The organism is Pelomicrobium sp. G1 (assembly GCF_051905455.1).
GTDB lineage: Bacteria > Pseudomonadota > Gammaproteobacteria > Burkholderiales > UBA6910 > Pelomicrobium.
In genome coordinates this window covers 167,182-215,389 of the sequence record NZ_JBQACR010000004.1, presented here as the reverse complement: position 1 = coordinate 215,389, position 48,208 = coordinate 167,182, and the positions used below count along the sequence as shown (strand labels likewise).

General features: G+C 67.7%; 56 protein-coding genes and 2 tRNA genes (1 of these 58 cut by a window edge). 18 read left to right on the top strand and 40 right to left on the bottom strand.

Annotated features, from left to right (window positions below; translation table 11 throughout):
- Positions 1–200: 200 nt before the first annotated feature.
- From ACTFO6_RS06395 to ACTFO6_RS06325, 15 genes are all read right to left on the bottom strand, one after another.
- Positions 201–276: transfer RNA gene (locus ACTFO6_RS06395), tRNA-Lys, on the bottom strand.
- A gap of 69 nt (positions 277–345) precedes the next feature.
- Positions 346–1,473, bottom strand: a complete 1,128-nt coding sequence (locus ACTFO6_RS06390) for a YeeE/YedE family protein (protein ID WP_439933617.1) — start codon at positions 1,471–1,473, stop codon at positions 346–348.
- A 140-nt stretch (positions 1,474–1,613) separates the two neighbouring features.
- Positions 1,614–2,300, bottom strand: a complete 687-nt coding sequence (gene queC / locus ACTFO6_RS06385; RefSeq protein ID WP_439933616.1) for a 7-cyano-7-deazaguanine synthase QueC — start codon at positions 2,298–2,300, stop codon at positions 1,614–1,616.
- Positions 2,301–2,315: 15 nt separating this feature from the next.
- Positions 2,316–2,963, bottom strand: a complete 648-nt coding sequence (gene queE, locus ACTFO6_RS06380; RefSeq protein ID WP_439933615.1) for a 7-carboxy-7-deazaguanine synthase QueE — start codon at positions 2,961–2,963, stop codon at positions 2,316–2,318.
- 13 nt (positions 2,964–2,976) lie between these two features.
- Entirely contained in the window at positions 2,977–3,906 is a 930-nt protein-coding gene (gene ybgF, locus ACTFO6_RS06375) for a tol-pal system protein YbgF (RefSeq protein WP_439933614.1), read from the bottom strand.
- Positions 3,903–4,451 (bottom strand): peptidoglycan-associated lipoprotein Pal, encoded by a 549-nt coding sequence (gene pal / locus ACTFO6_RS06370; protein ID WP_439933613.1) that lies wholly within the window; start codon positions 4,449–4,451, stop codon positions 3,903–3,905. The genes ybgF and pal overlap by 4 nt, the downstream gene beginning before the upstream one ends.
- Positions 4,452–4,481: 30 nt before the next feature.
- Entirely contained in the window at positions 4,482–5,774 is a 1,293-nt protein-coding gene (gene tolB / locus ACTFO6_RS06365; RefSeq protein WP_439933612.1) for a Tol-Pal system beta propeller repeat protein TolB, read from the bottom strand.
- Between the two features lie 34 nt (positions 5,775–5,808).
- A complete protein-coding gene (locus ACTFO6_RS06360; RefSeq protein ID WP_439933611.1) occupies positions 5,809–6,681 on the bottom strand; it encodes an energy transducer TonB in 873 nt (290 codons plus the stop codon).
- 37 nt (positions 6,682–6,718) lie between these two features.
- The gene (gene tolR, locus ACTFO6_RS06355) at positions 6,719–7,144 is read right to left on the bottom strand and encodes a protein TolR (RefSeq protein WP_439933610.1); all 426 of its coding nucleotides are present in this window, start codon (positions 7,142–7,144) and stop codon (positions 6,719–6,721) included.
- 25 nt (positions 7,145–7,169) lie between these two features.
- Positions 7,170–7,850 carry a protein TolQ gene (gene tolQ / locus ACTFO6_RS06350; protein WP_439933609.1) on the bottom strand — a complete coding sequence of 227 codons (681 nt, stop codon included), beginning with the start codon at positions 7,848–7,850 and terminating at the stop codon, positions 7,170–7,172.
- Positions 7,851–7,863: 13 nt separating this feature from the next.
- Positions 7,864–8,298, bottom strand: coding sequence for a tol-pal system-associated acyl-CoA thioesterase (gene ybgC, locus ACTFO6_RS06345; RefSeq protein ID WP_439933608.1), 435 nt, complete (start codon positions 8,296–8,298; stop codon positions 7,864–7,866).
- A 37-nt stretch (positions 8,299–8,335) separates the two neighbouring features.
- Complete coding sequence (ruvB, locus tag ACTFO6_RS06340) at positions 8,336–9,376, bottom strand: Holliday junction branch migration DNA helicase RuvB (RefSeq protein ID WP_439933607.1); 1,041 nt, start codon at positions 9,374–9,376, stop codon at positions 8,336–8,338.
- A gap of 104 nt (positions 9,377–9,480) precedes the next feature.
- On the bottom strand, positions 9,481–10,059 hold the full coding sequence (ruvA, locus tag ACTFO6_RS06335; RefSeq protein WP_439933606.1) for a Holliday junction branch migration protein RuvA: 579 nt from the start codon (positions 10,057–10,059) through the stop codon (positions 9,481–9,483).
- Positions 10,056–10,586, bottom strand: a complete 531-nt coding sequence (gene ruvC, locus ACTFO6_RS06330; protein WP_439933605.1) for a crossover junction endodeoxyribonuclease RuvC — start codon at positions 10,584–10,586, stop codon at positions 10,056–10,058. The genes ruvA and ruvC overlap by 4 nt, the downstream gene beginning before the upstream one ends.
- Entirely contained in the window at positions 10,583–11,308 is a 726-nt protein-coding gene (locus ACTFO6_RS06325) for a YebC/PmpR family DNA-binding transcriptional regulator (protein WP_439933604.1), read from the bottom strand. The genes ruvC and ACTFO6_RS06325 overlap by 4 nt, the downstream gene beginning before the upstream one ends.
- 89 nt (positions 11,309–11,397) lie before the next feature.
- On the opposite strand from ACTFO6_RS06325, the gene ACTFO6_RS06320 reads away from it, so the two are divergent.
- The 7 genes from ACTFO6_RS06320 to ACTFO6_RS06290 all read left to right on the top strand — a co-directional run bounded on the left by ACTFO6_RS06320 (position 11,398) and on the right by ACTFO6_RS06290 (position 17,270).
- Positions 11,398–12,891 (top strand): helicase HerA-like domain-containing protein, encoded by a 1,494-nt coding sequence (locus ACTFO6_RS06320; RefSeq protein ID WP_439933603.1) that lies wholly within the window; start codon positions 11,398–11,400, stop codon positions 12,889–12,891.
- A gap of 10 nt (positions 12,892–12,901) precedes the next feature.
- Entirely contained in the window at positions 12,902–13,831 is a 930-nt protein-coding gene (locus tag ACTFO6_RS06315; protein ID WP_439933602.1) for a DMT family transporter, read from the top strand.
- A 22-nt stretch (positions 13,832–13,853) separates the two neighbouring features.
- The gene (locus ACTFO6_RS06310) at positions 13,854–14,267 is read left to right on the top strand and encodes an HIT family protein (protein WP_439933601.1); all 414 of its coding nucleotides are present in this window, start codon (positions 13,854–13,856) and stop codon (positions 14,265–14,267) included.
- Positions 14,268–14,453: 186 nt separating this feature from the next.
- Entirely contained in the window at positions 14,454–15,107 is a 654-nt protein-coding gene (locus ACTFO6_RS06305) for an RNA polymerase sigma factor (RefSeq protein WP_439933600.1), read from the top strand.
- Positions 15,108–15,109: 2 nt separating this feature from the next.
- Positions 15,110–15,346: an anti-sigma factor family protein gene (locus ACTFO6_RS06300; RefSeq protein ID WP_439933599.1), complete on the top strand. Its 237-nt coding sequence runs from the start codon at positions 15,110–15,112 to the stop codon at positions 15,344–15,346.
- Positions 15,347–15,380: 34 nt separating this feature from the next.
- The gene (locus ACTFO6_RS06295; RefSeq protein WP_439933598.1) at positions 15,381–16,625 is read left to right on the top strand and encodes a MerC family mercury resistance protein; all 1,245 of its coding nucleotides are present in this window, start codon (positions 15,381–15,383) and stop codon (positions 16,623–16,625) included.
- A gap of 171 nt (positions 16,626–16,796) precedes the next feature.
- Positions 16,797–17,270 carry a cupin domain-containing protein gene (locus ACTFO6_RS06290; protein WP_439933627.1) on the top strand — a complete coding sequence of 158 codons (474 nt, stop codon included), beginning with the start codon at positions 16,797–16,799 and terminating at the stop codon, positions 17,268–17,270.
- Positions 17,271–17,321: 51 nt separating this feature from the next.
- Here the strand turns inward: ACTFO6_RS06290 and ACTFO6_RS06285 are convergent, their stop codons facing one another.
- The 3 genes from ACTFO6_RS06285 to ACTFO6_RS06275 form a co-directional block, all read right to left on the bottom strand.
- Positions 17,322–18,647 (bottom strand): TRAP transporter large permease, encoded by a 1,326-nt coding sequence (locus tag ACTFO6_RS06285; RefSeq protein ID WP_439933597.1) that lies wholly within the window; start codon positions 18,645–18,647, stop codon positions 17,322–17,324.
- On the bottom strand, positions 18,638–19,219 hold the full coding sequence (locus ACTFO6_RS06280; protein WP_439933596.1) for a TRAP transporter small permease subunit: 582 nt from the start codon (positions 19,217–19,219) through the stop codon (positions 18,638–18,640). The genes ACTFO6_RS06285 and ACTFO6_RS06280 overlap by 10 nt, the downstream gene beginning before the upstream one ends.
- A gap of 215 nt (positions 19,220–19,434) precedes the next feature.
- Positions 19,435–20,580 carry a TRAP transporter substrate-binding protein gene (locus ACTFO6_RS06275; RefSeq protein ID WP_439933595.1) on the bottom strand — a complete coding sequence of 382 codons (1,146 nt, stop codon included), beginning with the start codon at positions 20,578–20,580 and terminating at the stop codon, positions 19,435–19,437.
- Positions 20,581–20,731: 151 nt separating this feature from the next.
- Here ACTFO6_RS06275 and ACTFO6_RS06270 point away from each other — a divergent pair, with 151 nt between their 5' ends.
- Entirely contained in the window at positions 20,732–22,201 is a 1,470-nt protein-coding gene (locus tag ACTFO6_RS06270; RefSeq protein WP_439933594.1) for an amidase, read from the top strand.
- A gap of 231 nt (positions 22,202–22,432) precedes the next feature.
- Here the strand turns inward: ACTFO6_RS06270 and ychF are convergent, their stop codons facing one another.
- The 8 genes from ychF to ACTFO6_RS06230 form a co-directional block, all read right to left on the bottom strand.
- On the bottom strand, positions 22,433–23,524 hold the full coding sequence (gene ychF / locus ACTFO6_RS06265) for a redox-regulated ATPase YchF (protein WP_439933593.1): 1,092 nt from the start codon (positions 23,522–23,524) through the stop codon (positions 22,433–22,435).
- A gap of 83 nt (positions 23,525–23,607) precedes the next feature.
- On the bottom strand, positions 23,608–24,192 hold the full coding sequence (gene pth, locus ACTFO6_RS06260) for an aminoacyl-tRNA hydrolase (protein ID WP_439933592.1): 585 nt from the start codon (positions 24,190–24,192) through the stop codon (positions 23,608–23,610).
- A 93-nt stretch (positions 24,193–24,285) separates the two neighbouring features.
- Entirely contained in the window at positions 24,286–24,948 is a 663-nt protein-coding gene (locus ACTFO6_RS06255; RefSeq protein ID WP_439933591.1) for a 50S ribosomal protein L25/general stress protein Ctc, read from the bottom strand.
- A gap of 98 nt (positions 24,949–25,046) precedes the next feature.
- Positions 25,047–25,997, bottom strand: coding sequence for a ribose-phosphate pyrophosphokinase (locus ACTFO6_RS06250; RefSeq protein ID WP_439933590.1), 951 nt, complete (start codon positions 25,995–25,997; stop codon positions 25,047–25,049).
- A gap of 94 nt (positions 25,998–26,091) precedes the next feature.
- Positions 26,092–26,166, bottom strand: a tRNA-Gln gene (locus ACTFO6_RS06245).
- 58 nt (positions 26,167–26,224) lie between these two features.
- Positions 26,225–27,073, bottom strand: a complete 849-nt coding sequence (gene ispE / locus ACTFO6_RS06240) for a 4-(cytidine 5'-diphospho)-2-C-methyl-D-erythritol kinase (RefSeq protein WP_439933589.1) — start codon at positions 27,071–27,073, stop codon at positions 26,225–26,227.
- Entirely contained in the window at positions 27,058–27,642 is a 585-nt protein-coding gene (gene lolB / locus ACTFO6_RS06235; RefSeq protein WP_439933588.1) for a lipoprotein insertase outer membrane protein LolB, read from the bottom strand. The genes ispE and lolB overlap by 16 nt, the downstream gene beginning before the upstream one ends.
- A 24-nt stretch (positions 27,643–27,666) precedes the next feature.
- Positions 27,667–29,409: a tetratricopeptide repeat protein gene (locus ACTFO6_RS06230; RefSeq protein WP_439933587.1), complete on the bottom strand. Its 1,743-nt coding sequence runs from the start codon at positions 29,407–29,409 to the stop codon at positions 27,667–27,669.
- A 204-nt stretch (positions 29,410–29,613) separates the two neighbouring features.
- Between ACTFO6_RS06230 and ACTFO6_RS06225 the strand changes: the two genes are divergently transcribed.
- The 5 genes from ACTFO6_RS06225 (at position 29,614) to mutM (ending at position 34,505) form a co-directional block, all read left to right on the top strand.
- Positions 29,614–30,609, top strand: coding sequence for an ABC transporter ATP-binding protein (locus ACTFO6_RS06225; protein ID WP_439933586.1), 996 nt, complete (start codon positions 29,614–29,616; stop codon positions 30,607–30,609).
- 112 nt (positions 30,610–30,721) lie between these two features.
- Entirely contained in the window at positions 30,722–31,462 is a 741-nt protein-coding gene (locus tag ACTFO6_RS06220; protein ID WP_439933585.1) for an ABC transporter permease, read from the top strand.
- Between the two features lie 15 nt (positions 31,463–31,477).
- Entirely contained in the window at positions 31,478–32,836 is a 1,359-nt protein-coding gene (locus ACTFO6_RS06215) for a GldG family protein (RefSeq protein WP_439933584.1), read from the top strand.
- A gap of 11 nt (positions 32,837–32,847) precedes the next feature.
- Entirely contained in the window at positions 32,848–33,687 is an 840-nt protein-coding gene (locus ACTFO6_RS06210; RefSeq protein ID WP_439933583.1) for a DUF4340 domain-containing protein, read from the top strand.
- A gap of 2 nt (positions 33,688–33,689) precedes the next feature.
- A complete protein-coding gene (gene mutM / locus ACTFO6_RS06205; protein WP_439933582.1) occupies positions 33,690–34,505 on the top strand; it encodes a bifunctional DNA-formamidopyrimidine glycosylase/DNA-(apurinic or apyrimidinic site) lyase in 816 nt (271 codons plus the stop codon).
- A 138-nt stretch (positions 34,506–34,643) separates the two neighbouring features.
- Here the strand turns inward: mutM and ACTFO6_RS06200 are convergent, their stop codons facing one another.
- Genes ACTFO6_RS06200 through ACTFO6_RS06180 form a run of 5 tightly spaced genes read right to left on the bottom strand, consistent with a single transcriptional unit; the run spans position 34,644 to position 38,663 of the window.
- On the bottom strand, positions 34,644–34,904 hold the full coding sequence (locus tag ACTFO6_RS06200; RefSeq protein ID WP_439933581.1) for a YfhL family 4Fe-4S dicluster ferredoxin: 261 nt from the start codon (positions 34,902–34,904) through the stop codon (positions 34,644–34,646).
- A 15-nt stretch (positions 34,905–34,919) separates the two neighbouring features.
- Entirely contained in the window at positions 34,920–35,399 is a 480-nt protein-coding gene (coaD, locus tag ACTFO6_RS06195) for a pantetheine-phosphate adenylyltransferase (protein WP_439933580.1), read from the bottom strand.
- Entirely contained in the window at positions 35,396–35,941 is a 546-nt protein-coding gene (rsmD, locus tag ACTFO6_RS06190) for a 16S rRNA (guanine(966)-N(2))-methyltransferase RsmD (RefSeq protein WP_439933579.1), read from the bottom strand. The genes coaD and rsmD overlap by 4 nt, the downstream gene beginning before the upstream one ends.
- Positions 35,942–35,950: 9 nt before the next feature.
- A complete protein-coding gene (locus ACTFO6_RS06185; protein WP_439933578.1) occupies positions 35,951–37,294 on the bottom strand; it encodes a M16 family metallopeptidase in 1,344 nt (447 codons plus the stop codon).
- Positions 37,284–38,663: a M16 family metallopeptidase gene (locus ACTFO6_RS06180; RefSeq protein ID WP_439933577.1), complete on the bottom strand. Its 1,380-nt coding sequence runs from the start codon at positions 38,661–38,663 to the stop codon at positions 37,284–37,286. The genes ACTFO6_RS06185 and ACTFO6_RS06180 overlap by 11 nt, the downstream gene beginning before the upstream one ends.
- Before the next feature lie 96 nt (positions 38,664–38,759).
- Here ACTFO6_RS06180 and ftsY point away from each other — a divergent pair, with 96 nt between their 5' ends.
- The 4 genes from ftsY to rpoH all read left to right on the top strand — a co-directional run bounded on the left by ftsY (position 38,760) and on the right by rpoH (position 42,269).
- Complete coding sequence (gene ftsY / locus ACTFO6_RS06175; RefSeq protein WP_439933576.1) at positions 38,760–39,719, top strand: signal recognition particle-docking protein FtsY; 960 nt, start codon at positions 38,760–38,762, stop codon at positions 39,717–39,719.
- Between the two features lie 2 nt (positions 39,720–39,721).
- Positions 39,722–40,375 carry a cell division ATP-binding protein FtsE gene (gene ftsE, locus ACTFO6_RS06170; protein ID WP_439933626.1) on the top strand — a complete coding sequence of 218 codons (654 nt, stop codon included), beginning with the start codon at positions 39,722–39,724 and terminating at the stop codon, positions 40,373–40,375.
- Positions 40,372–41,283, top strand: a complete 912-nt coding sequence (ftsX, locus tag ACTFO6_RS06165) for a permease-like cell division protein FtsX (RefSeq protein ID WP_439933575.1) — start codon at positions 40,372–40,374, stop codon at positions 41,281–41,283. Before ftsE ends, ftsX begins: the two co-directional genes overlap by 4 nt.
- 116 nt (positions 41,284–41,399) lie before the next feature.
- Complete coding sequence (gene rpoH, locus ACTFO6_RS06160) at positions 41,400–42,269, top strand: RNA polymerase sigma factor RpoH (RefSeq protein WP_439933574.1); 870 nt, start codon at positions 41,400–41,402, stop codon at positions 42,267–42,269.
- 55 nt (positions 42,270–42,324) lie between these two features.
- On the opposite strand, the gene ACTFO6_RS06155 is transcribed toward rpoH, so the two are convergent.
- From ACTFO6_RS06155 to ACTFO6_RS06140, 4 genes are all read right to left on the bottom strand, one after another.
- A complete protein-coding gene (locus ACTFO6_RS06155) occupies positions 42,325–42,939 on the bottom strand; it encodes an SCO family protein (RefSeq protein ID WP_439933573.1) in 615 nt (204 codons plus the stop codon).
- Positions 42,939–43,832, bottom strand: a complete 894-nt coding sequence (cyoE, locus tag ACTFO6_RS06150; protein WP_439933572.1) for a heme o synthase — start codon at positions 43,830–43,832, stop codon at positions 42,939–42,941. Before cyoE ends, ACTFO6_RS06155 begins: the two co-directional genes overlap by 1 nt.
- A gap of 84 nt (positions 43,833–43,916) precedes the next feature.
- Positions 43,917–44,438 (bottom strand): SCO family protein, encoded by a 522-nt coding sequence (locus tag ACTFO6_RS06145; RefSeq protein ID WP_439933571.1) that lies wholly within the window; start codon positions 44,436–44,438, stop codon positions 43,917–43,919.
- A 43-nt stretch (positions 44,439–44,481) separates the two neighbouring features.
- Positions 44,482–45,192 carry an SURF1 family protein gene (locus tag ACTFO6_RS06140; protein WP_439933570.1) on the bottom strand — a complete coding sequence of 237 codons (711 nt, stop codon included), beginning with the start codon at positions 45,190–45,192 and terminating at the stop codon, positions 44,482–44,484.
- Between the two features lie 110 nt (positions 45,193–45,302).
- Between ACTFO6_RS06140 and ACTFO6_RS06135 the strand changes: the two genes are divergently transcribed.
- Complete coding sequence (locus ACTFO6_RS06135; RefSeq protein ID WP_439933569.1) at positions 45,303–45,500, top strand: twin transmembrane helix small protein; 198 nt, start codon at positions 45,303–45,305, stop codon at positions 45,498–45,500.
- Between the two features lie 113 nt (positions 45,501–45,613).
- On the opposite strand, the gene ACTFO6_RS06130 is transcribed toward ACTFO6_RS06135, so the two are convergent.
- The 5 genes in view from ACTFO6_RS06130 to ctaD are tightly spaced (at most 38 nt apart) and all read right to left on the bottom strand, a layout consistent with a single transcriptional unit that may run on beyond the window.
- The gene (locus ACTFO6_RS06130; protein WP_439933568.1) at positions 45,614–46,465 is read right to left on the bottom strand and encodes a cytochrome c oxidase subunit 3; all 852 of its coding nucleotides are present in this window, start codon (positions 46,463–46,465) and stop codon (positions 45,614–45,616) included.
- A gap of 38 nt (positions 46,466–46,503) precedes the next feature.
- Positions 46,504–46,710: a DUF2970 domain-containing protein gene (locus tag ACTFO6_RS06125; RefSeq protein ID WP_439933567.1), complete on the bottom strand. Its 207-nt coding sequence runs from the start codon at positions 46,708–46,710 to the stop codon at positions 46,504–46,506.
- A 3-nt stretch (positions 46,711–46,713) separates the two neighbouring features.
- Positions 46,714–47,274 carry a cytochrome c oxidase assembly protein gene (locus ACTFO6_RS06120; RefSeq protein WP_439933566.1) on the bottom strand — a complete coding sequence of 187 codons (561 nt, stop codon included), beginning with the start codon at positions 47,272–47,274 and terminating at the stop codon, positions 46,714–46,716.
- Positions 47,271–47,387, bottom strand: coding sequence for a cytochrome oxidase small assembly protein (locus ACTFO6_RS06115; RefSeq protein WP_333840721.1), 117 nt, complete (start codon positions 47,385–47,387; stop codon positions 47,271–47,273). Before ACTFO6_RS06115 ends, ACTFO6_RS06120 begins: the two co-directional genes overlap by 4 nt.
- A 32-nt stretch (positions 47,388–47,419) precedes the next feature.
- Positions 47,420–48,208 carry the 3' end of a cytochrome c oxidase subunit I gene (gene ctaD / locus ACTFO6_RS06110; RefSeq protein WP_439933565.1) on the bottom strand. The gene runs 801 nt beyond the window's last position, so 789 of the gene's 1,590 nt are visible here — the last part of the coding sequence; its start codon lies off the right edge, out of view; it ends in the stop codon at positions 47,420–47,422.

The window sequence follows — 48,208 nt, the reverse complement described above, 5'->3', positions numbered from 1 at the left end:
GATCGTGGAGAGGTTCATTGCCTGGTTGCAATGGAAGCGCCGCCTCTTGGTTCGCTGGGAATACTACGCCGCAAACTTCCTGGGTTTCGTGCAGTTAGCGTGTATCACCATGCTGCTAAGGCAATTTTGAGATAGGTTCTAGACAGTTTGTCAGATATTAGACATGATAGGCCGCGAAAGACTCGCAAGCCATTGATTCGTGGTAGGCGGTCGGGGATTCGAACCCCGGACCAACGGATTAAAAGTCCGCTGCTCTACCGGCTGAGCTAACCGCCCGAAAAAGCGCGCATTTTACTGGCGGCGCGCTTTTTCCGTCAAGGAAAGCGCCGGGAGAAACCGCGCGCCTCAGGCCTCCTGCATCATGCGCCAGTACTGGTACTTCATGGTGCCGGCGGCGCCGATCACGATGCAAAAGAAGGTGATGAAGGAGCCAATGGCCAATGTGGAAATCCCGGTGATCGCCTGGCCCACAGTGCAGCCCATGGAAAGGGCGCCGCCCACGCCCATGAGGGCGCCGCCCACCACGTGGTTCGCGAAGTCCTTGAACGAAGCGAACCACTCGATGCGGAACCTGCGGCTTGCCACCGCGTAGAGAAACGCTCCGAAGATGACCCCCGTCAGGGTCATGAGGCCGAAATTGACCAGGGCGAAATTGGTGGGCTCCAGGAGATAGCGCACCGCGTCGCCCATGGGGCTCACAAAGGTGTAGGACTGGGTCTGCACCCGGCTCGGGATTTCGATCGCCATCTGGGCGGCTTCTTTCCACTTTTCCCCGATGGGACCGCCGGTGATGAACCATCCGGCGACAATGGCCAGGCCCACCACCGCCCCGCCCAGCACGTTGTCGAAGCTTCCGCGGAAGTCGGGGGACTTGAAGACGAAGGCGAGCATCCCCGCCACCACGAGGAAGCCGATCACCAGATGGCCGGCGCCGGCGGATTCGAGCCCCACCATGCCGGCGAGCACCGTGGCCACTTCCTGACTCCCCACCCCGTACTTGGCCAGATCGATGGTGAGGGGCTCCACCCAGGGGTGGAAGACCTTTTCATAAAAGGAGGTCCACATCATGAGGTAGGCGCCCAGGGAGGCGACCGCCAGCACCACCAGGGACTTCAGGTTACCGCCTCCCACCCGCACCATGGTCTTGTTGCCGCAGCCGCTGCCGAGCGTCATGCCGATGCCGAAGAGCAGCCCCCCGAGGACGTACCGGGGCCAGGCGAAGTTCGCGGTCCGGTAAGGAGGGAAGGTGTCCTGCCACAGGTTCACGAGGCCCGACGTCTCCATCAGGAGCACCCCCAGCGTGGCGACGGCCATGGCGAACACCCAGGCGCGCATGCGCCCCGTGTCCCCCATGTTCACCCAGTCGGAAACCGCTCCCATGGTGCAGAAATTGGTCTTGTAGACCACCGCCCCCATGATCGCGGCGATCACGAAAATGCTTAGCAGGACCTGATGGTGAATGGTGAATTCCATGATCGCCCCTCCAATGGGGCCGGCCCGTGACCTGTCGCGCCGGCCAATTAAGTAGTAATTGGAAAAATTCTAATAAGATGGCCGTTCTGTAGCCATCAGAAAAATTCGCGCGGCCATAACTCCGTTCGATGGACGGCGGTTCAGCCCGGCTGGTAGCGGGTGGGGTCCGGCAACCCCGCCGCCTCGAAGCCCGCCCGCCTCAGGCGGCACGCGTCGCAGCGCCCGCAGGCGAGCCCCTCCGGGGTGGCCTGGTAGCAGGAGACCGTGAGGGCGTAATCCGCCCCCAGGGCGGCGCCCCGTCGGATAATCTCCGCCTTGGAGAGGTGCACCAGGGGCGCGTGGAGGGTGAGGCGCCGTCCCTCCACCGCCGCCTTGGTGGCCAGGTTGGCCAGGGCCTCGAACGCCTGCAGATACTCCGGCCGGCAGTCGGGATAGCCCGAATAATCGATGGCGTTGGCGCCGATGAAGAGGTCCTGGGCCCCGAGCACCTCGGCGTAGGCGAGGGCGAGCGCCAGCAGGATGGTGTTACGGGCCGGAACGTAGGTGACCGGAATGCCCTCGCTCGGCGCCTCCGGGACGGGAATGGAGGCGTCGGTCAGGGCCGAGCCGCCGAAGACCGTCAAGTCCAGCTTCACCGTCTTGAGCGCCCGGGCACCTAAGGAGCGGGCGACGCGGCGGGCGGCTTCCAGCTCGGCGGCGTGCCGCTGGCCGTAGTCCACGCTCAATGGGTAGCAGTCGTAGCCTTCGCTTCGGGCGATGGCGAGGGTCGTGGCGGAGTCGAGCCCGCCCGAGAGAAGCACTACCGCTTTTTTCCCGGCTTGAGCCACCGCAGGCGTTCCCCCTCAATGGCCCGGCGCCTCACCCCAGAGCAGTTTGTGCAACTGGATCTGCAGGCGCACCGGGATGCGGTCCCGCAGGATCCATTCGGCGAGCCGGGCGGGATCCAGGCGGCCGTAGACCGGGGAGAACAGCACCGGGCAGAGGTCGGCCAGCCGGCGCTCGGCCAGGACCCGTTTCGCCCATTGGTAGTCGGCCTCGTCGGCGAGCACGATCTTGAGCTCGTCCCGGGGCGTCAAGTGGGCCAGGTTTTCCCAGCGGTTTTTGGCCTCCTCCCCCGACCCGGGCGCCTTCAGGTCCATCACCTTGGCGACGCGCGGGTCCACCGCCGACACATCCAGGGCGCCGCTCGTTTCCAGGGACACCTCGTACCCCGCATCGCATAAGGCCGTGAGAAGCGCAAGGCACGCCTTCTGGGCCAGGGGCTCGCCCCCGGTCACGCACGCGCGCCGGGTCCCGTAGCCGCCCACTGCCTCCAGGATTTCGGGAATGGTCATGAGCGTTCCGCCGTAGAACGCGTATTCGGTGTCGCACCAGACGCAGCGCAGGGGGCAGCCGGTCAGGCGCACGAATACGGTGGGAAGGCCCACCCGGCTGGTCTCCCCCTGGAGGGAGTGGAAGATCTCGGTAACGCGCAGCCGAGGAGGGGTCACTGCAGGGGCGGGATCACCGCAGGCTGGCCAGCCGTCGCTTCGCCTTTTCCGCCGCCTCCGTCAGAGGATACTTCTGCACCAGTTCCTCCAGGGTTTTTTTCGCCGCCGCCGTGTCCTTGAGTTCCTGCTGGCTGCTGGCGATCACCAGCAGGGCATCGGGCACCTTCTGGGCGGTGGGATAGGCGGCGATCATGCGCTGCTCGGCCGCGATGGCGTTCTTGAAGTCGCCCATCGCGTAGTAGGCGTTGCCCACCCAGTACAGGGCGCTCGGCGCCAAGGGGCTTTGGGGGTAGGTCTTGGCGAAATTGTTGAAGGCCGCGATGGCCGCCGGGTAGTTGGCCTGGCGGAAGAGAGTGAACGCGGACTCGTAGGCCCGTTGCTCCGCCGCCGGATCCACCGGGGCGGGGGAAGCCACCGCTGGGGCGGGCGCCCCGGCCACCGGCGGCAGCGCCGAAGCGGCAGGGCTCGTCCCAGGACCTGCCGCCGCCGGCTCTCCCGTGGGTGTGGCGGCGCCGGGCAGCGCCCCGGCCGCCCCGACGGGGGTGGGCTGCTCGAGCCGCCGCAGCCGGTTGTCCAGGTCCACGTAGAAATCCCGCTGGCGCTTGGCGTTCTGGTCCACGGCGTGAGCGACTTCCTCGATCCGGCCCCGCAGCTTGGCGAGCTCCGCGTTGAGCCGCTCGAGCTGGGCGTAGAGATCGAGCAGTCCCTGGGGTTTCTGTTGCGCTTGTTCTTCGAGCTTCTGGATGCGCTCCATGAGCGCCCCATTGCGCGCCTGGAGCTCCCGGATTTCCTGCTGCTGTTCCAGGATTTTCTTGCGCGCATCGGTGTCCTCGAACAGCCCGGCGCCGGCGCTGGTGGCCCACAGGGCCAGCGCGACGGCCGTCCACGCCGCCCGGGATCGGCGGGCGGCACGAGCATCACGGCCCATCGGCATCACGGTCATTCACCTCGATAGACGATGTCGGTGCGGCGATTCTGGGCCCAGCAGGCCTCGGTCTGCTCGGTGCAACGGGGCTTCTCCTCGCCGAAGCTCACCGTTTCGATGCGCGAGCCGCTCACGCCCAGGAGCTCCATCATCTTCTTCACGCTCTCGGCGCGCTTCTGACCCAGGGCCAGATTGTACTCCCGGCTGCCGCGCTCGTCGGCATTGCCCTGGAGAATCACCTGGCGATCCCCGTTCTGCCGCAGGTAGTTGGCGTGGGCCTGGACAATGGGCTTGTACTCGTCCTTCACCAGGAAGCTGTCGAAGTCGTAGTAGATGCTGCGCTTGGACAGGATGTTGCTGGGATCCTTGAGGGGATCCGCGGCCACCGCGGCGCCGCCCAGGGGCCGTGTGTCGGTGGTGCCGGGCTGGGCCGCGGCTCCGGGGGCTTGGGCGCCCGGCGCCCGCTCCTCCACCGCGGCGGGCTTCTGCTCCTCGAGGGGCGTGCTGGCGCAACCGGCCAGCAATCCAGCGAGCACAAGGGTGAAAGCGGTCTTCTTCATCATCGCGTCTCTCCTTCTCAGATCAGGTTTAGATTATTGAACAAAGGGACCCCAAGCCGGCTCTCGCACGTCGCCCGCGGGGACCGTAAGCCTTTGCCGCACACGCCCGTCGCTGGATACCGCGGCGAGGACCCCGCGCCCCCCCGCCTCGGTGGCGTAGAGGATCATCCTGCCGTTGGGGGCGAAGGTGGGGGACTCGTCCAGGCGCGAATCGGTGAGCACCTGCACCTGGCCGGTCACCATGTCCTGGACCGCCACGTTGAAGCGGCCGGCGCGCCGGGTGATAAAAACGAAGCTCTTGCCGTCGGGGCTGTAGTGGGGCGACACATTGTAGTCGCCCTCGAAGGTGAAGCGCACCGTGGAGCCGCCGTTCACGGCGATGCGGTAGATCTGGGGGCTGCCGCCTCGGTCCGAGGTGAACAGGATCCACTCCCCGTCCGGCGAGAAGCTGGGCTCGGTGTCGATCGCGCCCGAATGGGTGAGCCGCTTGAGCCCCGTGCCGTCGGTGTTGATGAGATAGATCTGGGAGATGCCGTCCTTGGTCAGCACCACCGCCAGGCGCCTGCCGTCCGGGGACCAGGCCGGAGCGCTGTTGGAGCCGGGGTAGTTGGCCAACACGCGCCGCTGCCCGGTGAGCAGGTTCTGGACGTAGACGATGGGCTTGCGGTTCTCGAAGGACACATAGGCGAGGCGGGTGCCGTCCGGAGACCAAGCCGGGGAGATGATGGGTTCGTTGGACGCCGCCACCGTCTGGGGATTGAAGCCGTCCGCGTCCGCCACCTGCAGCTCGTAGCGCTTGCCCTGGCGCACCACGTAGGCAACGCGGGTAGAAAACACGCCCTTGTCGCCGGTCAGCCGCTCGTAGATCTCGTCGGCGATGCGGTGGGCGGTCAAGCGCAGCTGGGCCGGGCTCACGGTATAGGTGAATCCGGCGATCTGCTGCTGCTTGAGCACGTCCAGGAGGCGGAAACGGATCTCGAACCGGCCGTCCTGGAGCGGCGCGACCGAGCCGATCACCAAGGCCTCCGCCCCCCGGGACTGCCATTCCGGGTAGAGCACCTCGCTCGGCTCCGACGGCCGGTTGTTGCCGGGCGGCACCAGGCGGAACAGGCCGCTGCGCGCGAGATCCGCCCCTACCACCTCAGTGACGGATTGAGGCAGGATCGGCTCCCGGGCGAAGGGCACCACGGCGATGGGGATCTGGGTCGCCCCACCGCCGATGATCTCGATGGTGAGGTTCGCCCGCGCCGGAAGACTGGCCGCCACGAGCAGGGCCAGGAGCGCGAGCCGTCCAAGCAAAAGGATCGAACGAACGGCTGGCTTCATGTAACTCCGAATTGTATCAGACAGTTCGACAAACCTATTCCGCCGGGCGGAACTTCAGGGTGAGGGTTCGAAACTGGGGGAACAGGGCCGGGTCCGGCGGCAGGGGCAGGGGCTCCGACTTCTTGATCGCCCGCTCCACCGCCGAGTCGTAGGCGGGCACCCCGCTCGTCTTCGTGAGCCGCGCGCTCAAGACTTCCCCGCTCGGCAGGAGCACCACCTCGAACACGGCCTCCGCATCGTGGGGCACCGCCGGAGGCATCACGATATTGTATTTGACCTTTTCCCGGATCCTGTGGATGTACTCGTCCCGCAGGCTGGCGATGGCGGCCAGCCGCTGGGCCTCGGCCCGGGCGGCGGCCTCCTGCTGGGCCCGCTTTGCTTCCAGGGCCGCCATCTCCCGCTTCACCTGCTCCTCCAGGGCCCTTTGCCGCTCCTCTTCCCGCTGCCGCTCCAGCTCCTCCTGCCGCTTGCGCTCGGCTTCCGCCTGCTTGCGCTTTTCCTCTTCTAGCCGCCGGCGCTCCTCCTCCTTCTTCCGGCGCTCCTGTTCCTGCTTCTCCTTGAGGGCGATGTCCGGCTTTTCGGGCGCCCTGGCCGGCGCCGGCTTGGGCTCCGGTTTGGGCTCGGGCTTGGGCTCACGCTTCGGCTCCGGCCTGGGCACGGGGGGCGGCTCCGGCTTCGCCTCCACCTTGGACGCCGGCTGGGGCGGCAGGCCCGCCCAGAGCTCCGCCTGGACCGGGGCAGGCGGCTCCGCCCGCCAGCTCACGCCGGCCATGAGAAATACCAGGAACAGGAGGTGCACGCCGAAGGCGAGCAGCGCGGCGCGCACTTTCCCCGGTTCCCGTTCGGAAGTCTCGGGATCGGGCCTGGAAAGCATGGCAGGTTCAGGGCCTGCGACCGCCTCCGCCATGGATGGGTTCCCCCGGCTGTCCCGGACGCTTCCGCGCTCAAAGGCTCGCGGGCTTGGCGAGCAACCCCACCCGCTTCACCTGCTGGGACTGGAGCAGGTCCAGGACCTTGACCACCTCCTCGTAGCGGGCGTCCTTGTCCCCGGCGATGACCACCGCCTGCTCGGGGTTGCGGGCCTGCTTCTGGCGGAGCAATTCCACCAGCTCTCCCCGGGTGATGTCCCGGGGCGCCCCCGGCTCGTTGCGGTCGCGCACCGCCAGCGCCCCGTTCTTGCGCACGATTACCTCCACTGGGGCGGTGGAAGGGGCGAGCGCCCGGCCCACCTGGGGCAGCTCGATCTGGCCGGGGTTGATGAGGGGCGCCGTCACCATGAAGATCACCAGCAGCACCAGCATGACGTCGATATAGGGCACCACGTTGATCTGGTTCATCAGGCGCCGGGAAGAGCGGCGTTCGAAGGCCATGGGGACTGTCTCCTCGGTGTCCGGACTAAACGTGGGCCTGGCGCTGGAGGATGTTGGAGAACTCCTCCATGAAGCTCTCGTAGCGGGTGGCCAGCTTGTCGATGTCCCGGGCGTAGCGGTTGTAGGCCACCACCGCCGGGATGGCGGCAAACAGGCCCATCGCCGTGGCGATCAGCGCTTCGGCGATGCCGGGGGCCACGTGGGCCAAGGTGGCCGAGACCACGTTGGAGAGGCCCCGGAAGGCGTTCATGATGCCCCACACGGTGCCGAACAGGCCCACGTAGGGGCTCACCGAGCCCACGGTGGCGAGGAAGGCCATGTGGGCCTCCAGCCGGTCCATCTCCCGCTGGTAGGTAGCGCGCATGGCCCGGCGCGTGCCCTCCATGGCCGCTTCCACGTTCATGCCGGGGCGCGACTTGTGCTTGGTGAACTCGCGGAAGCCAGCTTCGAAGATGCGGTTCAAGCTCCCGCCCGAGTGCCGGGCGTTGACCGCCGCCTGGTACAGGGTGGTGAGATCCACTCCGCTCCAGAACTCCTTCTCGAACTCGTCGGCCTGCTCCCGGGCGCGGCGGATGGTGAAGAGCTTGCGGAAGATGTACCACCAGGACATGAGGGAGACGGCCAGCAGCAGGGCCATCACCAGTTGCACGACGAGGCTGGCGTTGGCGATCAGGCCCACCAGGGAAAGATCAGGCGTCACTTGCATTCGTTTTTTTCCTCTAACGTACGATGGCCCGGCGGAGCTCGGGCGGCAGGCTCGCGGGCTTGAGGGTGCGAGCATCGACGCAAGCGAGCTCCACCATCGCCTCCGCGAGGATCTCGTGGTCGCGCTTCACCTCCTGCGTCACGGGCACGCGGCTGCGTCCCACCTGGTCGAGGCGCACGGTCACGTGCAGCAGGTCGTCGAGGCGCGCCGGGCGACGGAACTCGATGGAGAGGGAGCGCACGACGAAGACGATCTTCAGCCGTTCCGCCAGCTCCCGTAGCCCGAAACCGGCCTCCCGCAACCACTCGTAGCGGGCCCGCTCCAGGAAGTCTAGGTAGCGGCTGTGATAGACGACGCCGCCGGCATCCGTGTCCTGGTAATACACGCGCAAAGGGAGGCAGAAAGCCGGCCGGCTCGGCTCCGGCTCCGGCGCCGCCGCAGGTCTCATGCGCCCGTCCCGCGGCCGCGCGTCCTTTCGCGCCAGATCATTGCTCGTTCCACAGATCCCCGGTCAAAGCGTTGCGCGGCAGCCCCAGGCCGAAGTGCCGGTAGGCAGCCACGGTGGCCATGCGCCCGCGGGGCGTGCGCTTGAGATAGCCCTGCTGGATGAGGAAAGGTTCCAGTACGTCTTCGATGGTGTCGCGCTCTTCCCCGATGGCCGCGGCCAGGTTGTCCAGTCCCACGGGGCCGCCGCTGAACTTCTCCATGACGGCGAGGAGCAGCTTGCGGTCCATGAGGTCGAGCCCCAGGGGATCCACGTCCAGCATCTTGAGCGCCGCGTCCGCTACGGCCCGGCTGACCCGGCCGTCGGCCTTGACCTCGGCGAAGTCGCGCACCCGGCGCAGCAGCCGGTTGGCGACCCGGGGCGTGCCGCGGGAGCGGCGGGCGATCTCGAAGGCCCCCTCCGGGTCGATCGCCACGCCGAGCAGCCCCGCCGAACGCAGCACGATTGTCGCGAGCTCTTCGGGCGTATAGAACTCTAGCCGGGCCACGATGCCAAAGCGGTCGCGCAGCGGATTGGTCAGCATCCCGGCGCGGGTGGTGGCTCCCACCAGGGTGAACGGGGGCAGGTCCAGCTTCACCGAGCGCGCCGCCGGTCCCTCCCCGATCATGATGTCGATCTGGAAGTCCTCCAGCGCCGGATACAGGATCTCCTCCACCACGGGAGAGAGGCGGTGGATCTCGTCGATGAACAGCACGTCCCGAGGTTCCAGGTTGGTGAGCAGCGCCGCCAGGTCCCCGGGCCGCTCCAGCACGGGTCCCGAAGTGTGGCGCAGGTTCACCCCCATCTCCTTGGCGATGATGTGGGCCAGGGTGGTCTTGCCCAGCCCCGGAGGTCCGAACAGCAGCACGTGGTCCAGGGCTTCGGCGCGGCTGCGCGCGGCCTCGATGAAGATGGCGAGCTGCTCGCGCACCTTCGCCTGGCCCACGTACTCCTGGAGTAACTTGGGCCGCAGCGCCCGCTCGAACGCTTCCTCCTGGGGAGATGCCGGCGCGGCGGAAATCAAGCGATCGGTCTCGATCATGCAAAAGCGGGGGAAAGCGAGCGGCGCGGGGCGGGGAGCGAGAACGGTTCTACCCTTCCTCGGTTGCGCGATTGCTTCTCCTCACCCATCACTCCCCGCTCTTTTCACGCCTTCGAAAGCAGCTTGAGCGCCTGCCGGATGCCGTCGGCCACGGAGAGGCTTGCATCAAGCTGCCCCACGGCCCACTGAGCTTCGCGGTCATTATAGCCCAGGGCTAGGAGCGCATTGAGGATGTCGCCGCCCGGCGACAGGCCCGCCGCTTCGCCGGCGGCGCCGGCCTCCGCCTTGAGCCGGTCTCTGAGCTCCAGCAGCAGCCGCTCCGCGGTCTTCTTGCCGATCCCGGGGATCCTGGTCAAGCGCCCGGCGTCCTGGCTCGCCACCGCCTGGTTCAACTCCTGCACCGAAAGGCCGGAGAGAACCGCCAGGGCCGTGCGCGCGCCGACGCCGGCGATCTTCAGCAGTTGCCGGAAGGTGCGGCGCTCCTGAACGGTCCAGAAGCCGAAGAGCTGGTGGGCGTCCTCCCGCACCACCAGATGGGTGAAGAGCGTCACCTGGGCGCCGGTGGCGGGCAGTTGATAGAAGGTGCTCATGGGCACGTCGATCTCGTAGCCCACGCCGTGGGCGTCCACCAGCACCATGGGCGGGTGCTTCTCCACCAGGATGCCGCTGATGCGGCCGATCATCGCAGCCTCCCCCGACTCACCCGGTAGCCGGCGGTGGGCAGCCTCCCGAGCCCCATGCCGCCGTGAGCGTGGCAGATGGCGCAGGCCAGGGCATCGGCCGCGTCCGCGCTGGGCGGGCCGGGAAGGTGGAGCAGGCGCTTCACCATCTCCTGCACCTGTTCCTTACGCGCGTGGCCGTTGCCCACCACCGCCTGCTTCACCTGCAGCGCCGTGTACTCGGCCACCGGCAGCCCGTGGGTCACGCAGGCGCAGATGGCCGCCCCCCGCGCCTGGCCGAGGAGCAGGGTGGAGCGGGGATTGACGTTGACGAACACCTCCTCCACCGCCACCTGCTGGGGCCGGTATTCGCCGATCACCCGGCTTAGGCTTTCGAGGATGGCCCGGAGCCGCCCCGGAAGCTCCCCGTCCGGGGTGCGGATGCAGCCGCTCGTCACGTAGCCGAGCTTCTGTCCCGCCTTGTCGAGAATGCCGAATCCCGTGACCTGGAGCCCGGGGTCGATGCCGAGGATGCGGGTGCCGCCCTTCACTCGGTGAGCACCGCGGTGGTGTACACCTCCTGGACGTCGTCCAGGGCCTCCAGCGCGTCCAGCAGCTTGCGCATGCGGGCGGCGTCTTCCCCCCTGAGCTCCACCTCGGTGACGGGACGCATGGTCACTTCCGCCACTTCCGGCTTGAGCCCCGCCGCCTCGATCTTTTTCCGGACCGCGTCGAAATCCGCCACCGCGGTGATCACTTCCAGGCTCCCGTCGTCGTTGACGATCACGTCTTCGGCGCCCGCTTCCAGCGCCGCCTCTATGAGGCGGTTCTCGTCGGTGCCGGGGGCGAACACGAGCTGGCCGCAGTGCTTGAACAGATAAGCGACGCAGCCGTCGGTACCCAGGTTGCCGCCGTGCTTGGTGAAGGTGTGGCGCACGTCCGCCACGGTGCGCGTCCGGTTGTCGGTCAAGCAATCCACCATCACCGCCGCGCCGCCGATCCCGTAGCCCTCGTAACGCACCTCCTCGTACTCCGCCCCTTCGAGCTGGCCGGTGCCGCGCTTGATCGCTCGCTCGACGTTTTCCTTGGGCATGTTGTGCTCGAAGGCCTTGTCGATAGCGAGCCGCAGCCGGGGGTTGGCGGCCGGGTCGCCCCCGCCCTCCCGAGCGGCCACCGTGATCTCCCGGATGAGACGAGTGAAGACCTTACCCTTCTTCGCGTCAGCCCGTTCCTTGCGGAAGCGAATGTTCGCCCATTTGCTGTGACCTGCCATGACCTGCGGAAGCTCGCGCAATTCGCTGTTTTGAATCGGCTAATGGTACCATTGCGAACGCCCGCCCCGAAAGCCGGAAAGGATCCTCCATGGCCGATCCCATCCTGGTTGCCAAGAACGCCCGGCACGAGCTGTCCCTCCTGCCCAAGATGGGGAACCGCCACGGCCTCATCACTGGGGCCACGGGCACGGGCAAGACGGTGACGCTGCAAAGGCTGGCGGAAGGCTTCAGCCGCATCGGCGTGCCCGTGTTCCTCACCGACGTGAAGGGCGACATCTCCGGCCTGAGCCAGCCCGGGGGCGGGAACAAGAAGGTGGAGGAGCGCCTCGCGGTCTTGGGGCTCGAGGGCTTCGAGTACCGCGGCTGCCCGGTCGCCTTCTGGGACGTCTTCGGCGGCCAGGGCCATCCGGTGCGCGCCACCGTCTCCGAGATGGGCCCCCTGCTCCTCGGGCGCATGCTGGGCCTCAACGACACCCAGCAAGGCGTCCTCACCCTGGCCTTCAAGATCGCCGACGACGCGGGGCTCTTGCTCCTCGACTTGAAGGACCTGCGGGCCCTGCTCACCCACGTGGGCGAGAACGCCCGGCGCTTCGTCACCGAGTACGGCAACGTCTCCGCCGCCAGCGTCGGGGCGATCCAGCGCGCTCTACTCGCCCTGGAGCAAGAGGGAGCCGAGGCGCTCTTCGGCGAGCCGGCCCTGGACATCCAGGACCTGATGCGCACCGAGGGGGGCGAGGGAGTGGTCAACATCCTGGGCGCCGAGCGGCTCATGAACGCGCCCCGGGTCTACGGCGCGTTCCTCCTGTGGCTGCTCTCGGAGCTGTTCGAGAACCTGCCCGAGGTGGGCGATCCGGAAAAGCCCCGGCTGGTGTTCTTCTTCGACGAGGCCCATCTCCTCTTCGACGACGCCCCCGAGGCGCTGCTGGACAAGATCGAGCAGGTGGTGCGGCTGATCCGCTCCAAGGGCGTAGGCGTGTATTTCGTCACCCAGAATCCCCTGGATGTGCCCGACCGGGTGCTGGGCCAGCTCGGCAACCGCATCCAGCACGCCCTGCGGGCCTTCACGCCCCGGGACCAGAAGGCGGTCAGGGCCGCCGCCACCACCATGCGTGCGAACCCTGCCCTCGATTTGGAACAGGCCATCACCGAGCTGGGCGTGGGCGAAGCGCTGGTGTCCCTGCTGGACGAGAAAGGCCGCCCCGGCGTCACGGAGCGGGCCTTCATCGTGCCGCCCGCGAGCCACATCGGCCCGATCGCGCCCGAGGTGCGGGAACGATTGATCCGCGCCTCCCCCCTCTACGGGCGCTATGAGAAGACTGTCGATCGGGAGTCGGCCTTCGAGGTGCTCAAGGCCCGCGCCGGGCAGGCAACGGCGGGCGCGGGAGAGCCCTCCCAGCCAGAGGAGCAAGGAAGCCTGGGCGGGCTGCTGGACAAAGCGTTCGGCGGTGGAGCCGGGCGGCGCCAGTCGGCGTTGGAGGCCATGGTGAAGAGCGCGGCCCGCACCGTTGGCGCGGAGCTGGGCCGGCAGCTCCTGCGGGGAGTGCTGGGCGGGCTCCTGGGGGGCACCCGGCGCCGCCGCTGAAGGGGTGCAGATGGCTGCGCCGCCGCGGAGCGAAGGCTCGGGTGCTACCGGTGCGCTGCTCGCGGCCGTCGGGGCGGTGGGCTTCTCGGGCAAGGCGATCCTGATCAAGCTCGCCTACGCCTACCCGGTGGACGCCGTGACCCTCCTCGCCCTGCGGATGCTGATGTCGCTGCCCTTTTTCGTGCTCATGGCGCTCCTGTCCGGGCGCAACCCGGGCTACTCCATGGAACGCGGCGACTGGGGAGCGATCCTAGGCCTCGGCTTCCTCGGCTATTATCTCGCCAGCTACCTGGACTTCCTCGGGCTGCAATACATCTCCGCGGGGCTCGAGCGGTTGATCCTGTTCCTCTATCCGACGATGGTGCTCGCTATTTCCGCCCTGGCCCTGAAGCTCCCGGTGACCCGGATGCACGTGGCGGCCCTGGCGCTCTCCTACGGAGGCATCGTGCTGGTCTTCGCCGACCATGTGCGGCTCGCCGGCAACGCGGCCGAAACGGCCCTGGGGAGCCTGCTGGTCTTCGGCAGCGCCCTTTCCTACGCCATCTATCTGGTGTGGGGCGGCCAGGTCATCACCCGGCTGGGCAGCGCCCGCTTCACCGCCTACGCCATGACGGTGGCGAGCGTGTTGTGCATTCTCCAGTTCGCCCTCACCCACCCCTGGTCCGCCCTGGGGCTGCCCGCCCCGGTGTACGGCTACGGCTTCCTGATGGCGGTGCTCTCCACCGTGCTGCCGGTGTGGGCCACGAGCGAAGGCATCCGCCGCATCGGGGCGAGCCGCGCCGCGCTGGTGGGCGCCATCGGGCCGGTTTCCACCATCTTTCTTGCCAACCTGTTTCTCGGCGAGCCCATCACCGCGCCCCAGCTCGCGGGCGCGGGGCTGGTCCTGGCGGGCGTTCTGCTGCTCAGCCTCAAGGCGGGCGTGCAGCCCGCCCGCTCTTAGCCCACGAAGAGGAGGAGACCCCATGCAGGAGTGCATCTTTTGCCGGCTGGTGCGGAGGGAAATCCCGGCCAGCATCGTGTATGAGGACGACGCGGTGATCGCCTTCATGGACATCGGGCAGGTGAACCCGGGCCACGTGATCGTGGCGAGCCGCGCCCACCATCGCAACCTGCTGGACCTGGACGAGGCGCTGGCGGGCGAGTGTTTTCGCGTCGCCGCCCGCATCGCCAAGGCGGTGAAGAAGGCGACCGGGTGCGCAGGGCTCAACCTGTTCCAGGCCAACGAGGCGGCCGGGTTCCAGACGGTCTACCACTTCCACCTGCACGTGCTGCCGCGCCACGCCAACGACGGGCTCAAGCTCGTCTGGCCGACCCAGAACCCGCCCCGGGAGGCGCTGGACCGGATGGCGGGCGAGATCCGCGCCGCGCTGACCTAGCCGAACGACTCGCGTCCGCGCCCGAACCGCGCGGGAACCGATTCGCGCCCTGACGCGTCTTTAAGTCTTACGGGACGCGGCCGGGAAGTCGGGGGGCAAAATCTCCCGTCGCCTGCGATGCTGACCCGCGGCGACGGCCGCGGCGGGAGGAGGACGAACGGAAACCCGTTCGGACTGAGGATGGCGATGGCAAACCCAGGCGAAGCCGCCCCGGAGGAATCCTCGTCCCGGGACGCCGGCCGCCGCCGCTTTTTCGAAAAGGAGATACGGCGCCTGACGGATCGGCTCTACGGTGTCGCCCTGCGCTTGACCCGCAACCCGGCGGACGCCGAGGACCTGGTCGCGGAGACCGTCGCCAAGGCCTGGTCCCATCTCGATGAGTTGCGCGACCCGCTGGGCTTCGGCAAATGGATCATGCGCATCCTCACCAACACCTTCATCAGCACCTGGCGGCACCGCCGGTGCCAGCGCGAGGTGGCGTGGGAGGATGAGGCGGCCGGTGACGAAGGGGAGCCCGACGAGGACCGGTTTTCCCTGTTCGAGAAGCTGCACCAGCCGTTTCTCCTCTGGTGGGGCACGCCCGAGCATGCGTTGCTCAACAAGCTCTTGCGGGAAGATCTCGAGAAAGCCATCGACTCGCTGCCCGACGAGTTTCGCCTCGTGGTGGTGCTGGTCGACCTGGAAGGGTACGCCTACGCGGAAGCCGCCGAGCTGCTGCACGTGCCGGTGGGCACGGTGCGCTCGCGCCTGAGCCGGGCCCGGGGACTGCTCCAGCGGGCCCTTTGGAAGCAGGCCGTCGACACCGGGCTTCTGCCCGGGGCGGCGCCGCACAAGGAATGAACATGGCCAGGCGAACCGTGAACTGCGAAGAGGTCCTGCGGCACCTCTTCGCCTACATCGACCAGGAGCTGGACGCCGAGGCGAGCGCCGAGATCGAGCGCCACCTCGAAATCTGCCGCGGCTGTTTCAGCCGCGTACAGTTCGAGCGCAGGCTCAAGGCGCTAGCCCGGGAGACGGCCTCGACTGAGGCGCCCGAGCGCCTGCAGCGACGGCTGAAAGCGCTGATCGACAGCTTCTAGAAGCGCTCGACGCGCGGGTCAACGAGGGGCATCGATGGTCGCCATCTTTGGATACTCTCGAGACGTCATCCTCGCCGCCGTCAGGGAGATGTACACGGCGGTGGCGACCGAGCCCTGCGGCCCGTTCCATTTCCCGGTGGGGCGTGCCGCGTGCCGGGCGGTGGGCTACCCGGAAGAGGTCCTCGAAGCGCTCCCGGAGACCGCGGTCGAGTCCTTCGCCGGCGTGGGTTACCCGTTCCGCGCCGATGCCATCCGCCCCGGCGACACGGTGCTCGACATCGGCTCCGGCTCGGGGACGGACGCCCTCATCGCCAGCCGCATCGTCGGCCCCCGGGGCAGGGTATGGGCCCTCGACATGACCCCCGCCATGGCGCAGAAGCTGCGCCGCCTGGTGGCGTCCCTGGGCATCGCCAACCTCCAGGTGATCGAGGGATCGGCGGAAGCCATTCCCCTTCCCGACGCCAGCGTGGACGTGGTGACGAGCAACGGGGTGCTCAACCTGGTGCCCGACAAGCGCCGGGCCGTCGCCGAGATCTTCCGGGTGCTCCGTCCCGGCGGCCGGGTGCAGATCGCCGACATCGTCATCGGCCGCCCGGTGGACGCCGAGTGCCACGACGACCCCAAGCTTTGGGCGGAATGCGTCGTCGGCGCGACCGTGGACGAAGACTATCTCGACCTGTTCCGCGACGCCGGGTTCGCCGACGTCCGCGTCCTGGGAGAGCACGACTACTTCGCCCACAGCCGCAACGCGGAGACTCGCCGGATCGCCCGCCGCTTCGGTGCCCGCGCAATCGAGATCGCCATGGAGCGCGGCAGCCGTCCGTCCAGGGCCGCCGCGCTCGCCCGGCGCCTGGACCCGCGGCGGCTTCTGCGCTCCCTCGAGCGCCGGGGACTCGCGGGCGTCCTCGCCCTAGCCCTGGCGCTCGCCGCGTGCTACGGCACGCTGGCGGCCCTGGCGATGCTATCCCTGCTCGGCGTGACGCTGGTGATCGACGAAGGAGCGTGGACCGGGACGATCCTGCTGTTCGCCGTCCTCGCGGCGGCGGCGGTGGCCGGCGGGTACCGGCGCCACCGTTCCGCGGCGCCGCCGGCCCTGGCCCTCGGAGGCGCCGTGCTGATCGGTTATGCCCTGTACGGGTCTTATAGCCTGGCCATCGAGCTGGCGGGGTTCGCCCTGCTCGCCGCGGCGGTTTACGCGGATTTCCGCCTGCGGCGGCGGAATGGGATGTTGTCCGCTTCCCATCAGGAGGAGGCCGCCGGAAAGAGGATGCCCCCCTGACCCGACCATGGACGGTCCCGGATCGGTCCCATGGGCGAGGTGGCGGAATCGATCCTGGCGATGGAGGCGGCCAGCCCGCTCTCCGACGGTCTGCCGGAGGGCCGGGAAACGGCCTCTGAGCGGTTGATCAGTGGTTTTCGCCACGAGGAGGGCGCCATGAAAGGCTTAAAGATGGTGAAGTTGTCGATAATCGCGCTCGCGTTGGGCACATTCGGCGTGCCCGGGGCGTGGGCGGCGGGCCCGTACCGGGGAGAGGGTCACCTCATCACGGCGGGCGACGCGTTCACTTGGTCGGATGTGGCGTCGATGGCACCCGGGGCCAAGATCGCGGTCATTGAGGGGCCCTTGAACGAGGCGGTGCCGTTCATTTTCCGGCTCAAGCTCCCCGCCAACTACAAGATCGCGCCCCACTGGCATCCGGCGTACGAGCGGGTCACGGTGATCTCGGGAACGCTGTACTTCGCCGCCGGCGACCGGTTCGCACCGGAAAAAGCCACGGCGTTGCCCGCCGGGGCGGTCGCCATCATGCCTCCCAAGATGCCCATGTACGGCTTTACCAAGGAAGAGACCGTCATCCAGGTCCATGGAACCGGCCCCTGGGGCATCGAGTACGTGAACCCCGCGGACGATCCGAGGAAGAAATGACGCTCCGGCTTTAGCCGATCGGGACGGCCCGAACACCGGGCCGTCTTTTTTTTATCGGCCCAAGAGAACGCCTGGGAGCCAGAGGGCGATCTGGGGGAAGAAGAACACCAGCATCAGGCCCACGAGTTGCAGGCCCAGGAACTGGAGCATGCCCAGGTAAATATCTTTGAGCTCCCACTCGGGCATGACGCCCTTGAGGAAGTAGGCGGCCAGCGCGACGGGAGGCGAAAGCCACGCAGTCTGGAGGCAGACCGCCACCAGGGCGCCGAACCATACCATGTTGACGTCGAGCTGGGCGATCACCGGCAGCATGACCGGAAGAAAGATGAGGACGATCGGCGCCCAGTCCAGAGGCCACCCCAGGAAGAAAACGAGTGCGAGCAGCAGAAGCAGCAGAACCGTGGGCGGCACCCCGAGCCCGAGCAACGCATCGGTAATCATGAACGGGGTCTGGAGAATGGAGAACACGGCGCCGAAGTAATTGGACGCGGCGATGAGAAACAGCACCACGCTCGAAGTCTCCAGCGTCTGCAGCATGGCGGCCTTGAACTTCCGCCAGTCCATGCGCCGGTAGGCGAGCGTCAGGCAGAAGGAACCGAAGGCGCCTACGCCGGCCGCTTCCGTCGGCGTGGCCAGCCCGGCCAGGATGCTGCCGAGGGTGGCGGCGATGATCACGACAAGGGGAAGCACGCCCTGAGCGAACTCCTTGACGATGTAGCCGACCGAAGGGGCCCGCTCGGCGTGAGGAAGCGGCGGCCCCAGGTGGGGCTGGAAGTGTGAGCGCACCAGGCAATAGACCAGGAACAGCCCCGCCAGGAGAAAGCCGGGTAACACGGCGGCGGCGAACAGCTCCAGGATGGACACGCGCAGAATCGGGCCCATCACGATGAGCATGACGCTCGGGGGAATGAGAATGCCCAGCGTGCCGCCCGCCGCAATGGCGCCGGCGGAGAGTCGGGGATCGTACCCGCTCTTCTGCATCACCCTGCCCGCCATCAGCCCGATGACGGTGACCGACGCCCCGACGATGCCGGTAGCCATGGCGAAGACCGTGGCCGTGGCCAGGACCGCCAAGTAAAGGGAGCCCCGCAAGGGGGCGAACATGAGCCGGAACGCGCCGAAGAGCCGCTCCATGAGCCCCGCGCGCTCCAGAATGAGCCCCATGAAGACGAACAGCGGCACCGCCGCCAGGGTCGACGCCTCCATCGTGCTCTGGAATTGCACGATCATCAGCCCGAAAGCGTCGGTGCCCACCCCGAGGTAGCCTGCGACGAGGGCCACGAAGAGCAGAGTGAAGGCTATGGGGAAGCCGGCCAGGAGCAGCACGAACAGGGCGACGAGCAGCCACAGGCCCAGCACTTCCGAGCTCACAGCCATCTCCCCCTGATCAAGGCGTAGATGCTCTTGAGGGTTTCCGAGACCCCCTGGATCAAAAGCAGCGCCCCGGTCACCGGGATGACCGCCTTGAAGGGGTAGAGCGGAGGCATCCACGGGCTGGTGATGGCATGTTCCTTGAGGCGCCAGGAGTCATAGAAAAAGTCCCATCCGTACCACAGGAAGATGGCGAGGCCGGGAAAGAAAAAGAACACGTAGGCGACCGTGTCCACGAAGGCCTGCCAGCGGACCGGAAAGCCGTTGTAGAGGAAGTCGGTGCGAATGTGGGCCCTCCGCTTCAGCGCGTAGGCCGCCCCCAGCATGAAGAACGCCCCGTAGAGCATGAAACTCGCGTCGTGGGCCCAGATGGTCGGCGCGTCGAAGAAGTACCTGGCCACCACCTCGAACACCATCACGCCGACGAGCGGCACGATCAGCCAGGAAACGAGCCATCCCGTCCGCTCGGCGAAGGTGTCGAGGGCGTGGATGACGCGCAGCAGCGCCCGGGGCGGCAGCGTCTCCGGCGGGGAATGGCCGCCGCTGTCGGGCGCTCTTTCGTTCAGGGCTTGCTCCATGGGGTTGGTCTGGCGGGGGTGGAGGCGGGAGGCTCCGGTGCCCCGGGCGCGGGAAGCGCTCCGATCCCAGGGATAATTGCACCCGCCCCTTGACGCCGGTCGAACGACTCACCTGCGCCGAGGGGGTACCGGAGCGGGCGCTTTGTTTCGAACCGCGCCGTTTCGCCCGTCCCGTCCGCCCCGTGCCCTCGACCGATTTGCCTGTCCCGATCCCCTTACTTCGGCGCCTGCGGCCGGATGACCGCGTTCTCCGACAGGCTGAAGTAGATGCGCAGCACTTCGCCCCACCACGGCGCGACGGTGAGGGCGAAATTGCGCTGGGACTCCACCACCCTCTTGAAGAAGGCGTCTTCCCGCGAGCGCTTCTCCAGGACGCGGCCGGCGGCCTGCATGAGGCCGGCATGAATGTCGGGCGGCGTCGGCGAAACGGTGATGCCGTGCTTCTCCCGCAGCGTCTTGATCGTCTCGGCGTTGCGCACGATGTCGCTGGCGAAGGTGTCCACGATGGTCGCCATCGCGGCCGTGCGCACGATCTCCTGGAGATCCTTTGGCAGCTTGTTCCAGAAGCCCTTGTTGATGACGATCTCGCCCACGTCGATGAACTGATGGATGCTGGCGAGGTAGTAGCGCTTGAAGGTCTGGTGGAAGCCGAAGGCGATGTCCTCCACGGGATTGATCCATTCCGCGCCGTCGATCACCCCCCGCTCCGCGGCCGGAATGATCTCTTCGCCCGGAAGGAACACGGCGGAGACTCCCGCCTCCTTGAAGATCTCGCCGGCGAGACCTGGGGGCGAGCGATACTTGATCCGCTGGAACTGCTTCATGTTCTCCACCGGAACCTTGAACCAGCCGAGGGGCTGCCAGCCCGAGGGGGTCACGAACACGGAGACCACATTCACGCCCATGACGTTCTGCAGCAGCTCGTGGTAGAGCTCCAGCCCGCCGCCCTTGTACATCCAGGCGAAATGGGTCAACTGGTCCAATCCGGCCATGGGCCAGACCGGCGTGTTGCTGAACAGGGATGTGGCGGGATGCTTGCCGCTCCAGTACTGGGGCCAAGCGAAGCCCGCTTCCAGGATGCCCCGATGGACCGAGTCGAGGATCTGGGGAGAGGGCACGATGGCGCCCGCGCCGAAGACCTGCACCTTCAGCCGCCCCTCGGACATGACATCGACCCGGCGCGCGAACGCCTCCAGCATCTCGAAGGACATCGCGCCGGAAGGCACCGCCGCCTGAATGCGCATGCGGAAGGTTTCCTTCGCCAGCGCCGTCGACGGCGTGTGAATCAATAGGCTCAGCGCCGCCACCATGGCCAGCGCCGCCGCTTTGCTCAAGCCGATCAGCTTAACGCGCCTATCCATGCCCTGCCCTCCCCCTGGTGTTATTTAAAGAAAGCGCTTACATTTTTCAGGTTAGACAAACTTTGCGGATCGCGCAACCCTTTTTACCGGCCTGGCGGAAGGGCCGGGACGCCCGTCGCACGGGGCGCGGCACGAGAGCAAGGGGATGGAAATGAGCAAGTCCTGGGAAATCGGAAACATCGGCGATGCGTTCGAGCCGTCGCCGCTTCCCGGCACCGTCGCCGAAGCGGCATACCGCTTGCGCGCGGGCGCGCTGACGGCGGTCAACCTCACCCGCGCCTGCCTGGAGGGCATCGCGCGCCTGGATCACCGGCTCAAGGCCTTCATCACGGTCGCCGAAGACGAGGCGCTGGCAACGGCGGAAGCCATGGACGCCGAGCTCAGGCAAGGCAAGGACCGGGGCCCGCTCCATGGCATTCCCATCGTTCACAAGGATCTTTATGACACGGCGGGCATGCTGACCACGGTTGGATCGGAGCTGTTCCGCCAGCGCGTTCCTCGGGAGGATGCAACAGTCGTGCGCAAGCTCAGGGCGGCCGGCACTGTGATGCTGGGCAAAACCAACCTGAGCGAATTTGCTGCCGGCACGTCGGGAACCAATCGGGCCTTCGGCGACACGTGCAATCCCTGGGACCTCGCCCGCTCGGCCGGGGGCTCCTCCAGCGGCACGGCGGCGGCGCTCGCGGCCGGCCTGTGCCTGGGCGGCACGGGCACGGACACCGGCGGCTCCATCCGCATCCCCGCGAGCTGGTCCGGGATCGTAGGCATCCGTCCCACCTTCGGGCTGGTGAGCCTGCACGGCTGCCATCCGCGCGCCTACAGCCTGGACTGCGGCGGTCCCCTGGCACGCACGGTGGCCGACGCCGCGATCCTGCTCAACGCCATGGCGGGCTACGACCCGCGGTACAGGCACTCGATCCGCGCCCCCAAGGCGGATTACACCGCGGACCTGGACAAGGGCGTGAAGGCATTGCGCCTGGGGATCATCGAAGATTACACCTTCCGCGACATCGACCCGGAAGTGGCGGGCGCGGTACAGGCGGCCGTGAACCAGCTTGCGCAATTGGGCGCCGAGATCAAGGTCATCAAGGTTCCCGTGTTGAACGATTCTCTGGAGCATTCGTTCCTGCTCGACCTCCTGTTCTACGAGTTCAACCAGATCCTGGGCGACCGGTACCGGGCGATCGAGAACAAGGAAGAAATGTTCGAGCCCATCGTGCGCGAGAACATCGCCCGAGGCGAAACGATCTCCCGGGAAGCCTACGAAAAGCTTCTCGCCGAGCGGCCCAAACGCATCGCGGCGATGAAGGAAATCTTCAGGGAGGTGGACGCGCTGCTCACGCCCACGGCGCCGACGGCAGCGCCGCCCCTCGACGCTGGCCCCGAGGTGTACGATCGCGCTCGCCGATTCAATCTGCCCATCAGCTTTCTCGGATTGCCCGCCGTTTCCGTGCCGTGCGGCTTCAGCGCGGCGGGACTGCCGATCGGGCTGCACCTCGTCGGCGACGCGCTCCAGGAAGCGTTGCTACTGCGGATCGCCGCGGCGTATGAAGAGGCCACCCGGTTCTATCAAAGACGGCCGCCGGTGCACATCGCCCGCGGGCCGCAAGCTTATGTCTGACCGTCCCCGAGGAGCGTTGAAGTGGGAGGTGCGCCCGCACGTTTCTGGCGATACCACACTGCCCCTCGCCTTCGCGCCGAGGCCCGGTCCCTCTTGGAGCAAGCCGCCGAGGCAACACGAATCCACTTACGGGCACAGCGTTGATAGCCCAAGCGATCGGTAAGCCAGCGGGCCATGATGCCTTTGAGGCCGCCCTCGCCGCGGGCCGCGCGACGCCGCGCCGCCTCCATGTCAGACGTTGAAGCGGAAGTGGATCACGTCGCCTTCCTGGACCACATAGTCCTTGCCTTCCAGCCGGAGCTTGCCCGCCTCCTTGGCCCCTTGCTCGCCGCCGCAGGCGATGAAATCGGCGAAGGAGATCACCTCGGCGCGGATGAAGCCGCGCTCGAAGTCGGTGTGGATGACCCCCGCCGCCCGGGGCGCGGTGTCGCCCCGATGGATGGTCCAGGCGCGTACCTCTTTGGGTCCGGCGGTGAAGAAGGTCTGCAGCCCGAGGAGCGCGTAGGCGCTGCGGATCAGGCGATTCAAGCCCGGCTCCGCGAGCCCCAGGTCGGCGAGGAACAGCTTTTTGTCCTCCTCGGGCAAATCGGCGATCTGGGCTTCCAGCGCCGCGCACAGGGGCACCACGGGTGCCTCTTCATTCGCCGCGTAGGCCTTAAGCCGCTGCAGGAGGGGGTTGTCGCCGAATCCTTCCTCGTCCACGTTGGCCACGTAGAGCACGGGCTTCAGGGTGAGCAAGCACAGGGGCTTGACCCGCTCTTGCTCCTCGAGGGTGAGATCAAGGGTGCGCGCCGGCAAGCCCTGGTTCAGGTGTGCCTCGAGCCGCTCCAGCACCGCCACCTGGGCGCGCGCCTCCTTGTCCCCCGCGTTGGCCGGCTTCTGGTAGCGGGCGAGGGCCCTGCCCACGGTGGCTAGGTCCGCCAGGGCGAGCTCCGTGTTGATGGTCTCCACGTCGGCGACGGGATCCACCTTGCCGGTCACATGGGCCACGTTTTCGTTTTCAAAGCAGCGCACCACGTGGGCGATGGCGTCGGTCTCGCGGATGTGGGCGAGAAACTGGTTGCCCAGTCCCTCGCCCCTGGAGGCCCCCGCCACCAGCCCGGCGATGTCGACGAATTCCACGATGGCCGGCACCACCTTCTGGGGTTTGACGATGGCGGCGAGCTGGGCGAGCCGGGGGTCCGGCACCTCCACCACCCCCACGTTGGGGTCGATGGTGCAGAAGGGGTAGTTCTCCGCCGGGATGGACGCCTGGGTGAGGGCGTTGAACAGGGTGGACTTGCCCACGTTGGGCAGTCCCACGATGCCGCACTTGAGTCCCATCGATAATCCAGGAATAAGAGCGAGGAAAGGAGCCGGGACAGGGAGAGGCTGGCGGCCGGCAAAAAGATGCTCCCGCAGGCCGTTCACGCCTCCCGCTTGGCCGCTTTCGTATGGAGCTTCAGCATGGCCGCTTCCATCTGTCCGCGGGCGATCAGGGGCCACACGCCCAGGCCCCGCGCCATTGCCTCCTCGATGGCCACGCGCTCCTCGTTTCGCGGCGGGCTCAACACGTATGCAGCCACGTCGCCGCCCACGCCCGGATGCCCGATGCCGAGGCGCAGCCGCCAGAAGTCCTGGGTCCCGAGCTGGGCAGCGACGTCCTTGAGCCCGTTGTGGCCCGCGACGCCGCCGCCGCGCTTGAGCTTGATCGTTCCCGGAGGAAAGTCCAGCTCGTCGTGGACCACCAGGATGCTTTCGGGGGCGATCCTGTAGAACCGGGCCAGGGCGCCCACCGCCCGACCGCTCAGGTTCATGTAGGTCAAAGGCTTGAGGAGCCACAGGTCCACGTCTCCCTCGGCGACTCGCGCCACGGCGCCGTGGAACTTGGGCTCTTCCCGCCAGGCGGCGCGCTGGCGCTCCGCGATGCGCTCGACCCACCAGAAACCGGCGTTGTGCCGGGTGCCGGCATACTGGGGGCCGGGATTGCCGAGACCCACGACAAGCCGCATTGACGCTTTCTCGATCGACGGCAACAAAAAGCCCGCCACGGCGCTTCACCGGTCCATGGCGGGCTCGGCGGGCGAGCTGCCCTCAGCCCGCCATCAGGATTCTTTCTTTTCCTCCTTCTTCTCTCCGCCCACCAGCGGGACCTCCGCAGCCACCGGCGCCGCCTCCACGGCCTCTTCCTCCATCGCAACCCGATGCACCAGAATGGTGGCCACCACCGGGTTGTCCCCCTTGTTGAGCGCCACCGCCTCCACCCCTTCCGGCAGCTTGATGTCCGCCAGGTGGAGAGAATGCCCGACGGTCAGATGGCCCACGTCCACCTCGATGTACTCGGGCAGGTCCTTGGGCAGGCAGACCACGTCCACTTCCGTCATGACGTGGCTGACGATGCCGCCCGAGAGCTTGACCCCGGGTGCGATCTCGGCGTTCACGAAATGCAGCGGCACCTTGATGTGGATCTTCTGGTCCTGGGCCACCCGCTGGAAGTCCACGTGCAACACCTGCTTCTTGAAGGGGTGCATCTGCACATCCCGCAGCAGCACCTGTTCCTTCTTCCCCTCCAGGTCCATGGTCAGGATGGAGGAATGGAACGCCTCGTGCTTCAGGTTGTTCATCAACGCCAGGTGTTCCACCTGAATCGGCAGGGCAGGCTCCTTACTCCCGTAGAGGATCCCCGGCACCCAGCCGGAACGGCGCAGGCGGCGGCTCGCACCCGTACCCTGCACGTTGCGCGTTTTCGCGCTCACTTCCATCTTCATTGCGACTCTCCCTTCAAAGGTTGCCCGCGACCAGGCAACGGTTGGTCAATGGCGAATACGGCCAATGAGGGTTCTGCGGCCCTTTTTCCTCCATCCGCTCATTCCATGAACAGGGAGCTCACCGAGTCCTCGTTGCTGATGCGCAACATGGTCTCGGCAAGAAGCCCCGCCACGGTGAGCTGGCGGATCTTGCAGCACTTCTGGGCGTCTTCCCGCAGTGGGATGGTGTCGGTCACCACCAGCTCGTCCAGCACCGACTGGCTGATCCGCTCCACCGCCCTGCCTGACAGCACCGGATGGGTGCAATAGGCCAGCACCCTCTTCGCCCCGTGATCCTTGAGCGCCTGGGCCGCCTCGCACAGGGTGTTGGCGGTGTCCACCAGGTCGTCCATGATGACGCAAGTACGCTCTTCCACTTCGCCGATGATGTTCATCACCGTGGCGACATTGGGCTTGGGCCGCCGCTTGTCGATGATCGCGAGATCCGATTCCAGGCGCTTCGCCACCGCCCGGGCCCGCACCACGCCGCCCACGTCCGGCGACACGACCACCATGTCCTCGTAATCGTGTTTCCACAAGTCGCCCAGCAGGATGGGGGTGGCGTAGATGTTGTCCACTGGGATGTCGAAGAAGCCCTGGATCTGGTCCGAATGCAGGTCCATGGTGAGCACCCGGTCCACGCCCGCACTGGTCAACATGTTGGCGATCATCTTGGCAGTGATGGGCACCCGAGCCGAGCGCGGGCGCCGGTCTTGGCGCGCGTAGCCGAAGTAGGGGATCGCCGCGGTGATGCGGCCGGCGGAGGCGCGCTTGAGCGCGTCCACCATGACCAGCACCTCCATCAGGTTGTCGTTGCTGGGCGGGCAGGTGGACTGGAGCACGAACACGTCCTTGCCCCGCACGTTTTCCAGGATCTCCACCATCACTTCGCCGTCGCTGAAGCGCCCCACGGTGGCCCTGCCCAGATGGATGTTGAGGTGGCGCACCACGTCTTCGGCAAGCTTGGGATTGGCGTTGCCGGTGAACACCATCATGTCGGCGTAAGGCATAACCAGGTCTCGGAATTTCAACGCTTGAGGACCGATCGTGGATGGGTTGAAGGTAACCTGCACCGTCGGGGTGGAGAGCCCGGGCGGGGCGGTGTGGCTGGGGAGGTAGGATTCGAACCTACGAATGCCGGAATCAAAATCCGGTGCCTTACCACTTGGCGACTCCCCAGCGAAGACGGTCAGGGATCGACCCGCGCCGGCTCGGCCGGATCGAGCGCCGACGGCTTTCAGTCAGCGAAGTCGTGCAGCGGGTGCCGATCCATGCCCTGGGCCACGAAGCCTTCCAGGTCCCGGGGCCGCAAGTCCAACACCCGCCGCGCCTCTTCTTCCCGGTCGAACGCGGCGAACACGCACGCCCCCGACCCGGTGAGCCGCGCCTGGGCATAGCGCTCCAGCCAGCGCATGCAGGCATCGACCTGGGGAAAGCGGCGCCTCACCACGGGCTCCAGGTCGTTGCGCCCCTGTTCCACCGAAAAGGCGCTCATTTTGATGGGATTCGTGTTGCGTGTCAAATCGCCGCTGGCGAAGATTTCCGCCGTGGAGACAGCCACCTGCGGCACCAGCACCAGATACCAGGCGGGCGCAAGGGGAATCTCCGTCAGCCGCTCCCCTACCCCTTCCCCGAAGGCGCTGCGGCCGAAGACGAACACCGGCACGTCGGCCCCGAGCCGAAGCGCGAGCGCCATCAATTGCGGGCGGGGGAGATTGAGCCCCCACAGCCGGTTCAGGGCGAGCAGGGTAGTGGCCGCATCGGAGCTGCCGCCCCCCAGCCCGCCGCCGATGGGCAGGCGCTTGTCGATCTCGATCTCCACCCCGAGCCGGGTCCCGGAGGCCGCCTTGAGCAGGCGGGCCGCGCGCACGGTGAGATCCTCTTCCGGCGCCACCCCCGGCACGCCCCCCGGGCGCCGGATTTCCCCGTCTTCCCGCACGCGCAGCCGCAGCCGATCCCCGTAGTCGAGGAAACGGTACACCGTCTGCAGCAGATGGTAGCCGTCGGGACGGCGCCCGATCACGTGCAGAAACAGGTTGAGCTTGGCGGGTGCGGGGAAATCCACCCCGGTCAAGGTCTGGCCCACTGGTCGATGGTCAAGCGGATTTCCAGCTCCCCGCGACGGGCGCTCAAGGTGCGGGGCAGGGCTCTCCCCTCCGCCTTATCGGCATAGGCGAGGTAACGGATCTCCCAGCCGTCCTGCACTAGGCTCATCAGCCGTCCCGCACCGTCGTAGCGAGCCTCTCCCGGGGAAGCCGGGTTGGGTCGCCCCGTGGCCCAGTAGGCGAGCCCTCCCAGGGGCAGTTCCCATCCCAGCACCTCCCGGGTGAGGCTCGCCGCGTCCGCCGCCTGGTACGCCCGGCCCTCGGAGGTGACCAGGGTCACGGCGCCGCCCGCCCCCGTCACCCGGGCCACGGCCTGCCCCAGGGGCGAGACGATCCACAGCTCGTCCCGGGCGGGGGTATGGGTCCAGCGCACTCCGCCGTTGAAACCCTCCTCGCCGTGGCGCACGCCGATGCGGCCGGCGAGGAAAAAGGCGTCCATCGTGGCCGGGGGCCCCCCCGCCGGCTCGGGCAGGCTGGCGCAGGCGGCGAGGAGCAGCGCCGCCCACGCGGCGCCTTTGCGGACGCGATGGAAAGAAAGGAGAACCGCCAAGGAGAAAACCTGCTCAGCGAGCGTTCAGCGCGCGAACTTGCGCACGGCATCCAGCAGCACTTTATTGTCGGGATGCTCGCTTAAGGCGGAATCCCACACCTTGCGCGCCTCATCCTGCCGGCCGAGCACCCACAACACTTCTCCCAGGTGGGCGGCGATTTCCGGGTCGGGCCGCAGCCCGTAGGCCCGCTGCAGGTAATCCAGCCCTTCCTGGATGCGCCCCATCCGGTACTCGACCCAGCCCATGCTGTCCAGGATAAAGGGATCGTCGGGCGCCAGCTCTAGCGCTTTCTCGATCAGCCGGCGCGCCTCGTCCAGCCGCTGGTTGCGGTCCGCCAGGGTGTAGCCCAGGGCGTTGTAGGCGTGGGCATGGTCGGGCTTCAACCGGATCAGGGCGCGCAGGTTTTTCTCCAGCACATCCAGGCGGTCCAGCTTCTCCGCCACCATGGCTTGGTCGTAGAGCAGGTCGGGGTTCTCGGGCATGCGCTCGAGGGCCTTGCCGAGGAGATCGAAGGCCTCCTGATAGGCCTCCGCCTCCCGCAGCAACTGGGCCTCGGCCAGGACCAGGGGGACCTCCTGGTCCGGATTCTCCTGCGCCACCTGCCGCAGGTAGGTCCGCCCTTCCTCCATCTTGCCCTGCTTGGCCAGCACGGTAGCGTAGCGCACCCGGGCCTGGAGCTGGTGTTCTCCTTTGCCCACGGACAGGTACCAGGCGGCCGCCTGGTCGTAGCGCTTGCGCTCCTCCTCGAGCTGTCCGAGGAAGAAGCGGATCGCGTCCTTGTCCCGGTAATTGAGTTCCAGCGCCTGGCCAAAATACCCCGCCGCGGCGTCGTAGTCCTTGAGCTGCATGGCGAGGAGTCCCACAGCCACCAGCACCTCCGGGTTGCGCGGATGATCCGCCAGCACCGCCTGAAACTGCTCCCGGGCGTCCCCATAGCGCCGCTCGGCGGTGAGGGCCCGGGCATAGGCGAGGCGCACGTCCCGGGCTTTCGGGTACCGGGCCAGGTAATCTCGGTAGAGGGCAAGCGCCTCCTGCGGGGAATCCTGGCGCACGAGCTGGGCTTCCAGCAATAGGGCGAGCTCCCACTCGGGCTTCAAGGCACGGGCCCGGCGCACCTCCGTGAGGGCCGCCTCCCGTTCCCCCGCGTTGGCCGCGGCCTGGGCTACGGCGAAGTGGGCTTCGGCCAGGTCCGGGTAGGACCGGGCCAGCTCCCGGGTGAGCTTGAGCACGGCCGCCTTGTCGGAATGGCGGGCGAGGAGGTTATTGAGCTGCAGGAAACCCTGACCCACGTTGTCGCCCTCGTCGGCGAGAAGCTGCTGGAGATGGGGCCGGGCTTCTTCCAGGCGGCCCCCCGCCACCAGCAGCGCCGCCACGGTCTGGCGCGCCCGCTCCGCCTTAGGGTCCAGCTCCAGCCACAGTTGCGCCGCCTCTAGCGCCTCCGAGGAGCGGCGGGCGTAGACCGCGATCTCGGTGGCGCGGCTCGCGATGCGCGGATCCCGGGTCTTCCTGGCGAGATCCAGGTAGGCCTGGCTCGCTACGGCGAACTCCCCCCGCTGGCTGGCGATCTCGGCCAGCAGGAATTGGTACAGCAACTGGCGGGTGAGCTCGAGCTTGGGAAGTTCCGGTTCGGAGGAAGCGAGCGCGGGTGGCGCAGCCGAGGGATTCTCTGCGGCCGGCGGCCGCGCCTGGGCCAACTCGTGGCGGGCCGCCACCTGGGCGCATCCCACGAGCGCCATCACCGGCAATAGGACGAATGCGCAGCGCACGAAACGGATATCGGGTCGGGAAGCCTTCGTGTTTAGAGGCGGGAGGCCGTTCCAGGTTCGCGCCGCGGACCGGCACCGCCGTGCCGGTCTCCGGCTCGCGATGGCGACAGACCAACATATTAGGTATATTTAGCCACCGTCACAAGCGCCGATGGGACGCGGCGCGCGAGCGCTGCGCGTCTCGCACCGGTTTCCTCCGTCCTCATGAATCATTCCGCGACGGCCACCGTCACGCTCGCCGCCCAAGGCCTCGCGCGCCGCTTCGGCGAGCGCCTGGCGGTGGCCCGGGTGGACCTGGAGCTGAGAAGGGGCGAAGTGCTTGGCTTCCTCGGTCCCAACGGCGCCGGCAAGACCACCACCATGCGCATGCTCACCGGCACGCTCGCGCCCAGCGCTGGGCGCGTCGAAGTGTGCGGCATCGACCTGCTGGAGCGTCCCCTAGAGGCGAAAGCCCGCATCGGTTACCTGCCGGAGACGCCGCCCCTCTACCGGGAGCTGACCGTGGACGAATACCTGCGGCTGGCGGCGCGCCTGCACCGGGTGCCGCGGGGCGGGCTGCGGACCGCGGTCGCTCGGGCGAAGGAGCGCTGCGGGCTCGCCGAGGTGGGCGACCGCCTGATCGGCGCCCTGTCCAAGGGCTACCAGCAGCGGGTAGGCATCGCCCAGGCGATCGTGCACACCCCCGACGTGCTGATCCTGGACGAGCCGACGGTGGGGCTGGATCCGAACCAGATCCGGGAGATCCGCCACCTCATCCGCGAGCTGGGCGGAGACTACAGCGTGATCCTCTCCACCCACATCCTGTCGGAGGTGGAAAGCGTGTGCGACCGGGTGCAGATCCTGCATCAGGGACGGGTGGTGTTCGACGACACCCTGGCGGCCGCCCGTTCCAGCGGCGGGGCCGGTAGCCTCGTCGTGGGCTTGAGGCGGCCGCCGGCGGAGGAGGCGATAGAGGCCATCCCCGGCGTCGCCCGCGCCGAACGCCTGCCCTCGGGGGAGTTTCGCGTGCACTGCGCGCCGCAAGAGGATCCCACCGACGCGCTGGTGCGGGAGTCGGTGCACCGGGGCTGGGGCCTTTATCACCTGGCGCCGTGGCCCGCCACCTTGGAGGAGGTGTTCACCCAGCTCACGGCGGGCGACGAAGCCGCCCCGCCGGTGGATGGCGAAGAAAGGCAGACCGACGAGGAGGCAGCCGCGTGAGCCACCCGGCGAGGGACCCCGCCGCAGGCGGGGATCGACGGCAAAGCGAATGCGGCCGGCTGCCGACACCGCGATGCGTAGCTGGCCAAGCCACGGCCAAGGAGGCAGCCGCGTGATCGCCGTCATCGCCGCCAAGGAAGTGCGCGCCCTGTTCCACTCGCCCCTGGCCTGGGTGGTGCTCGCCGTGCTGCAGGCGGTGCTCGCCTGGATCTTCCTCGGGCGGCTGGACGCTTTCCTGAGCCTGCAGCCCCAGCTCGCCCGCTTCGCCAACGCTCCGGGCTTCACCGAGCTGGTGGTGGCGCCCACCTTCGGCGCTGCCGCCTTGGTGCTCCTCATGGTGGTGCCGCTCCTCACCATGCGGTTGATCGCCGAGGAGCGGCGCCAGCAGACGCTGCCCTTTCTCACCGCCGCGCCGGTGTCCAGCACCGCCCTGGTGCTGGGCAAGTTCGCGGGGCTCATGCTGTTCCTGTGCCTCCCGGTCGCCCTTCTGGTGGCGCTCGCCGCCTCCCTCGCCCTGGGGGGCCGCCCCGACTGGGGCCTGATCGCCGCCAACGCCCTGGGACTGCTGTTGCTCACGGGTTGCTTCGCCGCCGTGGGCTTGTGGCTCTCGTGCCTGGCGTCCCAGCCGGCGATCGCCGCCATCGCCACCTTCGGCGTGCTGCTGGGCCTGTGGATCGTGGACCTGAACGCGGTGGCCGAGAGCGCCCTGCGCCACGCGTCGTTGCTCCGGCGTTTCGAAAGCTTCAACCAGGGCCTGATCGACAGCTACGACACGGCGTTCCTGGTGCTCTTCTGTGCCGTTTTCCTGGCGCTGGCCCTGCACCGCCTGGACGCGGAGCGCTGGAGTGGCTGAGCTCGGACGTTTCCCATGGAGATGACCCCCGCCCGGCAACGGCGCCTGCGGCTCCAGGGCCTGTTCACGGTGGTCCTGGTGGTGGTCCTGACCCTGCTGGCCGGCCTCCTCGCCTGGGCCCACCGCGCCCAGTGGGACTTCACCCAGAACGCCCGCAACACCCTATCCCAGGAGAGCCGGGAAGTGCTCGCCTCCATTCCCGGACCCGTGCGGGTGACCGCCTATGCCACGGAGCGCGATCCCGAGCTGGGGGACCTGCGCAAGCGCATCCACGACTTCATCGGGCGCTACCAGCAGGCCAAGGCGGACCTTCGGCTCGATTTCGTCAATCCGGAGCTGGAGCCCAAGCGGGCGCGGGACGCGGGCATCCAGATGAACGGGGAGATGATGGTGGAATACGAGGGCAGGGCCGAGCGTTTCTCCCCCTTCAATCTGAACGAGCAGGCCTTCACCAACCTGCTCGCCCGCCTTGCCCGCACCCACGAGCGCGTGGTGTTCTACCTAGAGGGCCACGGGGAGCGCAGCCTCGCGGGCCAGGCCAATCACGACCTGGGGGAATTCGGCCGGCGCCTGGCCGCCACCGGCTTCAAGCTGAGCCCGCTCAAGCTCACCCTGGCCCAAGAGGTGCCCGCCAACGCCGCCCTGCTGGTGATCGGGAGCCCCCAGGCGGAGCTCCTGCCGGGGGAGGTGGACAAGCTGCTCAAATTCGTCGACCGGGGCGGAAACCTGTTGTGGCTGCTCGACCCGGAATCCCTGGGGGGGCTGGAACCCCTGGCCGAGCGGCTGGGACTGAACCTCCTGCCCGGGATCATCGTGGACCCGGCGGCGGAGGAGATGCGGGCCCCGGCCACCTGGGCCCTTGCCGTCTCCTACGGACCCCACGCCGCCACGGACGGGTTCAACCTGATCACCGTATTTCCCCTGGCGCGCCCCATCACCGTGGGGGAAGACACGGGCTGGCGCAGCACGCCCCTGGTGGAAGTGGCGCCCCGGGGCTGGGTGGAGACGGGGTCCCTGGAGGGGGAGATGCACTTCGACCCGAAGCGGGACCTGCGCGGGCCGGTACCGGTGGCCACCGCCCTGGAGCGCACGCGCAACGACCGGGAGCAACGGGTCGTGGTGGTGGGCAGCGGCGCGTTCCTGGCCAACGCTTTCATCGGCAACGGGGCCAACCTGGACCTGGGGCTCAAGCTGGTCAACTGGCTAGCGGGGGACGAGCGCCTGGTCACCATCCAGCCCAAGGCGGTCCGGGACGCCCAGCTCCAACTCTCCCGCCCGGCGGCCCTCGCCATCACCCTGGGCGGATTCATCCTGTTGCCGCTGGGCTTTCTCGCCCTGGCCGCCGCCGTATGGTGGCGCCGGCGCAGGCTTTAAGCGAGGACTTCATGCCGGCGCGCACCTGGCTCAACTTGGCACTGCTCGCTGCGGCCCTCGCCTTGGGGCTCGCCCTCGCTCTGGCGCCCCAGGAAGCGCCACCCCCGGAATACCGGCTGTCCCCTCTAGAAGCCTCCCAGGTGGACCGGGTGCACATCGCCCGGGCCAGCCTGCCGCCGATGGAGCTCAAGCGGGCGGAGCAAGGCTGGCGCGTTATCGCGCCGGTGGACGCCCGGGCGGCGCCCGTCAAGGTGGAACGGATGCTGGAGCTACTCGCGGCCCGAAGCCGGGAGCGGCTGGAAGCCACTGGGCTCGAGCGCTACGACCTGGCGCCGCCCCCCCTCACCGTGACCCTGGGAGGGCAAAGCTTCGGCTTCGGCCTCGTGAACCCGGTGACCGGCCAGCAGTACGTGCTCGCCGCCGATGGGGTCTACCTGGTCTCGCCCCGGTATGCCGCCGCCTTTCCCCTGGCGGTGGAGGAGGTGCTCGCCCGGGAGCTCCTCGCTCCCGGTGAGCAGCCAGTGGCCATCGAGCTGCCCGGGCTTCGCGTCGCCCTGCAGGACGGCCGCTGGCAGGTGGAGTCCGCCATCGAGGGAGTGAGCCAGGACGAGGTGAACCGCTGGGTCGACCGGTGGCGCCACGCCCTCGCCGTCGCCTCCGAAGTGGCGGAGGAGGCGGCCCCGGCCGGGGAGCGGGCCCTGATCCGGCTCGCCGACGGCCGCACCGTGGAACTTGCCATCGAAAGCCGGACCCCTCAGCTGGTACTCCTGCGCCGGGACGAGGGTCTGCGGCTGCGTTTTTCCCCCGAAGTGAGCCGGGCCATGCTGGCGCCCCCCGGGTCTTCCTCCTGACCATGCCCGAGCTGCCGGAGGTCGAGACCACCCTGCGAGGCCTGGCACCCCATGTGTTGGGAGCCAGGATCCGCCGGGTCGCGGTGCGGGAGCCGCGGCTGCGCTGGCCTGTCGCCCCGGAGCTTCCGGGCGCCCTCGCCGGCGCCCGGGTGGTGGAAGTCCGACGGCGCGGCAAATACCTGCTCCTCGGCTGCGACCGGGGCACCTTGATCGTCCACTTGGGGATGTCGGGTAGCCTCCGGCTGGTGCGGGAGGGCGCGGCCCCCACGGCCCACGAGCACGTGGATTTGGTACTGGAAAACGGCTGGACCGTAAGGCTGCGGGATCCGCGCCGCTTCGGCGCCCTGCTGTGGGCGCCGGAAGGGCCGAGCCGCCATCCCCTCCTCGCTCGCCTGGGCCCCGAGCCTTTGGAGCCCGGCTTCAACGCCGAACGGCTTTACCGCAGCACCCGGGGGCGCAGGGCGAGCATCAAGCAAGCCCTCATGGACGGGCGCCTGGTGGCGGGCCTCGGCAACATCTACGCCAACGAGGCCCTGTTTCACGCGGGCATCCGCCCGGACACCCCTGCCGGACGGCTCAGCCGGGCGCGCTGCGCGCGGCTCGCGGCCGCCGTCAAAAAGACCCTCAGGCTCGCCATCCGCGCGGGCGGCAGCAGCCTGCGGGACTACGTGGGAAGCGACGGGGAGCTGGGCTACTTCCAGCTCAAGCTCTGGGTCTACGACCGCGCGGGGATGCCCTGCCGGGCGTGCGGCACGCCCATCCGGGTACGCCGGCTGGGGCAGCGCTCCAGCTTCTACTGCCCCGCGTGCCAGCGCTAGCCCGGGAGAGATTCCTGCTGAGAACGCTTTCAAAAAGCGCCGAGCGGGGCTCAGCCCCCCTCTCTCTCCTTCCCTTTCTCCCAGGGGAAGAGAGGGAAGGGACGGCGGCAAATGGTTGGTCAACCCTTTGCCGAAGGCTCAAATCGAGGCCTTCTGCGCGGTGAGCGCCAGGTACTTCTGGTGGAGCTGTTCCCGGGTTTCCGGGTGTTGCGGGTCGGGATGAATACAGTCGACCGGGCACACTTCCACGCACTGGGGCGTCTCGAAGTGGCCCACGCACTCGGTGCACTTGCGCGGGTCGATCACGTAGATCTCTTCCCCCTGGGAGATCGCCCCGTTGGGGCACTCGGGCTCGCACACGTCGCAATTGATGCATTCGTCGGTGATGATGAGCGCCATGGGCAATCCTCGGCTTCAGCCCTGGAACTTGGCCTTGAGCCGCTGGGCGATCAGGGGATGGACGAACTGGCTCACGTCGCCCCCCAGTTGGGCGATCTCCCGCACGATACTGGCGGAGATGAACATATACTGCTCCGCCGGCGTCAAGAACACCGTTTCGACCTCTGGATGGATGCTGCGGTTCATCCCGGCCATCTGGAACTCGTATTCGAAGTCGGACACCGCCCGCAGTCCTCGTAGGATCAGCCGGGCACCCTGCTGGCGCATGAAGTCCATGAGCAGGCCGTTGAACCCCATTACCGTGACGTTGGGATAGGAGGCGAGCACCTCCCGAGCCATGGCCACCCGCTCCTCCAGGGTGAAAAACGGCCGCTTGGCGCGGCTTTCGGCGATGGCCAGCACCACCTGGTCCCAGATGGCGCAGGCCCGCCGCACCAGGTCTTCGTGGCCGCGGGTGATGGGATCGAATGAGCCGGGATAGACGATCTTGTTCATGGGGAAGCGTCTTGCCGCTTGAGCAGCCGGTAACACACCTGGCCGGCCCGGTGCTGGCGCCATACCTCCCATTCCTCCCCCGGGGCGAAGGGCTCGGCACTCTCCACGTACACCAGGGCCCCGGGGGCAAGCCGCGCCGGCAAGAGGGACAGAAGCCGCGTCCAGTACCCGCTTTTGTACGGCGGGTCGAGGAAGACCACGTCAAAACGACGGACGTCGCGCGCGAGGAATTCTAACCCATCGCCCCGATGCAGTTCCACCTGGGTCGCCCCCAGGGCCAAGGCAGCGGCCTTGAGCCCGGCGTAGGCCCGCCCGCTCGCCTCCACCATGACCACCCGGCTCGCACCCCGGGAGGCCGCTTCGAAACCCAGCGCCCCGCTGCCCGCGAAGAGATCCAGGCAGGTGCGGCCCGTGAGGTCCTGGCCCAGCCAGTTGAACAGGGTCTCCCGCACCCGGTCGGGGGTGGGCCGCAGCCCGGGGACCTGGGGTACGGAGAGCAGGCGGCTACGCCAGGCGCCGCCGATGATGCGCACGCGTCCCAAGAGAACGGATCAGGGGCGTCTTTGCGAGATATCCGGATCGCGCTCGGAGGCGCCCACCACCACGGTCACCATGCGCTCGGGATCGATGCGGCGCTGGAACGCCTCCCGGATCTCGGGCAGGGTCACCGCCTCCACCTTTTTCAGAAAGTCGTCCAGGTAAGTGAGGGGGAGTTCGTAGAAGCCGATCACCGCCAGGTGCTCCAGGATCTTCCGGTTGCTGTCGATGCGCAACGGAAAGGCGCCGACGATGTGCTGCTTGGCCCGCTTGAGCTCCTCCGCCGTGGGGCCCTGGGCAACGAAGCGCTGGAGGGTCTCTCGCACCACCCTGAGGGCTTCGCCCGTCTGCTCCTTCTGGGTCTGCAGCCCGATCTGGAACGGTCCCTGGGCCTTGAGGGGGAGGAAGTAGCTATAGACGCTGTAGGCGAGCCCCCGTTTTTCCCGGACCTCCTGGTTCAACCGGGACACGAAGCCGCCCCCTCCCAGGATGTAGTTGCCCACGTAGAGGGGGAAGTAGTCCGGGTCGTTCCGGCTCACGCCCGGGTAACCCAGCAGGATGTGGCTCTGGGTAGCGGGATGGTCGATGCGCCGCGTTTGTCCCTGGGGAAGCGGGACCGGCGGCAGGTCCAGCCCGCTGTTGCCCTCGGGCAACCCCTCCGTCAGGCGCTCGGCCAGGGCGTAGGCTTCCGCCCGGGAGAGGTCGCCGATGATGGATACCACGGCGGCGCCCCGCCGGTAGCGGGCCCGGTAGTGGGCCAGGAGGTCGTCCCGGGTGAGGGCCGCCACCGTCTCCACTTCCCCCGACTCCCGCAGGGCGTACGGGTGCTCGCCGAAGACCAGGCGGGCGAACGCCCGCTCGGCGATGGTTTCCGGCTTGGTGTCCGCCTCCTTGAGCGCCGCCACGACGCGGGCCTTTTCCCGTTCCAGCACCGCCGCGGGAAATTCAGGCTGCTGCAGGATCCGGATGAAGAGGTCGAAGGCCTGCTCCCGCTCCCGGGTGCTGGAGAGGGTACGCAGGGTCATCCCCGCCCGGTCCGGATCGAAGCGTCCGCCCAGTTGGGCGCCCACGTCGGCGAGCCGTGCCGAGATCTGGTTCTCGTCGAGGCCACCAGCGCCCAGGCTCAACAGCCGCTGGGTCATGGCGGCACGGCCCGAGCCGGATTCGGTGTCGGTGCTGCTGCCGGCGGGGAAATCCACGCTCACGTCGATGATGGGAAGATCCCGGCTTTCCACGAAATACACCCGCGCCCCGCCGGCCGTCTGCCAGTGCTGAATGGGCAGCGCCCCCGAGGCCAAGGACGGCAGGAGTAGAGCAGCCGCTAGAGCGGCGAGGGCACGGAAGATCCTATTCCCCATGACGCAACCCCTCGGGAGGACGGGCCGGGCGGGCTTCCTCCAGGGGCTGGGGATCCAGGACCGCCACGGTGAGCCGATCATCCACCAGATACTTTTTCGCCACCGCCTGCACCTGGTCGGCAGTAACCGCTTGCAGCTTCTCGATCAGTACGTCCAGATCCCGGTAGGACAAGCCCACCATTTCCAACTGGCCGATCTGCATGGCCTGGGAGAACATGGAATCCCGGCTGTACACTTGGCTCGCCACCACCTGGGCCTTCACCCGGTCCAGCTCATCCTGGCCCACCCCCTGCTCCACGATGCGCTGCACCTGCTCTCGCAGGGCCGCTTCCAGCTCCGCCGCCGTGCGGCCTTCGCTGGGTGTGCCTTCCAGGAGAAAGAGACTAGGCCCGCGGGCGAGGAGATCGTAGCTAGCGCCGACCGATTGAGCGAGGCGGGTCTCCCGCACCAGTTCCCGGTTGAGCCGGGCCGCCGCGTAGCCGTCCAGCACGCCCGCTAGCACTTCCAGGGCGTAGGGTTCCCAGTCGTTGCGGGCGTCCCGCAGCGGCTCAGCGTGGTAACCCATGATGAGATAGGGCAGCTTGGCCGGCGCCTTGACCGTGACGCGCCGCACGCCCCGCTGGGCCGGTTCCCCCTGGGGCTTGCGCGCCGGAAGTGCCGTGGGCTTGTATTTGCCGTAATGGCGCTGCGCCAGTTTGAACACCTCCTCCGCCTTCACGTCCCCCACCACCACCAGGGTGGCGTTGTTGGGGGCGTACCAGCGGTGGTACCAGTCCCGCACGTCCCGCACGGTCATGGATTCCAGGTCGCTCATCCAGCCGATGACGGGGCGCCGGTAGGGATGAACGAGATAGGCGACCGCCATGAGCTGCTCGAACACGAGGGAGCGGGGCCGGTCCTCGGTGCGCCAGCGCCGCTCCTCCATGACCACCTTGATCTCCTTCTCGAACTCTTTCTCCGAGAGGGTGAGGTTGCGCATGCGGTCGGCTTCGAGCCGCGTGGCCAGCGGCAGCCTGGAGGCGTGCAGCATCTGGAAATAGGCCGTGTAATCGCGGCCGGTGAAGGCGTTTTCCCGCCCTCCCGCCGCGGCGATCAGGCGGGAGAACTCCCCGGCCGGAACTTTCCGGGTGCCCTTGAACATCATGTGCTCCAGGACGTGGGAAACGCCGGTCACTCCGTTCACCTCGTCCATGCTGCCGACCCGGTACCAGAGCTGGGACACCACCACCGGTGCCCGGCGGTCCTCCTTGACGATGACCTTGAGCCCGTTGTCCAGAGTCTTGGCGTAAGGGTTGGCGAGGCCCGGAGGCGAAACGGTCGTAACGATCCAGGCGATGAGCAGCGCAAGGAAGGGCTTCGTTCGCTCCATGGTTCCTAGCCTAGCGGGGGGCAATTCAATAAAATGCCGCGTACGTCGCCGCCCGCGGCACTCGTCATCGAAGTCTTCGTCAGACAGCCTACCAGAATGCTTGGTTTCTTCAAAAATCGCGAGCCGGAGGACCCGCCGCGGAAATCCCCGGGCTGGACCGAGCGGCTGCGCTCCGGCCTCAAGCGCACCCGGGAGCAGTTGGGCCGGCGCCTCGCGGGCGTCTTCGGCGCCCACGCCGCCATCGACGACGCCCTCTACGAGGAGCTGGAGACGGTGCTGCTCACCTCCGACGTGGGGGTGGCGGCCACCGCCCATCTCCTGGACGCCCTGCGGCAGCGGGTGCGCAAGCACAAGCTCACCCAGGCGTCTGAACTCAAGGAGGCGCTCAAGGAGGTGATGCTGGAGCTCCTCTCCCCCCTGGAGCGCCCCCTGGACGTCTCTTCCCACCGGCCCTTCATCGTCATGCTGGTGGGGGTCAACGGCGCAGGCAAGACCACCAGCATCGGCAAGCTCGCCCGCTACTACCAGGGTGAGGGGCGCTCGGTGCTGCTGGCGGCGGGGGACACCTTTCGCGCCGCGGCACGGGAGCAGCTAGAGGCGTGGGGGGCGCGCAACCAGGTGACGGTGGTGGCCCAAAGCGGCGGCGACCCGGCCGCGGTCATCTTCGACGCGGTGAGCGCGGCCAAGGCCCGCGCCGTCGACCTGGTGCTGGCCGACACCGCAGGACGGCTCACCACCCAGTCCCACCTGATGGAGGAGCTCAAGAAGGTGAAGCGGGTCATCGCCAAGGCGGAGCCCGGCGCGCCCCACGAGGTGCTGCTGGTGCTGGACGCCAACGTGGGCCAGAACGCCCTGGCCCAGGTGAAGGCCTTCGACGACGCCCTGGGGGTGACCGGGCTCCTTCTTACCAAGCTGGACGGCACGGCCAAGGGCGGCGCGGTGGCGGCGATCGCCCGGGAGCGGCCGATCCCTCTACGCTTCGTCGGCGTGGGCGAGGGCATCGACGACCTGCGCCCCTTCGACGCCCGGGAGTTCGTGGAGGCCCTGTTCGATTGAGCCTGATCGCCTTCAGCCGCGTCCACAAACGCTATCCCGGCGGCTACGAGGCGCTCAAGGACGTGACCCTGGCCGTCGCCCCCGGAGAGCTGGTCTACGTGACCGGCCATTCCGGCGCCGGCAAGAGCACGCTCCTCAAGCTCGCCGCCGCCATCGAACGTCCCACCAGCGGCAGCGTCATCGTGAACGGCCAGAACCTGGCGCACCTGCGGCGAAGCGCCCTTCCCTACCTGCGGCGCCACCTGGGGCTGGTGTTCCAGGACCAGAAGCTGCTCTTCGACCGCAGCGTGTTCGACAACGTGATGCTCCCCCTGGAGGTGGGCGGTTTCGATCGCCGGGAAGCGGTGCGCCGGGTCCGGGCCGCCCTGGACAAGGTGGGGTTGCTCTCCAAGGAAAAAGCCCGCCCCATCACCCTCTCCGGCGGCGAGCAACAGCGCCTGGCCATCGCCCGGGCGGTGGTCGGCCGACCCTCCATCCTGATCGCCGATGAGCCCACGGGCAACCTGGACCCGGAAAGCGCCCGCGAGATCCTGGGGGTGTTCGCCGCCTTCCACCAGGTGGGGGTCACCGTGCTGCTGGCCACCCACGACGAGGGGATTCTGGGCGCCCATCCCGGGCGGGTCATCACCCTGAAGCACGGGGCGCTTGTCTCGTGATCCGCTGGGTGCGGCAGCACGCCCAGGTGTTTCTGCGAACGCTGGCCCGGTTCATAGCCCAGCCGGTGGCGGCAGCCCTCAATGCCCTGGTGATCGGCGTGGCCCTGTCCCTGCCGGCGATGGGCTATGTCTTGCTCGACAACCTGGGCGCCGCCGCCCAAGGGATCGCCGCCCGTCCCCAGTTGAGCCTATTCCTGCGCCTGGACGCGAACGCCCAGGCGGTGGCGGACATTCAGGCCCGGCTCGAGGCCCATCCTTCCGTCGCCGCCGCGCGCTTCGTACCGAAGGAGGTGGCCCTTGAACAGCTCGCCGAGCGCACCGGGCTCCCCGAGCTCGCCTCGGCCCTGGACGGGAATCCCCTGCCCGACGCCTTCGTGGTGGACGCCCGGGCGGACCTCCCGCCCTCCGGCCTGGAGCGGCTGCGGGAAGAGCTGGCCGGCTGGCCGGGGGTGGACCATGTACAGCTCGATTCCGCCTGGGCCCGCCGGCTGGATGCCTTGCTGCGGCTGGGGAGGACCGGGATCGCCGTACTGGGGGCATTGCTGGGGATCGCCCTGGTGCTCGCTTCTTTCAACACCATCCGGCTGCAGATCCTCACCCAGCGGGAGGAAATCGAAGTCTCCAAGCTGATCGGGGCGACCGACGGTTTCATCCGCCGGCCTTTCCTCTATTACGGGGCCCTGCTGGGCCTCGCGGGCGGGGCGATCGCCTGGGGCATCGTGGAAGCCTGCCTGCGGCTATTGGAGGCGCCCGTGGCGGAACTGGCCCGGCTCTATGGCGGCTCCTTTCGCCTGGCCTCCCTGGGGTGGCGGGAGAGCCTCGCCCTCCTCGGCCTTTCGGCCGCCCTAGGCTGGCTCGGGGCGATCCTTTCGGTCTCCCGGCACCTGCGGGATATCGAGCCCCGTTAAGAACAATACTTTAATTTTTATAGACTTGGCGCCAGGACTTGCAGGAACTTTGGCGCTTGCTAGCACTCTCATGCGGTGAGTGCTATAAAATAGTCGAGTCAGAAAAGGGAGGATTTATGACCCAATCCATGGCGCTTCCCGTCCCCGTCCCCACCGCGGTCGGGAGCTTGGAAGCCTACATCCAGGCGGTCAACCGGTTTCCGGTCCTCACCCAGGAAGAAGAGATCCGGCTCGCCCGCAAGTTTCGCGACGAAGGCGACCTGGAAGCCGCTCGGCAGCTAGTCCTCTCCCATCTCCGGGTGGTGGTGGCCATCGTCCGCGGCTACCTGGGCTACGGCCTGCCCCAGGCAGATTTGATCCAGGAAGGCAACATCGGGCTGATGAAGGCGGTAAAGCGCTTCGACCCGGACCGGGGCGTTCGCCTGGTGTCCTTCGCCGTGCACTGGATCCGGGCCGAGATCCATGAATTCATCCTGCGCAACTGGCGCCTGGTCAAGGTGGCCACCACTAAAGCCCAGCGCAAGCTGTTCTTCAACCTACGCAGCTTGAAGCAGGACCTGGGCCCCATGAACCGGGCCGAGGTGCAGGACGTGGCCCGGCGCCTGGGGGTCAAGCCGGCCGAGGTGGTGGAGATGGAGACTCGCCTTTCAGGCCAGGACGTGGCCTTGGAAGCATCCCCGGACGAGCTGGACGAGGGCGCCCAGCCCCCCATCGCCTACCTGACCGATGGGTCGGAGGAGCCGGCCGCTCTCCTGGAGGCCCGGGAAGCGGAACGGCTGCGGAGCGAAGGCCTGCAGAAGGCCCTCTCCACTCTGGACGAGCGCAGCCGCCGCATCATCGAGGCCCGCTGGCTGCGGGAGAAAGAGCCGGCCACCCTGCACGAGCTTGCCGCCGAGCTCAAGGTCTCCGCCGAGCGGGTACGCCAGATCGAGCAGAAGGCGATGGAGAAGATGCGGCGCGTGATCAGCGCCACGGCCAGCGCCTGACTGGGACGGACGGGAAGAGTTCGAAAACGCCGCTTGGAGCGGCGTTTTTTTTCGTTTAGCCCGTTTGCGCCAGCAGCAGCCCCAGGTCGTGGGCCAGCACCTCGGGTCCCTGGCCATGGCTCACGTAAAGGCGAAGCCGGCCCTGGGGATCGAACACGAAAATGCCGGCGGAGTGGTCCATGGTGTAACCGCCCGGACTCTGGCCCGGCACCTTCTGGTAGAACACCTTGAACGAGCGGGCCGCCTCGGCGACGGCTTCCGGGTCCCCGGTGAGCCCCAGAAAACCGGGGTGGAAGGCGGGCACGTAGCGGGCGAGCACCTCGGGGGTGTCCCGCTCGGGATCCACCGTGATGAACAGGACCTGGACCCGCCGGGCCTGGTCTTCGGGCAATTGCTTCAGGGCCAGGGCCATCTGGGCTAGGGCGGTCGGACACACGTCGGGGCAGTGGGTGAAGCCGAAGAACACTACCACCGCCCGGCCGCGGAAATCTTCCAGGGTGCGGGGCGCCCCCATGTGGTCCACCAGCCGGAAGGCCGGCCGCATCTCGGCGCCAGTCACGTCGGTGGACTTGAACGCGGGGGCGCGAGTGCCGGAGTCGCAGCCTGCCAGCAGCAACGCCGCGCCCGCGAGCGCCCCGAGGAAGCGGAGGAACCGGCCCGGCGCGCCCATCACGGGAACCGCAGGTAGTGGTCCACCAGCAGGGCGCTGAAGAGGGCCGCCAGGTAGACGATGGAATAGCGGAACGCCTGCCGGGCCAGGCGATCGGTATAGGCGACGTAGATGCGCACCGCGTAACCGAGATAGACGGCGCCCAGCGCGAGCGCCGAGGCGAGATAGATCCAGCCGCTCATCCGGGTGGCGAAGGGCAGCAGGGACACGGCCACCAGGATCAGGGTATAGAGCAGCACCGAGAGCCGGGTGAAGCGGTCGCCGTGGGTCACGGGCAGCATGGGTACGCCCGCCTTGGCGTAATCCTGCTTGCGGTACAGAGCCAGGGACCAGAAGTGGGGCGGGGTCCAGGCGAAGATGATGAGAAAAAGGAGCAGCGCCTCGTGGGAGACCTCGCCGGTCACGGCGGCCCAGCCCAGCACCGGCGGCATAGCGCCGGAGGCGCCACCGATGACGATGTTCTGGGGCGTAAGGGGCTTGAGCAGCACGGTGTAGACGATGGCGTAGCCCACGAAGGTGGCGAGCGTCAGCCACATGGTGAGGGGATTGACCAGATGATGGAGGATGGCGAGCCCCGCCCCACCGATCACGCCGGAAAAGACCAGGGTCTGCAGAGAAGTGAGTCGACCTTGGGGCAAGGGCCGGCCGCGAGTGCGGGCCATGACCGCGTCGATCTTCTGCTCCACCAGGCAGTTCACCGCCGCCGCAGCGCCCGCCACCAGGGCGATGCCCAGGGTGCCGAACACCAGGGGCTGGAGAGGGACCGGCCCCGGCACCGCAAGGAACATGCCGATCACCGCGGTGAAGACGATGAGGGATACCACCCGGGGCTTCGCGAGCTGCAAGTACTGCTGCCAGCGGGGGAGGGGGTGCCAGGCGGCTTCACTAGCCATGGGGCAAGAACCGATCGGGGTCAATCAAAAAAAGAATTTTAGCATCGGGCAAGGCGCAACGCGTCGCCGTTCCGTCCTCGGTCTTCAACCGATGCGGGAAGCCTTGAGCAGCCGGCTCAAGTCCTTCACCATGCGCGCGGGATCCGCGTCCGCGGGGAAACGCAACACCACGTTGCCCAGGGGATCCACCAGGTAGACGTGGTCCCGCACCGAGCCCTCGGCGGGGAGCTGGGCCAGTAGCGGGCTGCCGCGGGCATCCGCCATCCAGGTGCCGTCGTAGGCCCTGCGCAGCCTCTCCTCCGGCTCGATTCCGTCGTCGATCAGCCACAGCCGCTCCACCCGGTCCATGTTCTTGCCCTGGGCGAGCCGCACCTGGCGCTGCTGGTACAGCTTGGTGCGGCAACGCTCCGGGCAGAGGCCCGAGTCCACCTGCACCAGCCACCACTTCCCTTTCAAGTCAGCCAGCCTCACCGTGCCGCCGCCCAGCCGAGGCAGGGTGAAATCGGGCAGCCGCCGGTCCGCCAGCAGCTCGCCGTAGTTGACCCGCTCCCCGGGCGGAAACAGGTAATAGGCGAGGAACGAGCCGACGAAGGGAAAGGCGCACACGGCCGCGATCAGCCACAGGGTCGTCAGGCGTCGCGGTCGGGACTCAAGGCTTTCGTTTCGCATTGAGCACGATGTAGAGCACCAGGATGGTGGCGGCGAAAGCGAACCACTGCAGGGCGTAGGCTTTGTGGCGCTCGATCCCCAGGTCGAAGGGGGGCCAGTCCCGCACCAGGCCGTCGTCCGCGGCCCCCCCCTGCCGCACCACGATGGGCAGCAGGGTATGGGGAAAGCGCTGCCGGAAGCGTTCCACATCGATGCGCTGCCATACGCGCCCTTCCGCGGGGTCGTCCGAAAGGGCCATCACCCGCTCCCGGCCCGGCATGGCGATCCCCGTCACCGTGACCGTGCCCGCCGGGGTCTTCACTTCCGGCAGCGTTTCCCTCCGCCCCGTCCCCGCCACCCAGCCCCGGTTCACCAGCACGTAGGTGTCGCTGCCCGCGATCCGCAGCGGGGTCACCACGTAGTAGCCGGCTCGGCCCCGATAGACCCGATTATCCACGTAAAAGGTTTCCCGGGCGGCGAACTCGCCGCGGACCTCCACCCGCCGCAGCTTCAGGTCTTCCGGGTGCGCCGGGGCGCCGGACAACCGCACCGGCGGCTCGCGGCTCAACCGCTCGAGCCGCAGTTGCAGCGCCTCCTTCTGAGATGCCCGGTCGAGCTGCCAGTTTCCGAGCGCCAGCGTGAGCGCGACGCCCGCCGCCGCGGCCAGGGTGGCCCACCCTGGGGGACGAAAGCTGAAAGGAACGAATTGCACGACTAGCCCCCCGTCCCGCGCCATCTTCCCGAGTCCCTCGTGAAATATCCGGGTTGGCACCGGCACTGGCCTTGGCCTAAACTGGAGTCTCGGCCCGCCAAGAAAGATCCATGAAGCTTCTAGTCATCGCGCTGGTGGCCCTCATCGTCTCCAGCCTCGGCTCGGCGCTCTATTACCTGGTCAAGGATAAAGGCCAGTCCGACCGCACCGTCAAGGCCCTCACCGTCCGGGTGGGACTTTCGGTGACCCTCTTTCTGCTCCTCATGCTGGGCTACTACTTCGGCCTCATCCCGCAACAGGGTCTCTGAGCGGCGTCCTTTCCCCGTTGCATCAAAAAAATGCCGCACAAGCGAGTGTGCGGCTTAATGGTGCTCTCCCCGCGGTCGCGGGGAGCCTCCTCCCCTCCTTGTTCAGCCGCGGCTCACAGCCAGTACACGAACACGAACAGCAGCAACCATACCACATCGACGAAGTGCCAGTACCAGGACACGCCCTCGAAGGCGAAGTGGTTGTCCGGCGTGAAGTGCCCGGCCAGAGCCCGTCCCAGGATGACGATCAGCATGATGGTGCCAATGGTCACGTGGAAGCCGTGGAAGCCGGTCAGCATGAAGAACGTCGCCCCATAGGCGCCCATGGACAGGGTCACGTTCAGGTCCCGGATCATGTGGCCGTACTCGTAGGCCTGGAACCCCAAGAAGGTGGCGCCCAGGAGGATGGTGAACACCAGGCCCCAGATGAGCTGGGAGCGGTTGTTTTTCTTGAGACCCCAATGGGCCCAGGTCACCGTGACTCCGGAAGAAAGGAGCAGCAGGGTGTTGATGGCCGGGATGCCCCACGCGCCGATGGGAGTGAACTGCTCCCTGATGCCCGGGCCCGCCACCGGCCAGCCGGGGGTGAAGTCGGGCCAGAGGAGCTTCTGGTCCATCTCGCCCAGCCAGGGCACGGACAGAACCCGCATGTAGAACAGGGCGCCGAAAAACGCGGCGAAGAACATGACCTCCGAGAAGATGAACCAGCTCATCGCCCAGCGAAAGGAAATGTCCACCTGCTTGTTGTACAGGCCGCGCTCGTTTTCCCGGATGACGGTGCCGAACCAGCCGATCATCATGTAGATCAGGATGAGGGCGCCGACGGCGAGGCTCACCCACCCGGCCGCGGCCATCTCGTTGAAAAGGAGCACCGCGCCGATGGCCATGAAAAACAGCCCGGTCGAGCCCAGCACTGGCCAATACGAAGGGGCGGGGAGGTAGTAGCCGCCTGCCTGAGTCGCCATGTTCCGTTTCTCCCTTCTTTAAAGCTCTGTTGTGTTGTTCAACCCTTGCCAGTGATCAGCCGCACCAGCGCGACCAGCGCCAGCACGAACAGTGACGCGCCGATCAGGCCGGCCACGACGAAGTGGACCGGCCTGAGATGGCTCACCTCCTCATGGGCCTGGCGCTTGCGGATGCCGAAAAAGGCCCAGAACACCGCCTTGAGAGCGGCCAGCGGACCCGCTTTTCCTTCCTTGGAGTCCCGCACAGCTCATCCCTGTCCCTGCCGAGTTGCGCCGCTCACCTGAGCAGTGGAACCCTCGATGGTGAACAAGGTGAAGGACAGGGTCACCGTGTTGACATCCGCCGGCAGCGCCGGATCGATCACGAAGACAGTGGGAAGCTTGCGCGTCTCCCCTGGCTGCAGCCGCTGCCGGGAAAAACAGAAGCATTCCAGCTTCTTCACGTGCTGCACTGCAAGCTGGGGGCCGTAGCTCGGGATCGCCTGGGCCGCCACGGTCATGTCCGTGGGGTTGGAAAGCTCGAAGGTCACCTGCACCAGCTCGCCGGGGTGGACCCGCACCCGCCGCTCCAGCGAGGCGAAGCGCCACGGCACGTCGCCGCGCACGTTGGTGTCCAGCTCCACCGTGACTATGCGGGAGGTGTCCACCTGAGTGTTCACCACCTGGTCCGGCCGCCCGACGTCCCGGATCCCGGTCACCTCGCAGAACACTTCGTACAGGGGCACCAGGGCGAAGCCGAAACCGAACATAGCGATGGCGATCACCACCAGCTTTCTCACCAGGACCCGGTTGGCTTGCGCGGTGCTCATCGGGAAAGCAGGTATTGCTTCAGCACGAAACCGAGAAAGATGGCCGCCGCGATGGACGCCAGGATGAGACCCGTCCTCAGGTTCTTCAGCGCCTGCGCCTTGTCGTCCCTCATGGGCTTCTGGCCCCGAGCGGAGCCCTCTCCCGTCACTTGATCACCGGCGGCGTCTCGAAGCTGTGGTAAGGCGCGGGCGTCGGTAGCGCCGTCCACTCCAGGCTGTCCGCCCCCTCCCACGGCTTCTCAGGAGCCTTCTCACCGCTTCGGATCGCCTTCAGCACGATGTACAGGAACAGCACCTGGGAAAGGCCGAAGCCGAAGGCACCGATGGAGGACATCATGTTGAAGTCGGCGAACTGCAGGGCGTAGTCGGGAATGCGCCGCGGCATGCCCGCGAGGCCCAGGAAGTGCTGCGGGAAGAAGGCCACGTTGAAGAAAATGATGGACAGCCAGAAGTGCCACTTGCCCAGCCGCTCGTCGTACATGCGCCCGGTCCACTTGGGCAGCCAGAAATACACCCCGGCGAAGGCCGAGAACAGAGCCCCTGCCACCATCACGTAGTGGAAGTGGGCCACCACGTAATAGGTGTCATGGAGCTGGATGTCCACCGGCGTGATGGCGAGGATCAGCCCCGTGAGCCCCCCGATGGTGAACAGGAACAAGAAGCCCAAGGCGAAGAGCATGGGCGTCTCGAAGGTGAGCGACCCGCGCCACATGGTGGCGATCCAGTTGAATACCTTGACCCCGGTGGGCACGGCGATCAGCATGGTGGCGTACATGTAGTAGAGCTGCGCTTCCACCGGCATGCCCACGGTGAACATATGGTGCGCCCACACCAGGAACGAGAGCACCGCGATGGAGGCGGTCGCGTACACCATGGAGGTGTAGCCGAACAGGGGCTTGCGGGAGAAGGCGGGGATCACCTGGGAAATGACGCC

What these genes read in the sequence shown, in the direction of transcription:
- ACTFO6_RS06325 (WP_439933604.1), bottom strand. Translation starts at nt 11,308, where the DNA reads ATGGCAGGTCACAGCAAATGGGCGAACATTCGCTTCCGCAAGGAACGG.
- ACTFO6_RS06285 (WP_439933597.1), bottom strand. Translation starts at nt 18,647, where the DNA reads ATGGCTGTGAGCTCGGAAGTGCTGGGCCTGTGGCTGCTCGTCGCCCTG.
- tolB (WP_439933612.1), bottom strand. Translation starts at nt 5,774, where the DNA reads ATGAAGCCAGCCGTTCGTTCGATCCTTTTGCTTGGACGGCTCGCGCTC.
- ACTFO6_RS06255 (WP_439933591.1), bottom strand. Translation starts at nt 24,948, where the DNA reads ATGAAGATGGAAGTGAGCGCGAAAACGCGCAACGTGCAGGGTACGGGT.
- ACTFO6_RS06115 (WP_333840721.1), bottom strand. Translation starts at nt 47,387, where the DNA reads ATGAGGGACGACAAGGCGCAGGCGCTGAAGAACCTGAGGACGGGTCTC.
- ACTFO6_RS06180 (WP_439933577.1), bottom strand. Translation starts at nt 38,663, where the DNA reads ATGGAGCGAACGAAGCCCTTCCTTGCGCTGCTCATCGCCTGGATCGTT.
- ACTFO6_RS06360 (WP_439933611.1), bottom strand. Translation starts at nt 6,681, where the DNA reads ATGGCGGAGGCGGTCGCAGGCCCTGAACCTGCCATGCTTTCCAGGCCC.
- ACTFO6_RS06250 (WP_439933590.1), bottom strand. Translation starts at nt 25,997, where the DNA reads ATGCCTTACGCCGACATGATGGTGTTCACCGGCAACGCCAATCCCAAG.
- ACTFO6_RS06135 (WP_439933569.1), top strand. Translation starts at nt 45,303, where the DNA reads ATGAAGCTTCTAGTCATCGCGCTGGTGGCCCTCATCGTCTCCAGCCTC.
- ybgC (WP_439933608.1), bottom strand. Translation starts at nt 8,298, where the DNA reads ATGAGACCTGCGGCGGCGCCGGAGCCGGAGCCGAGCCGGCCGGCTTTC.
- ACTFO6_RS06225 (WP_439933586.1), top strand. Translation starts at nt 29,614, where the DNA reads ATGAATCATTCCGCGACGGCCACCGTCACGCTCGCCGCCCAAGGCCTC.
- ACTFO6_RS06280 (WP_439933596.1), bottom strand. Translation starts at nt 19,219, where the DNA reads ATGGAGCAAGCCCTGAACGAAAGAGCGCCCGACAGCGGCGGCCATTCC.
- ACTFO6_RS06215 (WP_439933584.1), top strand. Translation starts at nt 31,478, where the DNA reads ATGGAGATGACCCCCGCCCGGCAACGGCGCCTGCGGCTCCAGGGCCTG.
- ACTFO6_RS06305 (WP_439933600.1), top strand. Translation starts at nt 14,454, where the DNA reads ATGGCAAACCCAGGCGAAGCCGCCCCGGAGGAATCCTCGTCCCGGGAC.
- ACTFO6_RS06295 (WP_439933598.1), top strand. Translation starts at nt 15,381, where the DNA reads ATGGTCGCCATCTTTGGATACTCTCGAGACGTCATCCTCGCCGCCGTC.
- tolQ (WP_439933609.1), bottom strand. Translation starts at nt 7,850, where the DNA reads ATGCAAGTGACGCCTGATCTTTCCCTGGTGGGCCTGATCGCCAACGCC.
- ACTFO6_RS06275 (WP_439933595.1), bottom strand. Translation starts at nt 20,580, where the DNA reads ATGGATAGGCGCGTTAAGCTGATCGGCTTGAGCAAAGCGGCGGCGCTG.
- ACTFO6_RS06390 (WP_439933617.1), bottom strand. Translation starts at nt 1,473, where the DNA reads ATGGAATTCACCATTCACCATCAGGTCCTGCTAAGCATTTTCGTGATC.
- cyoE (WP_439933572.1), bottom strand. Translation starts at nt 43,832, where the DNA reads ATGGCTAGTGAAGCCGCCTGGCACCCCCTCCCCCGCTGGCAGCAGTAC.
- ACTFO6_RS06290 (WP_439933627.1), top strand. Translation starts at nt 16,797, where the DNA reads ATGGTGAAGTTGTCGATAATCGCGCTCGCGTTGGGCACATTCGGCGTG.
- ruvB (WP_439933607.1), bottom strand. Translation starts at nt 9,376, where the DNA reads ATGATCGAGACCGATCGCTTGATTTCCGCCGCGCCGGCATCTCCCCAG.
- tolR (WP_439933610.1), bottom strand. Translation starts at nt 7,144, where the DNA reads ATGGCCTTCGAACGCCGCTCTTCCCGGCGCCTGATGAACCAGATCAAC.
- ACTFO6_RS06300 (WP_439933599.1), top strand. Translation starts at nt 15,110, where the DNA reads ATGGCCAGGCGAACCGTGAACTGCGAAGAGGTCCTGCGGCACCTCTTC.
- pth (WP_439933592.1), bottom strand. Translation starts at nt 24,192, where the DNA reads ATGCGGCTTGTCGTGGGTCTCGGCAATCCCGGCCCCCAGTATGCCGGC.
- ruvA (WP_439933606.1), bottom strand. Translation starts at nt 10,059, where the DNA reads ATGATCGGCCGCATCAGCGGCATCCTGGTGGAGAAGCACCCGCCCATG.
- mutM (WP_439933582.1), top strand. Translation starts at nt 33,690, where the DNA reads ATGCCCGAGCTGCCGGAGGTCGAGACCACCCTGCGAGGCCTGGCACCC.
- ACTFO6_RS06120 (WP_439933566.1), bottom strand. Translation starts at nt 47,274, where the DNA reads ATGAGCACCGCGCAAGCCAACCGGGTCCTGGTGAGAAAGCTGGTGGTG.
- ACTFO6_RS06200 (WP_439933581.1), bottom strand. Translation starts at nt 34,904, where the DNA reads ATGGCGCTCATCATCACCGACGAATGCATCAATTGCGACGTGTGCGAG.
- ftsY (WP_439933576.1), top strand. Translation starts at nt 38,760, where the DNA reads ATGCTTGGTTTCTTCAAAAATCGCGAGCCGGAGGACCCGCCGCGGAAA.
- ybgF (WP_439933614.1), bottom strand. Translation starts at nt 3,906, where the DNA reads ATGACCGTGATGCCGATGGGCCGTGATGCTCGTGCCGCCCGCCGATCC.
- ACTFO6_RS06155 (WP_439933573.1), bottom strand. Translation starts at nt 42,939, where the DNA reads ATGGGCGCGCCGGGCCGGTTCCTCCGCTTCCTCGGGGCGCTCGCGGGC.
- ACTFO6_RS06270 (WP_439933594.1), top strand. Translation starts at nt 20,732, where the DNA reads ATGAGCAAGTCCTGGGAAATCGGAAACATCGGCGATGCGTTCGAGCCG.
- pal (WP_439933613.1), bottom strand. Translation starts at nt 4,451, where the DNA reads ATGATGAAGAAGACCGCTTTCACCCTTGTGCTCGCTGGATTGCTGGCC.
- ACTFO6_RS06185 (WP_439933578.1), bottom strand. Translation starts at nt 37,294, where the DNA reads ATGGGGAATAGGATCTTCCGTGCCCTCGCCGCTCTAGCGGCTGCTCTA.
- rpoH (WP_439933574.1), top strand. Translation starts at nt 41,400, where the DNA reads ATGACCCAATCCATGGCGCTTCCCGTCCCCGTCCCCACCGCGGTCGGG.
- ACTFO6_RS06310 (WP_439933601.1), top strand. Translation starts at nt 13,854, where the DNA reads ATGCAGGAGTGCATCTTTTGCCGGCTGGTGCGGAGGGAAATCCCGGCC.
- ACTFO6_RS06210 (WP_439933583.1), top strand. Translation starts at nt 32,848, where the DNA reads ATGCCGGCGCGCACCTGGCTCAACTTGGCACTGCTCGCTGCGGCCCTC.
- ychF (WP_439933593.1), bottom strand. Translation starts at nt 23,524, where the DNA reads ATGGGACTCAAGTGCGGCATCGTGGGACTGCCCAACGTGGGCAAGTCC.
- ACTFO6_RS06130 (WP_439933568.1), bottom strand. Translation starts at nt 46,465, where the DNA reads ATGGCGACTCAGGCAGGCGGCTACTACCTCCCCGCCCCTTCGTATTGG.
- coaD (WP_439933580.1), bottom strand. Translation starts at nt 35,399, where the DNA reads ATGAACAAGATCGTCTATCCCGGCTCATTCGATCCCATCACCCGCGGC.
- ACTFO6_RS06315 (WP_439933602.1), top strand. Translation starts at nt 12,902, where the DNA reads ATGGCTGCGCCGCCGCGGAGCGAAGGCTCGGGTGCTACCGGTGCGCTG.
- ACTFO6_RS06320 (WP_439933603.1), top strand. Translation starts at nt 11,398, where the DNA reads ATGGCCGATCCCATCCTGGTTGCCAAGAACGCCCGGCACGAGCTGTCC.